The organism is Streptomyces sp. Qhu_M48 (genome assembly GCF_051305195.1).
Taxonomy (GTDB): Bacteria; Actinomycetota; Actinomycetes; order Streptomycetales; family Streptomycetaceae; genus Streptomyces.
In genome coordinates this window covers 1-57,671 of the sequence record NZ_CP195433.1, presented here as the reverse complement: position 1 = coordinate 57,671, position 57,671 = coordinate 1, and the positions used below count along the sequence as shown (strand labels likewise).

32 protein-coding genes and 3 pseudogenes are annotated in these 57,671 nt (G+C 73.1%); 23 read left to right on the top strand and 12 right to left on the bottom strand.

The window, feature by feature from the left end; genetic code table 11:
- Positions 1–91 precede the first annotated feature (91 nt).
- The 3 genes from ACRRSS_RS36615 to ACRRSS_RS36605 all read left to right on the top strand — a co-directional run bounded on the left by ACRRSS_RS36615 (position 92) and on the right by ACRRSS_RS36605 (position 2,018).
- Positions 92–637, top strand: coding sequence for a VOC family protein (locus ACRRSS_RS36615; protein WP_435975560.1), 546 nt, complete (start codon positions 92–94; stop codon positions 635–637).
- Entirely contained in the window at positions 621–1,424 is an 804-nt protein-coding gene (locus ACRRSS_RS36610; RefSeq protein WP_435975559.1) for a MerR family transcriptional regulator, read from the top strand. The genes ACRRSS_RS36615 and ACRRSS_RS36610 overlap by 17 nt, the downstream gene beginning before the upstream one ends.
- A gap of 213 nt (positions 1,425–1,637) precedes the next feature.
- Positions 1,638–2,018, top strand: a complete 381-nt coding sequence (locus ACRRSS_RS36605) for an FKBP-type peptidyl-prolyl cis-trans isomerase (protein ID WP_435975558.1) — start codon at positions 1,638–1,640, stop codon at positions 2,016–2,018.
- A 56-nt stretch (positions 2,019–2,074) separates the two neighbouring features.
- Here ACRRSS_RS36605 and ACRRSS_RS36600 read toward each other — a convergent pair.
- A pseudogene (locus ACRRSS_RS36600) lies at positions 2,075–2,458 on the bottom strand (HIT family protein); the annotation flags it as partial.
- A gap of 196 nt (positions 2,459–2,654) precedes the next feature.
- Here ACRRSS_RS36600 and ACRRSS_RS36595 point away from each other — a divergent pair.
- Together ACRRSS_RS36595 and ACRRSS_RS36590 are read left to right on the top strand one after the other, a co-directional pair.
- A complete protein-coding gene (locus tag ACRRSS_RS36595; RefSeq protein WP_435975557.1) occupies positions 2,655–3,485 on the top strand; it encodes a glycoside hydrolase domain-containing protein in 831 nt (276 codons plus the stop codon).
- A gap of 228 nt (positions 3,486–3,713) precedes the next feature.
- Positions 3,714–4,307, top strand: coding sequence for a GNAT family N-acetyltransferase (locus tag ACRRSS_RS36590; RefSeq protein ID WP_435975556.1), 594 nt, complete (start codon positions 3,714–3,716; stop codon positions 4,305–4,307).
- Between the two features lie 124 nt (positions 4,308–4,431).
- Here the strand turns inward: ACRRSS_RS36590 and ACRRSS_RS36585 are convergent, their stop codons facing one another.
- A complete protein-coding gene (locus ACRRSS_RS36585) occupies positions 4,432–4,938 on the bottom strand; it encodes a hypothetical protein (protein WP_435975555.1) in 507 nt (168 codons plus the stop codon).
- A 943-nt stretch (positions 4,939–5,881) separates the two neighbouring features.
- Between ACRRSS_RS36585 and ACRRSS_RS36580 the strand changes: the two genes are divergently transcribed.
- Positions 5,882–6,508, top strand: a complete 627-nt coding sequence (locus ACRRSS_RS36580; protein WP_435975554.1) for a hypothetical protein — start codon at positions 5,882–5,884, stop codon at positions 6,506–6,508.
- A gap of 64 nt (positions 6,509–6,572) precedes the next feature.
- On the opposite strand, the gene ACRRSS_RS36575 is transcribed toward ACRRSS_RS36580, so the two are convergent.
- On the bottom strand, positions 6,573–7,247 hold the full coding sequence (locus ACRRSS_RS36575) for a 2-phosphosulfolactate phosphatase (RefSeq protein ID WP_435975553.1): 675 nt from the start codon (positions 7,245–7,247) through the stop codon (positions 6,573–6,575).
- Positions 7,248–7,469: 222 nt separating this feature from the next.
- Here ACRRSS_RS36575 and ACRRSS_RS36570 point away from each other — a divergent pair, with 222 nt between their 5' ends.
- Together ACRRSS_RS36570 and ACRRSS_RS36565 are read left to right on the top strand one after the other, a co-directional pair.
- Positions 7,470–8,639, top strand: coding sequence for an IS701 family transposase (locus ACRRSS_RS36570; protein ID WP_435975552.1), 1,170 nt, complete (start codon positions 7,470–7,472; stop codon positions 8,637–8,639).
- A gap of 46 nt (positions 8,640–8,685) precedes the next feature.
- Positions 8,686–9,522, top strand: coding sequence for an AfsR/SARP family transcriptional regulator (locus ACRRSS_RS36565; RefSeq protein ID WP_435975551.1), 837 nt, complete (start codon positions 8,686–8,688; stop codon positions 9,520–9,522).
- Positions 9,523–9,536: 14 nt separating this feature from the next.
- On the opposite strand, the gene ACRRSS_RS36560 is transcribed toward ACRRSS_RS36565, so the two are convergent.
- Positions 9,537–10,214 carry a ScbR family autoregulator-binding transcription factor gene (locus ACRRSS_RS36560; RefSeq protein ID WP_435975550.1) on the bottom strand — a complete coding sequence of 226 codons (678 nt, stop codon included), beginning with the start codon at positions 10,212–10,214 and terminating at the stop codon, positions 9,537–9,539.
- A 155-nt stretch (positions 10,215–10,369) separates the two neighbouring features.
- On the opposite strand from ACRRSS_RS36560, the gene ACRRSS_RS36555 reads away from it, so the two are divergent.
- Positions 10,370–11,233 carry a ScbA/BarX family gamma-butyrolactone biosynthesis protein gene (locus tag ACRRSS_RS36555; protein ID WP_435975549.1) on the top strand — a complete coding sequence of 288 codons (864 nt, stop codon included), beginning with the start codon at positions 10,370–10,372 and terminating at the stop codon, positions 11,231–11,233.
- Between the two features lie 110 nt (positions 11,234–11,343).
- Here ACRRSS_RS36555 and ACRRSS_RS36550 read toward each other — a convergent pair whose 3' ends face one another.
- The 4 genes and pseudogenes from ACRRSS_RS36550 to ACRRSS_RS36535 form a co-directional block, all read right to left on the bottom strand.
- On the bottom strand, positions 11,344–12,114 hold the full coding sequence (locus ACRRSS_RS36550; protein ID WP_435975548.1) for an SDR family NAD(P)-dependent oxidoreductase: 771 nt from the start codon (positions 12,112–12,114) through the stop codon (positions 11,344–11,346).
- Between the two features lie 303 nt (positions 12,115–12,417).
- Positions 12,418–18,891, bottom strand: coding sequence for a type I polyketide synthase (locus ACRRSS_RS36545; RefSeq protein ID WP_435975547.1), 6,474 nt, complete (start codon positions 18,889–18,891; stop codon positions 12,418–12,420).
- A 131-nt stretch (positions 18,892–19,022) separates the two neighbouring features.
- A pseudogene (locus tag ACRRSS_RS36540) lies at positions 19,023–24,527 on the bottom strand (SDR family NAD(P)-dependent oxidoreductase); the annotation flags it as partial.
- Between the two features lie 104 nt (positions 24,528–24,631).
- Positions 24,632–38,620 (bottom strand): SDR family NAD(P)-dependent oxidoreductase, encoded by a 13,989-nt coding sequence (locus tag ACRRSS_RS36535; protein WP_435975546.1) that lies wholly within the window; start codon positions 38,618–38,620, stop codon positions 24,632–24,634.
- 272 nt (positions 38,621–38,892) lie between these two features.
- Between ACRRSS_RS36535 and ACRRSS_RS36530 the strand changes: the two genes are divergently transcribed.
- The 6 genes and pseudogenes from ACRRSS_RS36530 to ACRRSS_RS36505 form a co-directional block, all read left to right on the top strand.
- Positions 38,893–39,273 (top strand): YybH family protein, encoded by a 381-nt coding sequence (locus ACRRSS_RS36530; RefSeq protein WP_351909737.1) that lies wholly within the window; start codon positions 38,893–38,895, stop codon positions 39,271–39,273.
- A 63-nt stretch (positions 39,274–39,336) separates the two neighbouring features.
- Positions 39,337–39,762: a YybH family protein gene (locus ACRRSS_RS36525; protein ID WP_351909739.1), complete on the top strand. Its 426-nt coding sequence runs from the start codon at positions 39,337–39,339 to the stop codon at positions 39,760–39,762.
- Positions 39,763–39,955: 193 nt separating this feature from the next.
- A complete protein-coding gene (locus ACRRSS_RS36520; protein ID WP_435975545.1) occupies positions 39,956–40,582 on the top strand; it encodes a ScbR family autoregulator-binding transcription factor in 627 nt (208 codons plus the stop codon).
- Between the two features lie 56 nt (positions 40,583–40,638).
- The gene (locus ACRRSS_RS36515) at positions 40,639–41,334 is read left to right on the top strand and encodes a thioesterase II family protein (RefSeq protein WP_435975544.1); all 696 of its coding nucleotides are present in this window, start codon (positions 40,639–40,641) and stop codon (positions 41,332–41,334) included.
- Positions 41,335–41,427: 93 nt separating this feature from the next.
- Positions 41,428–42,273 carry a metallophosphoesterase family protein gene (locus ACRRSS_RS36510; RefSeq protein ID WP_435975666.1) on the top strand — a complete coding sequence of 282 codons (846 nt, stop codon included), beginning with the start codon at positions 41,428–41,430 and terminating at the stop codon, positions 42,271–42,273.
- Positions 42,270–42,929: pseudogene (locus ACRRSS_RS36505) on the top strand (4'-phosphopantetheinyl transferase family protein); the annotation flags it as partial. The gene ACRRSS_RS36510 and the pseudogene ACRRSS_RS36505, both read left to right, overlap by 4 nt.
- A gap of 380 nt (positions 42,930–43,309) precedes the next feature.
- Here ACRRSS_RS36505 and ACRRSS_RS36500 read toward each other — a convergent pair.
- Positions 43,310–44,896, bottom strand: a complete 1,587-nt coding sequence (locus ACRRSS_RS36500) for an aspartate aminotransferase family protein (RefSeq protein ID WP_435975543.1) — start codon at positions 44,894–44,896, stop codon at positions 43,310–43,312.
- A 271-nt stretch (positions 44,897–45,167) separates the two neighbouring features.
- Between ACRRSS_RS36500 and ACRRSS_RS36495 the strand changes: the two genes are divergently transcribed.
- The 3 genes from ACRRSS_RS36495 to ACRRSS_RS36485 all read left to right on the top strand — a co-directional run bounded on the left by ACRRSS_RS36495 (position 45,168) and on the right by ACRRSS_RS36485 (position 48,627).
- A complete protein-coding gene (locus tag ACRRSS_RS36495) occupies positions 45,168–45,632 on the top strand; it encodes a flavin reductase family protein (protein WP_435975542.1) in 465 nt (154 codons plus the stop codon).
- A complete protein-coding gene (locus ACRRSS_RS36490) occupies positions 45,629–46,804 on the top strand; it encodes a sensor histidine kinase (RefSeq protein WP_435975541.1) in 1,176 nt (391 codons plus the stop codon). The genes ACRRSS_RS36495 and ACRRSS_RS36490 overlap by 4 nt, the downstream gene beginning before the upstream one ends.
- A 68-nt stretch (positions 46,805–46,872) precedes the next feature.
- Positions 46,873–48,627 carry an acetyl/propionyl/methylcrotonyl-CoA carboxylase subunit alpha gene (locus tag ACRRSS_RS36485; RefSeq protein ID WP_435975540.1) on the top strand — a complete coding sequence of 585 codons (1,755 nt, stop codon included), beginning with the start codon at positions 46,873–46,875 and terminating at the stop codon, positions 48,625–48,627.
- Positions 48,628–48,701: 74 nt separating this feature from the next.
- Here ACRRSS_RS36485 and ACRRSS_RS36480 read toward each other — a convergent pair whose 3' ends face one another.
- Entirely contained in the window at positions 48,702–49,775 is a 1,074-nt protein-coding gene (locus ACRRSS_RS36480; protein ID WP_435975539.1) for an IS701 family transposase, read from the bottom strand.
- Positions 49,776–49,914: 139 nt separating this feature from the next.
- On the opposite strand from ACRRSS_RS36480, the gene ACRRSS_RS36475 reads away from it, so the two are divergent.
- The 5 genes from ACRRSS_RS36475 (at position 49,915) to ACRRSS_RS36455 (ending at position 55,266) form a co-directional block, all read left to right on the top strand.
- Positions 49,915–50,823 carry a quinone oxidoreductase family protein gene (locus ACRRSS_RS36475; RefSeq protein ID WP_435975538.1) on the top strand — a complete coding sequence of 303 codons (909 nt, stop codon included), beginning with the start codon at positions 49,915–49,917 and terminating at the stop codon, positions 50,821–50,823.
- Between the two features lie 236 nt (positions 50,824–51,059).
- A complete protein-coding gene (locus ACRRSS_RS36470; protein ID WP_435975537.1) occupies positions 51,060–51,971 on the top strand; it encodes a GDSL-type esterase/lipase family protein in 912 nt (303 codons plus the stop codon).
- Positions 51,972–52,352: 381 nt separating this feature from the next.
- Positions 52,353–53,354, top strand: a complete 1,002-nt coding sequence (locus ACRRSS_RS36465) for a bifunctional DNA primase/polymerase (RefSeq protein WP_435975536.1) — start codon at positions 52,353–52,355, stop codon at positions 53,352–53,354.
- Complete coding sequence (locus ACRRSS_RS36460) at positions 53,351–54,865, top strand: DNA primase family protein (protein WP_435975535.1); 1,515 nt, start codon at positions 53,351–53,353, stop codon at positions 54,863–54,865. The genes ACRRSS_RS36465 and ACRRSS_RS36460 overlap by 4 nt, the downstream gene beginning before the upstream one ends.
- Positions 54,862–55,266 carry a DUF6009 family protein gene (locus ACRRSS_RS36455; RefSeq protein ID WP_435975534.1) on the top strand — a complete coding sequence of 135 codons (405 nt, stop codon included), beginning with the start codon at positions 54,862–54,864 and terminating at the stop codon, positions 55,264–55,266. The genes ACRRSS_RS36460 and ACRRSS_RS36455 overlap by 4 nt, the downstream gene beginning before the upstream one ends.
- A 499-nt stretch (positions 55,267–55,765) precedes the next feature.
- Here ACRRSS_RS36455 and ACRRSS_RS36450 read toward each other — a convergent pair whose 3' ends face one another.
- Both ACRRSS_RS36450 and ACRRSS_RS36445 read right to left on the bottom strand, forming a co-directional pair.
- Positions 55,766–56,950 (bottom strand): acyl-CoA dehydrogenase family protein, encoded by a 1,185-nt coding sequence (locus ACRRSS_RS36450; RefSeq protein ID WP_435975533.1) that lies wholly within the window; start codon positions 56,948–56,950, stop codon positions 55,766–55,768.
- 232 nt (positions 56,951–57,182) lie between these two features.
- Positions 57,183–57,671: pyridoxamine 5'-phosphate oxidase family protein (locus ACRRSS_RS36445; RefSeq protein WP_351906780.1), on the bottom strand; the 489-nt coding region annotated here is incomplete at its 5' end.

Genomic DNA, 57,671 nt, shown 5'->3' with positions numbered 1-57,671 from the left:
TCCCGTCGGTCCCGTCGTTCGCGTCGTTCGGGCAAGGGACGTTCACGGTCCGCTTGACCCTCACGTTGCGTGAGGCTGGAGGGTGGGGCCCATGAGCGACTACTACAACGCATTCGACATCAGTCCCGTGCCCGATCCCGGCCCGGATGCGGTTCCGCCGGAGCTGTTCCGTGGCATCTACGGAATGCCCGCGTTCGCGACGATCCCCACCGGCGACCTGTCGGCTTCGGTGGACTTCTGGGTTCGTGGCCTCGGGTTCTTCGAGCTCTTCAGCATCCCCGGCAGGCTCGTACATCTGCGCCGGTGGGCGTTCCAGGACGTGCTTCTCGTCACGGGGGGAAGCCCTTCGGAGCAGGTGCCGGCGATGAGCCTCAGTTTCGCGTGCGTGCTCAGCCAGGTCGACTCCCTTGTCGAGGCGTGCCGTGCGGTGCGCCCGGACTCGGTCGACGGTCCACGGGACACGCCCTGGAACACCCGCGATGTGGAGGTGACCACCCCCGAGAACGCACGGATCGTCTTCACCGCGGCGAAGCCCTTCGATCCGACCAGTCAGGAGGCGCGGAACCTTGAGGCCATCGGGATCACGCCGCCCGGCGCCGGTCCCGGCGACAATGAGCGGCATGCCTCACACCACTGACGCCGACGGCCTGACCGTCGGTCAGGTCTCGGCGTATCTGGGCGTGACCGTCCGCGCGCTGCACCACTGGGACGAGATCGGCCTGGCGCGGCCGTCGCTGCGCACGGCCGCCGGGTACCGGCTCTACACCAGTGGTGATCTGGAACGCCTGCACCGCATCGTCGCCTACCGTGAGGTCGGGCTCGGCCTGGACGGGATCCGGGCCGTCCTGGACAACACGACCGCGGACGTGACCGGCGCGTTGCGCGCGCAGCGGACCCAGGTCGCCGAACGGATCGACCGCCTCCAGCAGCTCATGTCCGGACTGGACCGGATGATCGACGCCCACGAGCGCGGCCTGCTGCTGACCGTCGAGCAGCAGGCCGCGATCTTCGGCCACCGGTGGAACCCGGACTGGCCTGCCGACGCCCGTCAGCGCTACGGAGACACGACGCAGTGGCGGCGGTACGCCGAGCTCTCGGCCTCTCGCGGTCCGGAGGAATGGCAGGCGGTCGCCGAGGCCGTCGCCGGACTCGACCGCGCCCTCGGGGAGGCCATGGACGCCGACGTCGCACCTGGCAGCCCCGAGGCCGATCGACTCGTCGAGCGGCACCGCGAGGTCTTCGCCTCGTACTTTCCCCTCACCAGGGAGATGCAGGTCTGTCTCGGCCGCATGTACGAGGCGGATCCGGGGTTCGCCGCGCACTACGACGGCATCCGCCCCGGCCTTGCCACGTGGTTCCGTCGCATCACCGACGCCAGCGCACGTGCCCACGGCATCGACCCCGACACAGCGACCTGGCAGTAGAGCGCGACTCTCGTGGGCCCACCGGAAACGCCCTCGGGCGTCCTCGGGCGTCCTCGGCGGGCGTCCGACGCCTTCACGGACTCGGCCGCGCCCCTGGCTGTGGCCGCTCCCCGGGGTCGGCTTTCTCGGTAGCGTGATCATCTGCCGCGTGGAGTGACCATGCGTCCCGGCTGGTCCGTACGAGGGCTTCCGGCGGAGAGTGATGAGGCTGCGATGAGTGAACTGACGAAGCCCGAGGTCGACCTTCCGGAGGGTGACGCTCCCACCGAGCTGACGATCCGGGATCTCGTCGTCGGCGACGGGGCCGAGGCGAAGCCGGGCATGGTCGTCCAGGTTCACTATGTCGGGGTCACCTTCGAGTCCGGCAAGGAGTTCGACGCGTCCTGGGACCGCGGCCGGCCGTTCAAGTTCGCCGTGGGCGGTGGCAGGGTCATCAAGGGCTGGGACCGGGGGATCAGGGGGATGAAGGTCGGGGGTCGGCGCGAGATCATCGTTCCCCCGCGTCTGGGGTACGGCAAGCAGTCGCCCTCGCCGTTGATCCCGGCGGGTTCGACGCTGGTCTTCGTGGTGGACCTGCTCTCAGCCACAGCCTGAGGCCTGCTGCCGCCCGGTCCCTGAGTGGCGGGCTGTCCCGGTCCCTGCCTGGCGGGCTATCCGGTCCCTGTGTGGCGGGCTGTCCCGGTCCCTGCCCGGCGGGCTATCCGGTCCCCGTCGAGGGCGTCGGCCAGCTGCGCGCCGGGATCGCCGGCGAGGCGGCGACGGGACTGACCGGTCGGCCACGTGGAGATGCCGTCGTCCACCCACCGGGGAACGACGTGGAAGTGCAGGTGGGGGACGGACTGCTCCGACCCCGGTCCGCTGGCGCTCAGGATGTTGACGCCCGAGGCGTCGAGGGCGGTTCGCATCGCCGCGGCCACGCGTTGGACGAGCGCCATCGACGCGGTCAGGACATCGGGTGGCGTGTCGAACACGCCCGTGTAGTGGCGCGTGGGCACCACCAGCGTGTGCCCCGGCGCGAGCGGGTTCAGCGGGGTGAAGGCGCAGCTCGCGGCCTCGCGGCCCTCGTGGGGCGGGACGCGAGCGGGGGGTCGGGGCGGGGCTCGGGCGGGCTCGGGCGGGGCTCGGGGCGGGGACGTAAGGGGGCTCGGGGCGGTAGATCACGGCGGGCCGCTGCCGGTTAGGGTGGGCGGGCTCCGGGAGCCCGGGGTCGGATGTCGGATGGGGTGGGGAATGTCGAAGCACAGGCTGTCCAGAAAGGGCCGCTACATAGCCCTGGCGACGACCGGTGTCGTCGTCGTGGCCGGTGCCGGGATCGCGGCGCAGACCTCGATGGCGGCCACGGCGTGGCCGGCCCAGAAGACGTACACGGGCCGTGCGTTCGACGCCTGCACGGCGCCGTCGCTCACCGCGATGAAGGCGTGGAAGAAGGACGGCTACTACGGCGGTGTCGCCGTCTACGTCGGCGGCAAGAACCGCGGGTGCGCCCAGCCCAACCTGACCAAGTCCTGGGTGAAGTCGGTCGACACGCTCGGCTGGCGCGTGGTCCCGCTCTACGTCGGCGCCCAGCCGCCCTGCCAGAAGAGCAGGAACAAGGAGAGGTTCACCGCTGCCACCGCGGCCTCGGTCGGGGTGAGCAACGCCAACGACGCGATCGCCAAGGCCTCGGCGCTCGGCATGAAGGCCGGCAGCCCGATCTACCTCAACATGGAGTCGTACGACATCGCCGACAAGGCGTGCAACGACGCCACCCTCACCTATGTGCGGGCCTTCACCAAGACCCTGCGCGCCAAGACCTACCGCGCCGGCCTCTACGGCTTCAGCAGCTCCAGCGCCAAGGCGATCGCCACCGCCACGAACCGCACGGACCTGCCTGGCAACCTCTGGTACGCCCTGTGGAACGGCCAGGAGACCACCACCAGGGACTGGCCCTGGGACCCGAAGCTGTACACCGACCACAGCCGCGCCCACCAGTACAAGGCCAACAGCAAGGAGACCCGCGGCGGCCACACCATCACGGTCGACCGCAACGCCTGGGACGCCCCGGTCGCCCTCATCGGCTGACGGATGCCGGATGCCGGAGAGCGAGCCGGTACGCGTCCCGGTGTTGGCTCGCTGCCCGCGCCGGCCCGGTTCGCGTACTCATGACCACCGCGGCGGCGCGCACGTCCGATCGGCGCGTGACAGGCGTGCTTGACGAGCGTCGGATCGGCCTCTGATGGAGGCGCTTCCGCCCTGGGAGCCGTGGAGACCGGCCGGTTCGGCCATCCCCGGATTTGGCATGATGCCCGGATGATCGTTCCCATACCTGCCGTTGTTCCCCCGGGCCGGATGAGCCGGACCGAGCAGCCCGTGTTCGGCCTGGCCAACGGCCTTGAGCTGCGCCCTTGGCAGCTTGATGACACCGAGGTCGTCATGGACGCGTGCCAGGACCCGGACGTTCAGCGATGGAACAGGCCGGGAGACCTGTCTCCGGAGGACGCGCGTGACCGGATCGCGCGCTGGGAGAAGCGCTGGCGGACCGAGGAGGCGGCGATCTGGGCGATCGCCGAACCGGGAGGCGGCAGCCCCGTGGGCCTGATCGGTCTGGCCGACTTCGATCTCAGCGGCGGCAGCGCCGAGTTCCTGTACTGGTTGCTCCCCGCCGGCCGGGGTCGCGGGGCCATGGTCGACGCGGTCGTCCGCGTCAGTCGGTGGGCCTTGGAGGACCTCGGCCTACATCGCCTCCGTATCACCCACTCCGTCGCCAACGACGCCTCCTGCCGGGTGGCGGTGAAGGCGGGGTTCGTTCTCGAAGGGACGATGCGAAGCGCCCTGCTGCACTCGGACGGCTGGCATGACGAGCATCTGCACGCGCGGGTGCAGGGTGACCCCTGGCCGGAGTGAGGGCGCCTGGTCGCGTACTTCTCAGGGCTTTGACGGCTTGGGGGCTTCGGGGCTTCGGGGCTGCAAGCAGGGCTTCGGCTGTGCGTCGCAGGCCGGTGGCGTCCCTGGCCCTTTCGACGGGCCCTCATGGCCGGTGCCGTTGTGCGTACGACCAGGTGACCGCGGTCATCAGGGCGGGGATGGCGAACAGCGGTGCGAAGGCGATCCACCAGACGGTCAGTGCCGTGTCGCTCGACATGGAGGTCTGGCTCTCGACGGTGAAGGCGACCACGAGTTGCCACAGCGCCACCAGGATCAGGAGGGCCGAGGCGGCCCAGGCCAGCGTGGCGAGGGTCCGGGGGCGCAGCGGCCGCCAGCGGTCGCTGACGAGCAGCAGCGGTGACAGGGCGGCCGCCTCGGCGAGGACGAAGAGGCCGACGACGTACGCGATGCCCCATCCCGGGATGTCGAAGACGTCGCGCAGTACCTGGTCGCTGTAGCCCACGTGGACCCCGGAGGCCATGGCGACGCGCCACAGACCGGACGGGAGCGCGCAGAGGGCTATGGCGTGGGCCGCGCGGCGGGCCCAGACGGGAGCGGGCTCGGGGGTGGAGGCGGGGAGGTGAGCGGTGGCTGTCGTCATGGCGTCCATGCTGGCTTCGGGTGTGCCTGCCGCGCGTCGTCCGCCGCGGCGGGCCGCCTCCCCCGGTCGGGGGACCGTGCGGTGGCTGAGGGAGGACCCGGAGAGGCCCCCGATCGGCGGCGGTCGTGCCGTACGACATGGCCTGACGCGGGCTCTGTCCGGGCGGGGCGGCGCCGGCTGTGGGGGTGGCCGAGGACCGTGCCTGAACTCCTGCGGGACGGTGGAGGCGTGGTCGGCGGTTCTCGTGCGGTGAAACTCCGCGCAAAGTCCGAGCGTCGGTCGCTAGGGTCGCTCGCCGTCCGTTCCCGCACCCGGGTGCACGTCCCCGAGGCGCTCTGGGTCCCGGGGGCGTCAGAGCGTCCGCTGGGGTCACCCTTGAGGGCCCGAACGGCAGCGGGGGCGTCATTCGGTCGGTCTCACCCTTTACGGCCACCGCCTGCGTCGGCCGCCGGATTTCGGTGGGGTACGAGGAGCGGGCCGCGTCGTCCGACCCGCCACCGCTCTGGGCGGCTGCCCCTGGGCCCGTCTGCCGGTGGGGCGAAGGGCGTTCGTGGTGCGTCATCTGGACGGTGGCGGTGGTCGTGGTGGTGGTACTGCCTGGTGTCCCGTGCGGGGTGCGCCTCGTAGGGGGCTTCTTCTTCGTGCCCCCGCACGGTCGCGGCGGCCGTGCGAGCGGTCGTCCGCTTCGGAGGGCGGCCATGGGACACGTACGTCCTCGTTGAACGATCCGCCGTCCCGACCGGGGAAGGCTGCCCAAGGCTCCGAGTCGCCTGGGCCCGGCCGGAGCAGCGTCGGCACGGGGCCGGGTGCGGTCACCTGAGCGCCGAGCAGCCCGCTGTGCGGCGTTCCGCCGGGTCCGGGTGCGCCCGCGGGCGGTGGAGGGCGGGCACATCACCCCGGCCTGCGACAGGTAATCCTGTCGCGAGTGACGCTCGACAGGTATGATTGTCGTATGAGCGCTGCGGCTGGGATCCCGACTCCCGACAAGAGTGACGAGAACTTCTGGGCCACCTTCACGACCCTCGTGGAGCCCCCGTGGAACGAGCCCACCACGGACGACACGTTCACCATGGACGAGCGCGTGCACGACGCGGTCCGGGCGCTGGCCGAGCGGATCTCGACCCGCGCGCTTGCCTACCGCGCCGCCGACGTGTCCTACGACCCCGTGCTCATGGCGGCGCCCGATGTGCAGCTGGCGCTCCTGCGGGCCCTGTACGAGGCCAAGCAGTCCGTCGACCGGTTGGCGGAGAGCGCCGCCACCGTCGCCGGGCGCGGCGGAGCGAACTACGCCCAGCTCGGTGCCGCCTGGGGCGGCATCAAGCGGCAGTCCGCCCGTCTCAAGTGGCCCCACGCCGTGGTCAGGAAGTCCGCGAGCGAGTCCATCCCGCTCCACTACGCGGGGGGTACGGCCGTCGTGCACCACGACGCCGACGCCGACGCCTGGTGGTATTCCGCCACCGGCGCGGACCGGCGCGAGAAGGAGTCCGAGCCCGTCCACGGCACCTACGCGGAGGCCATCGCGGGAGCGACCGAGTTCCTTCTCGCGCACGCCCTGCCCGGTCGGCCCTCGACCGTGTGAGGCGACCCGGCCGCCGCCCCGCCCCGCCGACGCCGGCCGTGACCTGACGTGATGTGACCAGACGTCACACGGCGTACGGGCGCAGGACCATGAGCGAGTCCTCCGGGGACGCCACCATCGCGAAGGGGAAGCGGTCGAGTTCGAGGCAGAGCGCGATGTCGTCGGGGTGGACGCCCTGGCGTATCCCCTGCGCCAGTTCGGCGGCGGCGCGCGACTCCGCGGCGCGGTGGAGGAATCCGGTGGCGTCCGTCCCGGCCTCGACGGCTCGCCGGGCGATGTACTGGGCGCACGCCAGGTCCTCCTCGGCCTGCCCGTCCTCGCCGGTGACCACGAACGTGACGCCGTCGCCCGCGCGTGTCCGCAGGAGCCGAGCCGTCGCCTCCGCCACGACGAAACCGGCGCACAGCACCAGTGACGCCTCCTTCACCGCGAGGGCGCCGACCGTCCCCGCCGTGGTCTTCTGCACGACGGTCCGTCCGCCGAGGTCGGCGGAGCGCAGCAGGCCCGGCGAGTTGACCAGGTCGAACCCGGGCGCGGGCGGGCCGTCCTTGAGCGCCACCGAGTTCGGGTGGCGTGCCTTGATCGCCAGGGCCTCGTCCAGCGACTCGGCGAGAACGATCTTCTCCGCCCCCTGCGCGAAGGCCCAGGCGGCCACGGTGAACGCGCGCATGACGTCGACCACGACCGCCACGGACGGGGTCTCGACCAGATCAGCGATACCAACGAATCGGGTGTCCATCCGGGTCATGATCACGCATGCCCGGCCCGGGTCGCCCGGCGCCCCCGGGGACGGCCGTGGGCACGACCCCGGAAGGTCCGTGACCACGGGATCCACACAACAAACCGGGTGTGTGGTTTCATTTGGGAGTGGCTCGCCGAGCGGCCCTCGCTCGGTGCGGCTCTTCTTCGGCGTGCCTTGAGCGGGCACGGGACACCTGGGATTCGCAGGGAGTTATGAGACATGCACTCGCCTTCGATCGGTCCGACGTTCCGCGAGACGGTCGCCGGGATACCCCTTGACCTGTTCGACTCCTTACCGAGGAACGACCAGCGGGCGAAGGCCGGTGAGTACGTCGTCGGGCTGCTGGGGGCGCACGGGCGGAAGACGTTGCGCAACGTGGCGGAGCAGTTGGGCGGGCAGGCGGCACGCCGGCAGAGCGTCCATCACTTCATCAGTGAGTCCTCCTGGGAGTGGGAGCCGGTGCGGCGTGCGCTCGCCCGGCGTACGGACGAGGTGCTCGGGGCCCGGGCCTGGGTGGTGCGTCCCACCGTGGTGCCCAAGGCGGGCGGACACTCGGTCGGGGTGGCGGAGTACTTCGCGCCGCAGCTCGGACGGACCGTCACCGGGCAGCAGTCCTACGGCGCCTGGCTGGCCTCGCCGGCGGCGGGCGTGCCGGTGAACTGGCAGCTCGTCCTGTCGGCCGGCTGGATCGACGACCTGTCGCGGCGGCAGCGGGCGCACATACCGGCGACCAGCCGGACGCTGAGTGCGGAGGAGAACGCGGGGGACGTCGCCCTGCGGGCCGCCCGTTCGCTCTCCGGGACCCCTCTTCCCGTGGTGATCGACGCGCCGGGGCTCGATCCGGTGTCCCTGGGGCGGCGCTTCGGGCGGGCCGGTGTGCCGCTCGTGCAACGGGTGGAGCCCCGACTGCGGTTGCGGGTCGACCCGCTGGCGCTGCCCGGCCACGGTGATCTGCCCCTCGCCGCGGGGTGGCTCGTCGGTTCCCTGCGGCGGCTCTGGCGGCCGGGCGCCCGGATCGCCTCGGCCGGCCGGTCCCTGTCCATGGCCGTGCCCGTCATGCTGCCGGGAGCGCCCGGGCTCGAACCGCGGCTCCTGGTGGCCCAGTGGCCCGAGTCCGACCTGTCGGCCGCGCGGCTGTGGCTGGCCGACGGCCGGATGCGCCCCGCCGACGTGCTGCGCCTGGCCCGGCTCGCCGACGTGGTGGACCGCGACGACGCGCGGGTGGCCTCGCGGGTGGGGCTGCGGGACTTCGCCGGACGGTCGTTCCAGGGCTGGCACCGTCACATCACGTTGGCCTCGGTGGCCCATCTCGCCCACGTGCGGGCCGTGCTGGGAGCCGAAGCCCCGCACCGGACGGCGCTGAGTCCGCTGCTGCTCGGGGCCGGCTGATCCGGCCCACCATCCGAGACGTCCGCGCCTTGAAGGAGAGTGCGTCATGCGATTCAACCTCATCGGACCGTTCCAGATCATCGCCGACAACGGTGCGGTCCTTCCGGTGGGAACCCCCAAGGTCTCCCAGATCCTGGCCGTTCTCCTCACCCACGCCAACGACCTCGTGACGCCGGACACCTTCATCCAGGAGCTGTGGCAGCACAGTCCGCCGCGTTCGGCGCTCAACACGGTGCAGACGTACGTGCACCACGCGCGCAGACTGCTCACGGAGGACGCCCGTCCGGACACCGAGCACTCGGTCCTGACCACACGGTTCGGCGGGTACACGATGCACGTCGAGGACGCGGCGATCGACATCAAGGTCTTCGAGCGGCTCGTCGGGCGGGGGAAGGACGAGCTCCGGGCGGGCCGGTACGAGTCGGCGGCCGACGCCCTCGGCGCGGCGCTCGACCTGTGGCGCGGCCCCGTGCTCTCCAACGTGCCCGCCGGTGATGTCCTCGCCGGGCGGATCGTCCATCTGGGGGAGTTACGGATCAGGGCGCTGGAGCTGCGGATCGAGGCCATGCGGCTGCTCGGGCGGCTGCGTGAGCTGGTCCCCGAGTTGCGGACGCTGGTGCACGACTACCCGCTCAACGAGTGGTTCCACGGGCAGCTGATCGCCGCCCTGCACCAGGCGGGGCGGCGCGCCGAGGCGCTGGACGCCTACCAGAAGGTGCGGCGGATCCTGCGGGAGGAGCTGGGGCTCGAACCGTCGCCCGACATCCAGTGGCTGCACGAGCGGGTGCTCAGCCCGGTGCGGGTCCCGGCGGCGGCGGCCACGGCGCCGCGCGGTGGTGGCGGCGTCGTGGTGCCCCTGTGGGAGTCGGTCCGTTCCGGGTGAGCCCCCGTGGGGCGTCAGGGCGCCAGGCCGACGAACTCGGTGTCCCTCGTCTCGGCGCGCCAGGCCGGCATGTCGTCGTGGAGATGGGCGGCCCGCTCGGCCGAGACCTCCAGGCGGGGCAGGACGTCGGGCTCCGTGATGGTGGGCAGGATGAGGCGGAAGAGCGAGGCGATCTCGGTCGGCAGGTCGTAGTCGCCGGGAAGGCCCTCGGTGACCACCTGGACACCGGTCCAGCAGGAGACGAGCATGCGGGCGGTCTGTTCCTCGTCGACGTCGGGGAGGACCTCACCGCGCTCCTTGGCCTCCCTGAGGAAGCCGGTGAGCAGCTCGGTCCAGTCGAGCCAGCGGGTGCCGAACTGGCGTCGGGACTGGAGGTCGATCGCCATGCGCAGGGCGGCGCTCAGCATCGGCTCTCGCGGCAGGCGGTAGGCCAGCAGGAGAACGATGTCGACCAGCTCCTGCAGTTTGAGTGCCTGGGGGCGGACGCCGTCGGTGGTCACGGCGGCGGCCAGGACGCCGCGTGCCAGATCGCCCTTGGACGGGAAGTGGAAGTAGAGCGCCCCCTTCGTCACGTCGGACCGCTCCAGGATCTCGGCGATGGTCGTGGACTCGTAACCGCGTTCGTCGAAGATCTGGGCGGCGGCCTCCAGGATGATCTTTCGGGTCCGGATCGCTCGCTCCTGCTGCGCCACAGCCACCCCTAGTACTTGTGTTCTTGCTCTCGAAAAACGGACCGGTTACGCGGTATATTATCTCGCGCCGGACCCCGGCACCTCATCTCGGCCTGACCCAGGGGGGGATCATGCCTAAGACTTTGCTATCCGATCGCCAACGGCACAGCCACGTCGTGCGCCAGATCGCGGCGCCCGTGCAGCGTCTGCCCCAGGAGTACGTGCATCTGCACAAGCAGGAGGCCGTGCTCCTCACGAACTGGTCCATCCTCGGCTCCGGCCGCTACGCGGTGAGCGCGCACTGGCCCCGCGGCGGACTCTTCGGCGACTCGGTGCAGCTGCTCCTCGCCCAGACGATCCGTCAGAGCTGCCTGCTCATCGGACACGCCGAGCTCTCGGTTCCGCTGTCCCACCAGACGTTGATGGAGTGGATGGACTTCAGCGTCTCCAGCGATTTTTACGATCCAAAAAATAAACCGGACAACCTGTTCATTCTCTTAACGTTCAGACCGAACAACCCCAGGTCATTACGGGTCGAGCTGTCGATCCTGTCCGAGGGCCGGCTGGTCGCGGAGTCGCTCCTCGACTTCAGCTGGATCGCCCCGGGCGCCTACCGCCGGCTGCGCGGTGCGCACGCCGAAGTCCCGTGGGGAGAGGCCGTCGTGCCCCCGGCCGTCCCGGCACACACCGTGGGGCGCGCCGACGAGCACGAGGTCCTGCTGGCCCCCACCGCGGCCCCGCACCGCTGGGAACTGCGCACGGACGTCTCCAACACCGCGCTGTACGACCACCGGGTCGACCACGTCCCCGGCCTCGTCCTCATAGAGGCGGCCTACCAGGCCGCCCACGCGGTCACCGGACCGGGGCGCGGCCCCGTCCGGGTCATGAGCACCTTCGACTCCTACGTCGAGTTCGACGCGCCCTGCCTGATCGACGCCGTGGTCGTCCCGGCGACGGACGAGGACACCGCCCGCGTCGAGGTGACGGGTGTGCAGAACGGTGAACGCACCTTCTCCGTCACGATGGACTGCCCGCAGTAACTCCCGTCGACTCCCGTCACACGGCGTCATGACGAGGGGGGCGGTACCGGTCCGTCGGACCGGTACCGCCCCCCTCGTCCGTTCCCCCGTCCCGCCGGACGGGGCGGTTCTCAGCGGTTGACGTACCCGCCGTCCACCGGCATCACCGTGCCCGTGACGTACGAGGACCGGTCGCTGAGCAGCCAGGCCGCGGCCTCGGCCACCTCCTCCGGCGCCGCGGTCCGGCCCTGGGGCGTGACCTCGTGGATCGCCTCCTCCAGGCCGGGGTTGCGCGCGTACCAGTCGACCGTGATCTCGCTGCGGGTCGAGCCGGGGGCCAGCGCGTTCACCCGGATGCCCTGGCGGGCGTACTCGTCGGCCGCGGCGCGGGTGAAGCCGACCACCGCGTGCTTGGACGCCACGTACGGGGCCGCGGTGGGGATCGCCACCAGGCCGCCCACGCTGCTGTTGTTGACGATGGCTCCGCCGCCGCTCGGGAGCATCGCGCCTATCTCGGCGCGCAGGCAGTTCCACAGCCCGCGCACATTGGTGTCGACGATGGTGTCGTAGACCTCGTCCCCCATCTCGTGGAGGGGCGCCTGGTCCCCGCCGACGCCCGCGTTGTTGAAGGCTCCGTCGAGCCTGCCGTGACGTTCCGTCGCGTGCACGACCGCGCGCCGCGCGTCCTCGGCCCTCGTCACGTCGCACACCACCGAAGAGGCCTTGAGCCCCTTGGCGGTCAGCTCCGCCACGACGGCGGTGAGTCTCTCCTCACGGCGCGCGGCGAGGACCACCGACGCGCCCTCGCGGGCGAAGAGGTACGCGGCGGCGGCACCGATGCCGCTGCTCGCCCCCGTGACCAGAATGACCTTGTCCCGCAGCAAACCACCCGTATCGCTCATGGCGCAGATGTTCCCATCGGGCGATCCGTCGACGGCCTTCTTCCCCCAAGGTCAAGGGAAGGTATGTCAGGTCAAAGAGGGGTCAAGTCCGGAGCGTGACGGGAAAGGGCGGATCACGTACCCCGACGCGGTGGGAAAGGGCGGGTCAAGCCCGGGTCGCGGTGGAAAGGGCGGAAGGGCGGGCCCCGGGCGGAAGGGGCGGAGGGCCGGACCTCGGTGGAGAAGGGGGAGGGCCGGGGCGTCGGTGGGAGAGGGCGGAGGGCCGGGCCGGGGCGTGTCGTCGGGCCCCGGTCCGGCCCCGCCTCACGCGCCCGCCGGTGCCCTGCCCGGAGCCGGCGGGAAGTGGCCCACCTCGACGAAGAAGTCGACGTACCGGGCGAAGAGTTCCGCCGTCAGGGGCGGGCAGTCGACGCCGGTCCCCTCCAGGGCCGCGAGGGTCTCCGAGGTGTCGATCGGCGGGTAGAAGCCATCCGTGTCCGAGGTCATCATCTCGAAGGCGTGCAGCAGCGGCCGCAGCGCGTTGTCGCCGGCCGCGCCCACCCTCTCGTGCCAGCTCCGCCACTCCTCCTCGGCCAGCGGGTACCCGTGGTCCCGCAGGTACTCCACGGACTGCGCGAGGCTCAGGGAGCTCTGGTTGAACAGGTGGAACGTACGGCCGGCCGTCTCCTCCTGCCGGGAGAGGGTGGTGATGGCGGCGCTGACGTAGTCGACCGGCAGCAGGTGGAACCGGCCGCTGGTGCCGGCGGGCACCGCCGCGGACTGGAGGATGCCCTTGAGGCTCAGCCAGACGAAGTCGCGGGTCTGGCAGGCGCCGGTCCGGGTGTCGCCGGAGATCACGTCCACCCGGTAGACGGAGACGGGCAGTCCGCGGTCGCGGGCGGTGCCGATGAGCTGCTCGGCCACCCACTTGCTCTGGAGGTAGCCGCTGGGCAGGGCCTCGGCGGGGCCGGTCGGGTCGGTCGTCCGGAGCGGGACGCCCTCCTCCCGTACCCCGTCGAAGACGCCGACGGTGGACACGTAGTGGACGGGGACCGTGCGGTGACGGGCCGCCAGGCGCAGCACCTCCTCCGTGCCGCGGACGTTGGCGTCGCGCAGCGCGGTGTACGGGTGCAGCCAGTGGACCCGGGCGCCGTTGTGGTAGACGGCGTCCACCGTCCGCGCCAGTCCGTCGAACTCCTCCTCGGTGAGACCGAGCCGCTCCTCGGCCAGGTCGCCGAGGACCAGGGAGAGGCGGCTCTCGTCGACCTCGTCCCACAGTCGGTACCACTCCATGTTGGTCCGCAGCCGCTTCCTCGCCTCGTCCTCGTCGGCGCCGCGGACCAGGCAGTGGATCGTCGCCGTCGTCGTCCGCATCAGGTCGCGCAGCAGGAACGCGCCGAGGAAGCCGGTGGCTCCGGTCAGCAGGATCGACGCCGGCTCCGGGACCGACCGTACGACCTCGTCCGCCGGGCGGATGTCGTCGGCGAGGCGCACCTCGGCCGCGTAGTCCACGGCGGGCAGCGCCGGGGCGGCGTCCGCACCGGACCCGCCGGCGAGCTGCCCGGAGACGAAGGCGGCGAGGGCGGCGGGGGTGGGGTGGTCGAAGACCAGCGTCGCGGGCAGCTTGGAGCCGGCCAGGGCGCTCAGCCGGTTGCGGAGCTCGACGGAGGTCAGCGAGTCGAAGCCCAGCTTGGTCAGCGGCTGTCCGGCCTGGACGGCGGAGGTGTCGGGGTGGCCGAGGACGGCCGCGGTGAGGACGAGCACCGCGTCCAGGACGGCCTGTTCGCGCTCGGGCCCGTCGAGCCCGGCGACCAGGTCGGCGAGCGAGGCGTCCGCGGCCGTGCCCTCCCCGGCGGCCGCCCGGCGGGCGGGGGCGGGGGCGAGCCCGGTGAGGACCACCGGGATGCGGCCGGGCTGTTCGCGCAGGACGGCGATGTCGAGCGGGGTCGCCACGACGGCCGGGCGTCCGAGGGCGATCGCCCGGTCGAGCAGGGCGGGCCCCTGCTCCTGGGGCACGGGCCGGAATCCGCCGCGGGCGATCCGGCCGAGGTCGGTCTCGCTGAGGTGGCCGCTCATGCCGCCGGACTGCTCCCAGAGTCCCCAGGCGACCGAGGTGGCGGGCAGGCCGTGGGCGTGCCGGTGCTCGGCGAGGGCGTCCAGGAACTGGTTGGCGGCGGCGTAGTTGGACTGGCCGGGTCCGCCGACGACCGCGGCGATGGAGGAGAAGAGGACGAAGGCGGTGAGCTTCTCGCTGCCCTGGGTGAGCCGGTGCAGGTTCCAGGCGGCGTCGACCTTGGGCCGCAGCACGCCGTGCAGTCGCTCGGGGGTGAGGGTGGTGACGAGGCCGTCGTCCAGGACGCCGGCGGCGTGCACGACGCCGGTGAGCGGGAGGTCGGCGGGGATCGTGCCGAGGAGCTCGGCGAGCGCGGTGTGGTCGGCCGTGTCGCAGGCGGCGAGGGTGACCCGGGCGCCCAGGGCGGTCAGCTCGGCCGCCAGCTCCTTCGCACCGGCGGCGGCGGGGCCGCTGCGGCTGGTGAGCAGGAGGTGGCGCACGCCGTGGACGGTCACGAGGTGGCGGGCGAAGAGGGCGCCGAGGCTGCCGGTGCCGCCGGTGATCAGGACCGTGCCGTCGGGGTTCCAGGTGGGGGTGGACGCGGCGCCGGTCGCGGTGGCGCGGGCGAGGCGGGGGGCGTACGCCTGTCCGGCGCGCAGGGCGGCCTGGGGTTCGCCGGAGGCGGCGAGCGCCGCGATGACGTCACGGTCCGCGCCGGTGTCGGTGTCGGTGTCGGTGTCGGTGTCCGTGTCCGTGTCGATGAGGACGATGCGGCCGGTGTGCTCCGACTGGGCCGAGCGGAGCAGGCCCCAGACGGCCGCGCCCGCCAGGTCGGTGACGTCCTCGCCCTGACGCGTGGCGACCGCGCCCGAGGTGACCACCGCGAGCCGGGTCCCCTCCAGGCGCTCGTCGGCCAGCCACTCCCGTACCAGCGCGAGGACCCTCTCCGTGGTGGCGTGGACCGAGCCGGGCAGGGAGCCCGCCGGTTCCGGCCGGGTGCGGAGGACGACGAGGGGGACCGCCCGGCCGACGGCGACGGCCTCGGCCACCTCCGACGGGCTCGTGAAGTCGCCGCCGTCGCCGAGCGTGGCCAGGCGGGTCTCCCCCCCGGCCTCCACGCCCAGGGGCGTCCAGCCCATGTGGAACAGGGCGTCGTCGTGGCGGCCGGCGGCCGTCGCGAACGAGCCGTCGTCGACACCGCGCACCGCCGTCTCCGCGACGAGGGCGACGGGCTGCCCGGCCGGGTCGGCGAGTTCGACGCGCGCGCCGCCGCCGTCGCGCGGAGCGATGCGGACCCGGAGCGAGGTGGCGCCGGTCGCGTAGAGCCGTACGCCGCGCCAGTGCCCGGCGAGCGGGGCCCCGGCCCCCTCCCGTACGGCGGTCAGAAGGGGCCGTACCGCCGCGTCGAGGAGCGCGGGGTGGAGGGTGAAGCCCTCGGCACCGGGCGTCCGCTCGGGCAGGGCGGCCTCGGCGAAGAGCTCGTCGCCGCGGCGCCAGGCCGCGGTGAGGACCTGGAACGCCGGCCCGTACGTGAGGCCCGTCCCGGCGAGTCCGGCGTACAGCTCTTCGAGGGCGATCTCCTCGGCGTCGGCGGGCGGCCACGCGACCGGCTCGAACGCGGGCCCCTGGGCGGTGACGCTCAGGACTCCGTGGGCGTGCGCGGTCCAGGGCGCGTCGGCGTCGTCGGGGCGGCCGTGGACGGTGAACGGGCGGCGCCCGGTGGCGTCGGCGGCGTCCACGGTGACCTGGAGCTGGTGGGTGGAGCCGCCCGTGCCGAGGACGAACGGGGCGTCGAGGACGAGCTCGTCGAGGGTCGTCGCCCCCGACTCGTCCCCGGCCCGGACGGCGAGTTCGACCAGGGCGGAGGCCGGGAGGACGGGCGAGCCGAGGGCGATGTGGTCGGCGGTCCACGGGTGGGTGCGGGGGGAGAAGGTGCTGGTGAACACGGTCCGGTCGGCGCCCGCGAGGACGACGGCGGCCCCGAGCAGGGGGTGCCCGGTCGGCCGCATGCCGAGCCCGGCGGCGTCGGGAGCGCCGGCCGCCGCGTCCACCCAGTACCGCTGGTGCTGGAAGGCGTACGTGGGCAGGGGCACCCGGCGGGCGCCGGTGCCGGAGAAGAAGCCCGTCCAGTCGACGGGGACGCCGTGCTGGTGGAGCCGGCCGAGCGCGGCGACGGCCGTGTCGGCCTCGGACCGGTCGCGGCGCGTCAGGGCGACGGCGGTGGGGACGAGCTCGGCGGCGAGGGCGGAGAGGACGCCGTCGGGGCCGAGTTCCAGGGTGGCGGTGACGCCCTGGGCGACCATCGTCTCGACGGCGTCGGCGAAGCGGACGGTCCCCCGGACCTGGTCGGCCCAGTAGTCGGCGGACCGCAGGTCCGTACCCGTGGCCACCTTGCCGGTGACCGTCGAGACCACGGCGATACGGGGGGCCTCGTACGTGATGCCCGAGGCGACGGCCTTGAACTCGGCCAGCATCGGGTCCATCAGCGGCGAGTGGAAGGCGTGGCTGACCGTCAGACGACGGGTCCTGCCCCCCTGCTCCCCGATCTTCCGCGCCACGTCGAGGACGGCCGTCTCCTCACCGGAGACGACGACCGAACGGGGGCCGTTGACCGCCGCGATCGCCACCTGGCCTTCGAGGAGGGCGATGACCTCAGCCTCCGTCGCCTCGACCGCGACCATCGCACCGCCCCGCGGCAGCGCCTGCATCAAAGACGCGCGCGCCACCACCAGACGGACCGCGTCTTCGAGGGAGAACACCCCGGCCACATGAGCGGCCGCGATCTCGCCGATCGAGTGGCCCGCCACGAAGTCCGGACGGACACCCCACGACTCCACCAGACGGAACAGCGCCACCTCCACCGCGAACAGCGCCGGCTGCGTCCACCCCGTCTCGTCCAGACCCTCACCCGAGGCGATCACCTCACGCAGCGAACCCTCGAGAGCGGCATCGAACAGACCGGCAACCTCGTCGAAGGCCGCCGCGAACACCGGGAAGGACGCGTACAACTCCTGCGCCATCCCCGCCCGCTGCGCACCCTGGCCGGTGAAGAGGAAGCCGGTACGGCCTCCGGCGCGCTCGCCGCGCACCAGGCCCGGGGCCGTACCGCCCTCCGCCAGCGCGCGTACTCCGGCGAGCAGTTCCTCGCGGTCGCGGCCCGTGACCACCGCGCGGTGGTCGAGCGCCGCCCGGCCCGTCGCCAGGGAGAAACCCACGTCCAGCGGGGAGAGGGTGGCATCGGCCGTGAGGTGGTCCAGGACGCGGCGGGCCTGCTCCCGCAGGGCGTCCGGCGTCCGGCCCGAGACCGGCCACGGGACCACGGGCGGGGCGTCCGTCCCGGTCGGCGCGGGTTCCTCCACCGGCGGCTGCTCGATGATGACGTGCGCGTTCGTGCCGCTGACGCCGAAGGCGGAGACGGCGGCCCGGCGGGCGCGTGCGGTGGCCGGCCAGTCGCGGGCCTCGGTGAGCAGCTCGACGGCGCCGGAGTCCCAGTCCGCCATCGGCGTGGGGCTCTCCACGTGCAGGGTGCGGGGCAGGACGCCGTGCTCGATGGCCTGGATCATCTTGATGACGCCGCCGACACCGGCCGCGGCGACGGTGTGCCCGATGTTCGACTTGAGGGAGCCGAGGTAGAGCGGGCTGCCCTCCGGGCGGCCCTGGCCGTAGGTGGCGAGCAGCGCCTGGGCCTCGATCGGGTCGCCGAGCCGGGTGCCGGTGCCGTGCGCCTCCACGACGTCGACGTCGGCGGTGGTCAGGCGGGCGTCGGCGAGGGCCTGGCGGATGACCCGCTCCTGGGAGGGGCCGTTGGGGGCGGTGAGGCCGTTGGAGGCGCCGTCCTGGTTGACGGCGGAGCCGCGGATGACGGCCAGCACGCGGTGGCCGTTGCGGCGCGCGTCGGACAGCTTCTCCACGAGGAGCATGCCGACGCCCTCCGACCACGAGGTGCCGTCCGCGTCGGCGGAGAAGGACTTGATGCGGCCGTCGGGGGCCAGGCCGCTCTGCCGGGAGAAGTCGACGAACCCGCCGGGGGTCGCCGTCACCGTGACGCCGCCCGCCAGGGCGAGGTCGGACTCGCCGGTGCGCAGCGACTGCACCGCGAGGTGGAGGGCGACGAGCGAGGAGGAGCAGGCCGTGTCGACGGAGAGGGCGGGGCCTTCCAGGCCGAGGCTGTAGGCGATCCGGCCCGAGGCGACGCTGCTGAGCTTGCTGGTCAGCAGGTAGCCCTCGAACTCCTCGGGCCCGTCGAGGCCGAGGTAGCTCTGCTCGATGATGCCCGCGAAGACGCCCGTACGGCTGCCGCGCAGGGTGTCGGGGTCGATGCCGGCCTGCTCGAAGGCCTCCCAGGAGGTCTCCAGGAGGAGGCGCTGCTGCGGGTCCATGGCGAGGGCCTCGCGGGGCGAGATCCCGAAGAAGCCGGCGTCGAAGAGGGCGGCGTCGTGCAGGAACCCCGCCTGGCGGGTGTAGGAGGTGCCGGGGTGGCCCGGGTCGGGGTCGTAGAGGCGCTCCAGGTCCCAGCCGCGGTCGGTGGGGAAGTCGGTGATGGCGTCGGTTCCTTCGGCGACCAGGTGCCACAGGTCGTCGGGTGAGGCCACTCCGCCGGGGAACCGGCAGGCCATGCCGACGACGGCGATCGGCTCGGACTCGGCCGCCTCGAGCGCGGCGATCTTGCGGTTGGCCTTCTGCAGGTCGACCGTGACCCGCTTCAGGTACTCGACGAGCTTCTCTTCGTTCGACGGATTGGACATCGGGTTCGTGCTCTCCTCGGGCGAAGGCTGAGTGGCGGGGGCCGGTCCGGCGGAAGGGAGCCGGTCCGGCGGAAGGGGGTCGCCGGACCGGCTCTCGGTGGGGTCCGCCGCCGGGGCGGCGGACCGGGCACCTAGGGGGTGGAGCTGCCGAGTTCGTTGTCGATGAAGCTGAGGAGCTCGTCGACGGAGGCCGACTCGATGGCGTCGGACGCGTCGGGAGCGTCGTCGGTGCCGGGTACGGCGGTGCCGTCGGTCCCCTCGACGCGGGACAGCAGGGCCCGGAGGCGGGCGGAGACGGCGGACCGGTCCTGGTCGTCCTGGGAGACGGCGGCCAGCTTCCGTTCCACCTGGTCCAGTTCGTCGAGGAGCGCCTGGCGGGGGTCGGGGGCCTGCGGGGCGAGGCGGTCCCTCAGGAGCGAGACGAGGGCCGCCGGGGTGGGGTGGTCGAACACGAGGGTGGCGGGGAGCTTGACGCCGGTGGCGGCGCCGATCCGGTTGCGCAGGTCGACCGCGGTGAGGGAGTCGAAGCCCAGGTCCTGGAAGGCCCGTTCCGGGGCGATGGAGTCGGCGTCGGTGCGGCCGAGGACCGCGGCGACGTCGTTGCGTACGAGGGTGAGGAGCAGTTGTTCCTGCTCCACCTCGCTCAGTTCGCCCAGGCGTGCGGCGAGGTCGGCCGCCGGGTCGGCGGCGTGCTCGACGGGTCCGGACGTCCGGGCGAGGCGGCGGCCGGGCAGGGCGGCGAGCTCGCTCAGGAGCGCGGGGACGCGGGCCTGGGCGCGGACGGCGGACACGCCCACCGGGGTCGCGACGAGCGCGGCCCGGCTGTCGGAGGCGGCCCGGTCGAACAGGGAGAGGCCCTCGACGCGGGCGATCGGCCGGAAGCCGTCGCGGGCGAAGCGGTTGAGGTCGCTCTCGGCCAGGTGGGCGTTGATGCCGCCGAGCTGCCACAGGCCCCAGGCGAGGGAGGTCGCGGGGAGGCCCTGGGCGTGCCGGTGGGCGGCGAGGCCGTCCAGGAAGGCGTTGGCCGCGGCGTAGTTGGCCTGGCCGGGGCCGCCGAGGACGCCCACGGTGGAGGAGAACGTCACGAACGCCTCCAGGTCCAGGTGGCGGGTGAGTTCGTGCAGGTGCCAGGCGGCGTCCGCCTTGGGCCGCAGCACGGCGGCGAGCCTGTCGTCGGTGAGGGCGGGGAGCAGCCCGTTGTCGAGGACGCCCGCGGTGTGCACGACGGCGGTCAGCGGGTGCTCGGCCGGGATGGCCGCGAGGACCCGGGCGAGCGCGTCGCGGTCGGCGGCGTCGACGGCGGCGACGGTGACGTGGGCGCCGATGCCCCGCAGGTCGTCCAGGAGCTGCGGCACGCCGTCGGCCTGGGCGCCGGTGCGGGAGAGCAGGAGGAGCCGGGTGGCGCCGTGTTCGGCGACGAGGTGGCGGGCGAACTCGGCGCCGAGGGTGCCGGTGCCGCCGGTGACGAGGACGGTGCCGTGCTTCCAGACGGGGGGCCGGCCGGTGGGGGTGTCGGTGACGGGGACGCGGCGCAGGCGGGGCAGGAGGGCCGTGCCGTCGCGGAGGGCGGCCTGGGGTTCGCCGGAGGCGAGGAGGGGGGAGAGGGCGCTCGTGACCGTGACCGTGCCCGCGTCGGTGCCCGCGTCGATGCCGGTGTCGGTGTCGATGAGGACGATCCGGTCCGGGGCCTCCGACTGGGCCGAGCGGAGCAGGCCCCAGACGGCCGCGCCCGCCAGGTCGGTGACGTCCTCCCGGTCGCCGGTGGCGACCGCGCCGGAGGTGACCACCACGAGCCTGGTGCCCGCGAGCCGCTCGTCGGCCAGCCACTCCCGTACCAGCGCGAGGGCCTTCCGGGTGGCCGTGTGCGTGGCGGTGACCTGGTCGGCGCCGGGTGCCGTGGGGGTCCACGGCAGGAGGACGGCGTCGATGCGGGTGCCGGAGGCGAGGGCGTCGGCGACGGCGGCGGGGGTCGCGTACGTGTTCCCGCCGGTCTCCTGCTTCCCGCCGGTGCCGTTCTGACCGGCGGTGCCGTTCTGACCGGCGGTGCCGACGTTCTGGCCGACGGTGCCGTCCGGGTCCAGGACGGCCCACGCGGGCGGTTCGGTGGGCTCCGGGAGCGCGGTGGGCGTCCAGTCGACGTGGAAGAGCGATTCGCGCCCGGTGCTGTCGCCGCCCACGGCGGCCCTGAACTGCTCGTTGGGTATGTCGCGGAAGACGACGGACTCCACCGAGACGACCAGGTCGCCGGCCGCGTCGGCCAGCTGGAGCGAGAAGGAGACCTCGTCGATCTCGGTGACCCGCGCCCTGACGGCGGTCGCCCCGGTGGCGTGGAGCCGTACCCCGTACCAGTCGGCGGGGACCGGGACCGTGCCGGCGTCCGGGTCGGCGGGGCGGGTGGGCAGGGCCGCCTGCAGCAGGACCGGGTGGAGCCCGTACCGCCCGGCGTCGGTCTGGAGGCCCTCGGGGAGCTGGATCTCCTTGGTCCGGCCGCCCGCGGCGTCGTCCTTCCAGGCGAGGGAGGCGGCGACCTCGGGCTCCTCGCTGAGGTACCAGCCCTCGGCGTGCATGGTCCAGGGCGCGTCGAAGTCGTCGGGCCGGGAGTACAGGCAGAGGCAGTGCCGTCCGGAGTCGTCCGGGGTGCCGGCCCTGACCTGGAGCTGGATGTTGCCCTCCTCCGGGAGGACCAGCGGCACCTGGAGGTTGAGCTCGTCGAGCGCCGGGTGGCCGATCAGGTCGCCCGCGTGGATGGCGAGTTCGACCAGGGCGGAGGCCGGGAGGACGGGCGAGCCGAGGACGACGTGGTCGGCGAGCCACGGGTGGCTCTCCAGGGAGAGCCGGCTCGTGAACAGGATCTGGTTGAAGCCCGCCACGGTGATGGGCGAGCCGAGGACCGGGTGGCCGGTGGTGGGGGCGCCGGTGCCGTGGACCTCGGGGACGGGGCGGGACTCGAGCCAGTAGCGGCGGCGCTGGAAGGCGTACGTGGGCAGCGGGACCCGGCGGGCGCCGGTGCCGTCGTACAGCGCCTGCCAGTTCACCGGGACGCCGCGCGTGTACAGCGTCCCGACCGCCGAGAGGAGGGTCGCGGCCTCGTCGCGGCCCCGGCGCAGGGCGGGAACGGCGCCCTCGGCGAGCGCCGAGAGGATGCCGTCGGGGCCGATCTCCAGGTACGAGGTCACGCCCTCGGCGATCATCGTGTCGACGGCGTCGTCGAAGCGGACGGTGCCCCGGACCTGGTCGGCCCAGTAGTCGGCGGACCGCAGGTCCGTGCCCGTGGCCACCTTGCCGGTGACCGTCGAGACGACGGCGATACGGGGGGCCTCGTACGTGATGCCCGACGCGACGGCCTTGAACTCGGCCAGCATCGGGTCCATCAGCGGCGAGTGGAAGGCGTGGCTGACCGTCAGACGACGGGTCCTGCCGCCCAGCTCCTCCCCCACCCTCCGCGCGAGCTCAAGGACCGCCGCCTCCTCGCCGGAGACGACGACCGAGCGGGGGCCGTTGACCGCCGCGATCGCCACCTGGCCTTCGAGGAGGGCGGTGACCTCGGTCTCCGTCGCCTCGACGGCGACCATGGCGCCGCCCTTCGGCAGCGCCTGCATCAGAGACGCGCGCGCCACCACGAGGCGGACCGCGTCCTTGAGGGAGAACACGCCGGCCACGTGCGCGGCGGCGAGTTCGCCGATCGAGTGGCCCGTGACGAAGTCGGGGCGCACGCCCCACGACTCGACCAGGCGGAAGAGGGCGACCTCGACGGCGAACAGCGCGGGCTGGGTCCAGCCCGTCTCGTCGAGGCCGTCGCCCGAGGCGATCACCTCGCGCAGCGAACCGCCCAGACCCGCGTCGAGGAGGGTGGTGACCTCGTCGAAGGCGGCCGCGAAGACCGGGAAGGAGGCGTACAGCTCCTGCGCCATCCCCGCCCGCTGGGCGCCCTGGCCGGTGAAGAGGAAGCCGGTACGGCCTCCGGCGCGCTCGCCGTGCACCAGGCCCGGGGCCGTACCGCCCTCCGCCAGCGCGCGCACGGCGGCGAGCAGTTCGCCGCGGTCGCGGCCCGTGACCACCGCGCGGTGGTCGAGCGCCGCCCGGCCGGTGGCCAGGGAGTAGCCGACGTCCAGGGGGGAGACGTCGAGGTCCGCGGTGAGGCGGGCGTTCAGGCGGCGTGCCTGGTCGCGGAGGGCGGTGGCCGTCTTGCCGGAGATGATCCACGGCATGACGGGGAGGGCCACCGCCGGCCGGGGCTGCTCCGTGGCCTCCTCGACCGCGGGTGGCTCCTCGATGATGACGTGGGCGTTGGTGCCGCCGAAGCCGAACGAGGAGACGGCCGCGCGGCGGGGGGCGCCGGTCTCGGGCCAGGGTTTCGCCTCGTTGAGGAGGGAGACGGCTCCCGAGTCCCATTCGACGTGGGTGGTCGGCTGATCGCTGTGCAGGGTGCGAGGCATCACGCCGTGCTCCATGGCCTGGATCATCTTGATGACGCCGCCGACTCCTGCGGCGGCCTGGGCGTGGGCGATGTTCGACTTGAGGGAGCCGAGGTAGAGCGGCCGGCCCTCGGGGCGGTCCTGGCCGTAGGTGGCGAGGAGCGCCTGCGCTTCGATGGGGTCGCCGAGTCGGGTGCCCGTGCCGTGGGCTTCCACGACGTCGACATCGGCGGTGGTGAGGCCCGCTCCGGCGAGGGCCTGGCGGATGACGCGTTCCTGCGCGGGTCCGTTGGGGGCGGTGAGGCCGTTGGAGGCGCCGTCCTGGTTGACGGCGGAGCCGCGGATGACGGCGAGGACGCGGTGGCCGTTGCGGCGGGCGTCGGACAGCTTCTCCACGAGGAGGAGGCCCACGCCCTCGGCCCAGCCGGTGCCGTCCGCCGCCGCGGAGAAGGACTTGCTGCGGCCGTCGGCGGCGAGCCCGCGCAGCCGGGAGAACTCGACGAAGGCGACCGGTGTCGACATGACGGTGACACCGCCCGCCAGGGCGAGGTCGCACTCGCCCCGGCGCAGCGCGTTGGCCGCGAGGTGGAGGGCGACCAGGGAGGAGGAGCAGGCGGTGTCGACGGTGACGGCCGGCCCTTCGAGTCCGAAGGTGTAGGCGACGCGGCCCGAGGCGATGGAGCCCGCGCTGCCGCTGAAGAGGTAGCCCTCGAAGTCCTCCGGGGGGAGGTGGGGGCGCGAGCCGTAGTCGTTGTACATGACGCCGGCGAACACGCCGGTCCTGGTGCCCTTGAGGGAGACCGGGTCGATGCCGGCGCGTTCGAAGGTCTCCCAGGCGGTCTCCAGGAGGAGCCGCTGCTGCGGGTCGGCCGCGAGGGCCTCGCGCGGGGACATCCCGAACAGTTCGGGGTCGAAGAGGTCGGCGTCGTAGAGGAAGCCTCCCTCGCGGGAGTAGGAGGTGCCGGTCTTCTCCGGGTCCGGGTCGTAGAGGCGCTCCAGGTCCCAGCCCCGGTCGGTGGGGAAGTAGGAGACGGCGTCGACGCCGTCGGCGACCAGCTGCCACAGGTCCTCGGGGGAGGCGACGCCTCCCGGGTAGCGGCAGGCCATGGAGACGATCGCGATCGGCTCCTGTTCCTTGTCCTCGACCTCGCGCAGACGCTTGCGTGCGTCTCGGGCGTCGGCGATGGCCCTCTTGAGGTATTCGCGGAGTTGTACCTCGTCAGCCACGTGTCTTCAGCTCCCGTGTGATGGTGTGTCCGATGGCCGTGCGGGCGCCGTGGGCGGCGCGTGCCCTGGGGCCTGTCTGTTCGGACAGGCCCCAGGGGTCATTCGAGTTCGTCGAGGAGGGCGAAGAGCTCCTCGTCGCTCGCCGTCTCCAGGTCCTGCTCGTCGTCGGTCTCCGCCGGGCGGCCGAGGCCCTCGGCGGTCTCGGCCGCCTTGAGGAGTTCCTTGAGGCGTGCGGTGATCAGTTCGCGCGTCTCCTGGTCCGGTGCGGCGGCGATGGCCGTCTCCAGGCCCGCGAGGGGGGCGAGGACCGGTTCGGCGGGCGAGGCCTCCTCGACGGCGAGTTCGCCGAGGAGGTGGGTGGCGAGGGCCTGCGGCGACGGGTGGTCGAAGACGAGGGTGGTGGGCAGCCGCAGTCCGGTGGCCCGGCCGAGCTGGTTGCGGAGTTCGACGGCCGTGAGGGAGTCGAAGCCGAGTTCCTGGAAGGCCCGGTCGGCCTCGATGCGGCCGGGGTCCCCGTGTCCGAGGACTCCGGCGACCTGAGCGCGTACGAGGTCGGTGAGGGCGCGTTCCCGTTCGGCGGCGCCGAGGGAGGCGAGCCGCTGGGCCAGCGGGGCCTCCTCGGAGGGTCCGCCGCTCGCGGCGGTGGTGGTACGGCGCCTGGCCGGGCCGCCGAGGCCGCGCAGGACGGGCGGCAGGTCGTCGCCGCCGCCGCGCAGGACCGCCGTGTCGAGGCGGGTGACGGCGAGGACGGCCTCGCCGGTGGCGGGGGCCGCGTCGAAGAGGGCCATCGCCTCCTGGGAGGCGAGGGGCCGCAGGCCGACGCGGGCCAGGCGGCGCAGGTCCGTCTCGTCGAGGCCGCCGGAGATGGTGCTGGCCTCGGCCCACAGGCCCCAGGCGAGGGAGAGTCCGGGCAGGCCGTGGGCGCGGCGGTGGGCGGCGAGGGCGTCGAGGAAGGTGTTGCCGGCCGCGTAGTTGGCCTGGCCCGCGGTGCCGATGAGGCCGGCCACGGAGGAGTAGACGACGAAGGCGGTGAGGTCCAGGTCCCCGGTCAGCTCGTGGAGGTGCCAGGCGGCGTCGATCTTGGGCCGCAGGACCTTGTCGAGCTGGTCGGGGGTGAGCTGGGCGGCGACGCCGTCGTCGAGGACGCCGGCGGTGTGGACGACGGCGGTCAGCGGGTGCTCCGCCGGGATGTCCGCGAGCACCCGGGCGAGGGAGTCGCGGTCGGTGACGTCGCAGGAGACGGTCTCGGCGTGGGCGCCGAGCGTCTCGAGTTCGGTGCGGAGTTCGGCGGCGCCGGGGGCGTCGGGGCCGCGGCGGCTGAGCAGCAGCAGGCGGCGGGCGCCGTGCTCGGTGACGAGGTGGCGGGCGAGGACGGCGCCGAGGGCGCCGGTCGCGCCGGTGACGAGGACGGTGCCCCGGTCCCACCGGGGGGCCGGCTGCGGTTCGGCGGCCTGGGTGGTGCGGGTGAGCCGGGGGACGGTGAGGGTGTCGCCCCGGACGGCGATCTGGGCCTCGCCGGAGGCGACGGCGAGGTCGAGGAGGCGGTCCTCGGCCGCCGTGCGGCCGGTGCCGTCGCCTCCGGTGGCTTCGGCGCCGGCGGGATCCAGGTCGATCAGGACGATCCTGCCCGGGTTCTCCGTCTGCGCGGACCTGAGGAGGCCCCAGACCCCGGCGTGGGCCAGGTCGGTGACGTCCTCGGCGCCCGCGGCGACGGCTCCTCGGGTGGTGACGACGAGCCGGGTCTCGGAGAGCCGGTCGTCGGCGAGCCAGTCCTGCACGGCGTCGAGGACCTGGCGTACGGCGGTACGGGCCCGCTCGGGCAGGTCCGCGGTGGGGGCGTCGGCGGTGTGGCCGGTCGTCCGCAGGAGGAGGACGGCGGGCACCGCGGCGCCCGCGTCGAGCGCGGCGCCCAGGACCCGTACGCACCGCTCGCCCTCGCCGTCGGCGAGCAGCGCCCAGCCGGTGCGGGCCGGGGGCGTGCCGGTGGCGGGCAGGGCCGTCCAGCCGAGGCCGAACAGTCCGTCGCGGGCGGCGGTGCCGGCCTGGCGGAGGGCGTCCTCCGACAGCGGGCGCAGCAGGAGCGACTCCGCGGTGGCGACGGCGGCGCCCGCGCCGTCGGCGACGGTGAGGGCGACCCTCAGCGAGTCGTCGCCGGACCGGTCGAGGGAGAGCCGGACGCGCAGGACGGTCGCCCCGGTGGCGTACAGGCTCACTCCGGACCAGGAGAACGGCAGCCAGGAGGTGCCTTCGGGCTCCACGACGCCGGGGAGCAGCGGGTGCAGGGCGGCGTCGAGGAGGGCGGGGTGGAGGCCGAACCGGGGGGCGTCCTTGCGGTGGTCCTCGCCGAGGACGACCTCGGCGAAGAGTTCGTCCTCGGCCTTCCAGAGGCGGTTGAGGCCCTGGAAGGCGTTCTCGTAGCCGTATCCGGCGGAGGCGAGCCGGTCGTACACGCCGTCGAGGTCGACCTCGACGGCTCCGGCGGGGGGCCAGGCGAGGAGACCCTCGGGGGCGGCGGCGCCGGTGCCGAGGTGTCCCTCGGCGTGGAGGGTCCAGGGCTGGTCGGTGTCGTCCTGGTCGGGCCGGGCGTAGACGGCGAGGGCACGGCCGCCGGTCGCGTCGGGTTCGCCGACGACGAGCTGGAGCTGGACGGCGCCCCGCTCGGGCAGGATCAGCGGCGCGGCGAGCGTCAGTTCGTGGACGACGTCGCAGTCGACCTGCTCGGCGGCGCGGAACGCCAGGTCGAGCAGGGCGGTGGCGGGCAGCAGGACCGTTCCGGCGACGGCGTGGCCGTCCAGCCAGGGGTGGGTACGGCGGGAGACGCGGCCGGTGAGGAGGTACGCGTCCCGGTCCGCGAGCCGTACCGCCGCGCTGAGCAGCGGGTGGCCGACGGCGTCGAGGCCGAAGCCCTCGGCGTCGCCGGGGGTCACGGAGCCCTCCAGCCAGTAGCGGCCCTGGTCGAAGGGATAGGTGGGCAGGTCGACCCGGCGGGCGCCGGGGAAGTACGACTCCCAGTCGGGGCGGGCGCCGCGCAGGACGGCGCCGGTGAGGGCGGCGGCGACGGTGTCGGCCTCGGGCCTGCCCGAGCGGAGCAGCGGGGCGAGGAAGCCGGCCTCGCGGGTCAGGCACTCCTGGGCCATGGCGGTGAGGACGCCGTCGGGGCCCATCTCCAGGTACTCGGTGACGCCGAGCTCTTCGAGGTGGCGGACGCCGTCGTGGAAGCGGACGGCCTCGCGGATGTGGGTGGCCCAGTAGTCGGGCGAGGTGAGCTGTTCCGTGGTGGCGAGGACGCCGGTGACGTTGGAGACGACGGGGATGCGGGGGGCGTGGTAGGTCAGGCATTCGGCGACCGACCGGAACTCGTCGAGGACCTCGTCCATGTGCGGCGAGTGGAAGGCGTGGCTGACCGGGAGCCGCTTGGTCTTGCGGCCGCGGGTGCGCCAGAGGGTGCTGATCTCCTCGACGAGGTCCTGGTCGCCGGAGATGACGGTGGACCGGGGGCCGTTGATGCCGGCGACGGCGACGCCCTCGTAGTCGGCGAGGGTGGACCGTACCTCTTCCTCGGAGGCCTGGACGGCGGCCATCGCGCCGCCTTCGCGGGCCGCCTGCATGAGCCGGCCGCGTTCGGCGACGAGGGCGCACGCATCGGCGAGGCCGAGGACCCCGGACAGGTGGGCGGCGGTGACCTCGCCGATGGAGTGTCCGAGGAGGTAGTCGGGGGTGAGGCCGTGGTGCTCGGCGAGCCGGAAGAGGGCGACCTCGGTGGCGAAGAGGGCGGCCTGGGTGAAGGCGGTCTGGTCGATGAGGGCGGAGTCGGCCGAGCCCTCGGGGGCGAAGAGGACGTCCTTGACGGGCCGGAACAGTTCGGTGTCGAGGTGCCTGCACACCTCGTCGAGGGCGCGTCGGAAGACGGGGGACGACGCGTACAGTTCGCGCCCCATGCCGAGCCGCTGGCTGCCCTGCCCGGTGAAGAGGAACGCCGTCTTGCCCCGGCGGCCGGTGGTGGCCCGTACGACCGAGGGGGTCGGCCGGTCCGCGGCGAGGTCGGCGAGTCCGTCGAGGAGGCCGGCGCGGTCGGTGCCGAGGACGGCGGCGCGGTGTTCCAGGGTGGCGCGGGTGGTGGCCAGGGTGAGGCCGACGTCGCCGGCCGTGAGCTCGGGGTGGTCGGTGAGGTGGCGGTGGAGCCGGTCGGCCTGGCGGCGCAGGGCGTTGTCGTCCTTCGCGGTCAGGATCCAGGGGATGACGATGGCGTCGGCGTCGGCGTCGGCGTCGGCGTCGGCGTCGGCGTCGGCGCTGTCGTCGGCCGGGGCGTCCGGTGCCGGGGTGCCGGCGGTCGCGGCCGGTGCCGGGGTGCCGGTCGGCGCGGTCGGCGGCGGGGTGTCGGCGGCCAGTTCCAGGACGACGTGGGCGTTGGTGCCGCTGATGCCGAAGGAGGAGACGGCGGCGCGGGCGGGGCGGCCGGTGACGGGCCACGGGGTCGCCTCGGTGAGCAGCTCCACGGCGCCCGCGTCCCAGTCGATGTGGGGGGACGGGTTCTCCGCGTGCAGGGTCTTCGGCAGGATGCCGTGCCGCATCGCCTGGATCATCTTGATGACGCCGCCGACTCCCGCGGCGGCCTGGGCGTGCCCGATGTTCGACTTGAGGGAGCCGAGGTAGAGCGGGCGGTCCTCGGGGCGGTCCTGGCCGTAGGTGGCGAGGAGCGCCTGTGCCTCGATCGGGTCGCCGAGGCTGGTGCCGGTGCCGTGCGCCTCGACCGCGTCGACGTCGGCGGGGGTGAGTCCGGCGACGGCGAGGGCCTGGCGGATGACGCGTTCCTGCGCGGGTCCGTTGGGGGCGGTGAGGCCGTTGGAGGCGCCGTCCTGGTTGACGGCGGAGCCGCGCATCACGGCGAGGACGCGGTGGCCCTTGCGGCGGGCGTCGGACAGCTTCTCCACGAGGAGGAGGCCCACGCCCTCGGCCCAGCCGGTGCCGGAGGCGTCGGCGGAGAAGGAGCGGCAGCGGCCGTCCTCGGAGAGGCCGCGCTGCCGGGAGAACTCGACGAAGGTGCTGGGGCCCGACATGACGGTGACGCCGCCGGCGAGGGCGAGGTCGCACTCGCCCTGGCGGAGCGCGTTGGCCGCGAGGTGGAGGGCGACCAGGGAGGAGGAGCAGGCGGTGTCGACGGTGACGGCCGGCCCTTCGAGGCCGTACGTGTAGGAGAGGCGGCCGGAGACGACGCTGGAGAGGTTCCCGGCGAGCAGGAAGCCCTCGAACTCCTCGGGGCTCTTGGCGAGTCGCGAGGCGTAGTCGTCGTACATGGCGCCGGTGAAGACACCGGTGCTGGTGCCGCGCAGGACGGCCGGGTCGATGCCGGCGCTCTCGAAGGTCTCCCAGGCGGTCTCCAGGAGGAGGCGCTGCTGGGGGTCGGTGGCGATGGCCTCGCGCGGGGACATCCCGAAGAACGCCGGGTCGAACCGGTCGGCGTCGTGGAGGAAGCCGCCGTGCCGGGTGTAGGAGGTGCCGGTCTTCTCCGGGTCCGGGTGGTAGAGGGAGTCCAGGTCCCAGCCGCGGTTGTCGGGGAACTCGCTGATGGCGTCGGTGCCTTCGGCGACGAGCCGCCACAGGTCCTCGGGCGAGGAGACGCCGCCGGGGAAGCGGCAGGCCATGCCGACGATGGCGATGGGCTCGTCGGCGGACGCGGCGGACCGGCGGACGGGCGCGGTGCTCGCGGCGGGCTTGCGGCCCGCGGCCTGCTGGTGCAGGTAGGCGGCGAGGGCGGCGGGCGAGGGGTGGTCGAAGACGGCGGTGGCGGGCATCCGCAGTCCGGTGGCGGTGTTGAGCCGGTTGCGCAGTTCGACGGCGGCGAGGGAGTCGAAGCCGATGTCCTTGAAGGCGCGCTCCGGGTCGATGCCCTCGGGGCTCGCGTGGCCGAGGACGCCGGCGACGATGCCGCGGACGAGGTCGGCGGCGGCGGCCTTGCTCTCCTCCTCGGGGAGGGAGGCGACGCGGCGGGCCCATTCGGTGCCGCCGTCGGCTCCGGCGGCGGCGCCCTGGGCGGCCCGGGTGGTGGCACGGGGCCGGATGAGGCCGCGCAGCAGGGGGGCCGGGTCGCCGGCCGCCGCGGCGCGCAGCCGCGCCAGGTCGAACAGGGCCGGTACGACGAGGGCGTCGCCGCCGGTGAGGGCGGCGTCGAACAGGGCGAGGCCGGTGTCCGGGTCGAGCGGGTCGACGCCCGCCCGGCTCCAGCGGGCGATGTCGGCCTCGCCGAGCTGGGCGCCCATGCCGTGGCTGGAGTCCCACAGGCCCCAGGCCAGGGAGGTGGCGGCGAGGCCCTGGGCCTGCCGGTGGGCGGCGAGCGCGTCGAGGTAGGTGTTGGCGGCGGCGTAGTTGGCCTGGCCGGCGGTGCCGGTGATGCCGGAGACGGAGGAGAAGAGGACGAAGGCCGTGAGGTCCAGGTCCCGGGTCTGCTCGTGCAGGTGCCAGGCGGCGTCGACCTTGGGCCGCAGGACCCTGGTCAGCTGCTCGGGGGTGAGCGAGCCGACGGTGGCGTCGTCGAGGACGCCGGCGGTGTGCACGATCGCGGTGAGCGGGTGCGCGGGGTCGACGGCCGTCAGGAGGGCGGCGACGGCGTCGGGGTCGGCGGCGTCGGCGGCGACGGTGGTCACCCGGGCGCCGAGCTCGGTGAGTTCGGCGGCGAGTCGGTCGGCTCCGGGGGTGTCGGGTCCGCGCCGGCTGGAGAGCAGCAGGTGGCGTGCGCCGTGGCCGGTGACGAGGTGGCGGGCGAGGAGGCCGCCGAGGCCGCCGGTGCCGCCGGTGATGAGGACGGTGCCGTCGGGGTCGATGCGGGGCGCCTCGGTGGGGGCCGGGGCGCGGTCGCGGGTGAGCCTCGGGACGTGGAGGCGGGTGCCGCGCAGGGCGAGCTGGGGTTCGCCGGTGGCGAGCGCGGCGGCGAGTTGCTCCTCGGCCGCGGGGGTGCCGTCGGTGTCGAGGAGGACGATCCGGTCGGGGTGCTCGCTCTGGACGGCGCGGAGCAGGCCCCAGACGGGGGCCGCGGCGAGGCCGTCGACGGCCTCGCCGGGGGTGGTGGCGACGGCGCCGGTGGTGACGAACGCGAGGCGGGTGCCCTCGAACCGCTCGTCGGCGAGCCACCGCTGGGTGAGGGCGAGGGCGCGGGCGGCGTTGGCGTGGGCGGCGGCGATCGGGGTGTCGGCGTTCGCGTGGGCGGCGGCGGGGTCTCCGTGGGTGGGGTCGGCGTCGTTGGTGACGCGGACGAGGAGGACGTCGGTGTCGGGCTCCGAGGGGTCGGGGAGCGTGTCGGTGTCGCCGGGGAGTTCGGCGAGGCGCGGCGCGGGGCCGCCCGCCGGGGTGAGGGGGGTCCAGGCGACGGTGAACAGGCCGTCCGTGGGGGCCGTGGGGGCGAGCCGGTCCTTGGCGACGGGCCGCAGCATCAGCGAGTCGATCGTGGCCACGGGGGCGCCGGTGGCGTCGGCGAGGTGCAGGCCGACGGTGTCGGTGCCGGTGCGCCGGATGCGGACGCGCAGGGTGGTGGCGCCGACGGCGTGGGTGGTGATCCCGCTCCAGGCGAACGGCAGCCGGATGGTGTCCGGGTCGGCGCCGTCGGCGGCGTCGAGGACGACCGGGTGGAGGACGGCGTCGAGGAGCGCGGGGTGGATGCCGTAGCCCGCGGCGGCCTCGTGCTGGTCGGCGGGGAGGGTGACGTCGGCGTAGGTGGTGCCGTCGTCGCCGCGCCAGAGGGCGCGCAGCCCCTGGAAGACGGGGCCGTACTCGTAGCCGAGGCCGGTGAGCCGCTCGTACGTGTCGTCCAGCGAGGCCGGTTCGGCGTGCCGCGGCGGCCAGTCGGCCAGCTCGTCGAAGGCCGGGTCGGCGGTGACGGGAGGGGTGTCGGCGAGGGCGCCGGAGACGTGCCGGGTCCAGGCGGCCGGCTCCGCTTCGGCGTCGGCGTCGGGCCGGGAGTGCACGGTGAAGGCGCGGGCGCCGGTGGCGTCGGGTGCGGAGACCGTGGCCTGGACGCGGACGGCTCCCTGCTCGGGGAGGGCGAGCGGGGCTTCGAGGGTGAGCTCGACGAGGTGCTCGGCGCCGGCGGTCCGGCCCGCCGCGGTGGCGAGTTCGATGAACGCGGTGGCGGGGACGAGGACGGTGCCGTGGATGCGGTGGTCGGCGAGCCACGGGTGGTCGTTCAGCGAGAGCCTGCTGGTGAGGACGAGGCCCTCGCGCTCGGCGAGGTCGACGGTGGTGGCCAGGAGGGGGTGGCCCGCCGGGTCGAGTCCGAGGCCGCGGGCGTCGGTGCGCGCCTCGGGCCGCAGCCAGTAGTGGCTGCGGCGGAACGCGTACGTGGGGAGTTCGACGCGCGAGGCGCCGGGGAAGAACGAGGCCAGGTCCAGCGGGGCGCCGAGGGTGTGGGCGCGGGCGAGTCCGGTGGCGAGGGTGCTGCCCTGGGGGCGGCCGGACCGCTGGAGGGCGACGGCCTGCGAGGTGTCGGCCAGGAACGAGCCGGCGGCCATGGCGGTGAGGACGGCGTCGGGGCCGACCTCGACGAAGACGGTGACGCCCTCGTCCTCCAGGGTGCGGGTGGCGTCGAGGAACCGTACGGCCTCGCGGATCTGCCGGACCCAGTAGCCGGGGGTGACGAGGTCGTCGCCGGTGGCGGGCAGGCCCGTGACGGTGGAGACGACCTGGAGGAGCGGCGCGTGGTAGGTCAGGCCCTCGGCGACGGTACGGAACTCGTCGAGGATCGTGTCCATGTGCGGCGAGTGGAAGGCGTGGCTGACCGTCAGGCGGCGGGTCTTGCGGCCGCGCTCGCGCCAGAGCGTGGCGAGCGCGTCGGCGGCGTCGGCGTCGCCGGAGACGACGACGGCGTCGGGTCCGTTGACGGCGGCGACGGCGAGCCGGCCGGCGTAGGGGGCGAGGGTCTCGGTGACCTCGTCCTCGGTGGCCTGGACGGCGAGCATCGCGCCGCCGGGGACGGCCGCCTGCATCAGGCGGCCCCGGGCGGCGACCAGGGCGGCGGCGTCCGCCAGGGAGAGGACCCCGGCGACGTGGGCGGCGGCGAGCTCTCCGATGGAGTGCCCGGCGACGGCGTCGGGGGTCAGGCCGTGGTCCTGGAGGGTGCGGTGGAGGGCGACTTCGAGGGCGAAGAGGGCGGGCTGGGTGGCGCGGGTCTCGTGGAGGAGGGCGGCGGTGTCGCCGTCCGGCTCCTCGAACATCACGTCGCGCAGCGGGCGGCCGAGGTCGAGGTGCGGGTCGAGGGCGGCGGTCACCTCGTCGAGGGCGGCGGCGAACGCCGGCTGTGTCTCGTACAGTTCGCGGCCCATGCCGGGGTACTGGGCGCCCTGGCCGGTGAAGAGGAACGCGGTGCGGCCCGCGCGGGCGGCGGAGCCGGTGACGAGCTGGGGGGCGTCGGCGTTCCGGCGCAGCGCGTCGAGGCCGGCGAGGAGTTCGGTCGCTCCGGTGCCGGTGACGACGGCCCGCTCGGACCAGGTGGCGCGGGTGGTGGCGAGGGAGAAGCCGATGGCGGCGAGGTCTTCGGCGCCGAGCTCCTCCGTGCCGTTCTCCAGCTGGGTGTGGAGCGCTTCGGCCTGGGCGGTCAGGGCCGCGCGGTCGGGGGCGGAGAGCGCCCACAGGGTGGGGGTCTCGGGGGCGGTCGCGGCGGTCCCGGAGCCCGCGGGAGCGGTGGCGGGGCGGGGTGCCTGTTCGTCCTCCGCCTGCTCCACGATCACGTGGGCGTTGGTGCCGCTGATGCCGAACGAGGAGACGGCGGCCCGGCGGGCGCGTGCCGTGGCGGGCCAGTCGCGGGCCTCGGTGAGCAGTTCGAGGCCGCCGGCCGCCCAGTCGACGTGGGGGGTGGGCTCGGTGACGTGCAGGGTGCGCGGGAGGACGCCGTGGCGGATCGCCTGGACCATCTTGATGACGCCGCCGACACCGGCCGCGGCCTGGGCGTGCCCGATGTTCGACTTGAGCGATCCGAGGTACACCGGGGCTCGGTCGCTTCGGTCGCTCCGGTCGCTGCCGTAGGTGGCGAGGATCGCGGCGGCCTCGATGGGGTCGCCGAGCCGGGTGCCGGTGCCGTGGGCCTCGACGGCGTCGACGTCGGCGGTGGTCAGGCGGGCGTCGGCGAGGGCCTGGCGGATGACCCGCTCCTGGGAGGGGCCGTTGGGGGCGGTGAGGCCGTTGGAGGCGCCGTCCTGGTTGACGGCGGAGCCGCGGATGACGGCGAGGACCTGGTGGCCGTTGCGGCGCGCGTCGGAGAGCTTCTCGACGAGGAGGAGGCCGACGCCCTCGGCCCAGGAGGTGCCGTCCGCGTCGGCGGAGAAGGACTTGCTGCGGCCGTTCGCGGCGAGGCCGCGCTGCCGGGAGAACTCCACGAACATGCCGGGGGCCGACATGATCGTCGCGCCGCCCGCGATCGCGAGGGTCGTCTCGCCGAGGCGCAGCGACCGTACGGCCATGTGCAGGGCGACGAGGGAGGACGAGCAGGCGGTGTCGATGGTGAGGGCGGGGCCGACGAGACCCAGCTGGTAGGCGATGCGGCCGGACATGACGCTGCTGGTGGAGCCGGTGAGCAGGTGGCCCTCGACGCTCTTGGGGGCCTCGTGGAGGCGGGTGCCGTAGTCGAGGGCGGTGGCGCCGACGAAGACGCCGGTGCGGCTGCCCTTCAGGGTGTCCGGGGCGATGCCGGCGCGCTCGACGACCTCCCAGGCGGTCTCCAGGAGGAGGCGCTGCTGCGGGTCCATGGCGAGGGCCTCGCGGGGGGAGATCCCGAAGAAGCCGGCGTCGAAGAGGGCGGCGTCGTGCAGGAAGCCGCCCTCGCGGACGGAGCTCTTGCCGGAGCGCTCGGGGTCCTGGTCGTACAGGTCGGCGTCCCAGCCCCGGTCGGTGGGGAAGCCGGAGATGGCGTCGCCGCCTTCGGCGACGAGCCGCCACAGGTCCTCGGGCGAGGAGATGCCGCCGGGGTAGCGGCAGGCCATGGCGACGATGGCGATCGGCTCGTCGTCCTGGAGCGGCGCGGCGAGGTACTGCTCGTCGGCGGTGGCCGCGCCGGTCAGCTCGGCTTCCAGGTACGCGGCGAGCGCGGTGGGGGTGGGGTGGTCGAAGAGGAGGCCGCCGGAGAGGCGCAGTCCGGTGGCGGTCGCGAGGCGGTCGCGGAGTTCGACGGACATCAGGGAGTCGAAGCCGAGGTCCTTGAAGGACTGCCGGGCGTCGGCGCGGCGGCCCTTGTCGTAGCCGAGGACGGCGGCGATGTGCGTGGCCGTCAGGTCGGTGACGGTGCGGGTGCGTTCGGCCGGGGAGAGCGCGGCGAGCCGGTTGCCGAGTTCGCCGCGGGGGACGGGGGCCTCGGCGGGCGCGCTCGCGGGGAGGGCCGGAAGGGCGGGGGCGGTCCGGTCGGTGGTCCCGGACTCGAGCCAGTGGTGCCGGCGCTGGAAGGCGTACGTGGGCAGGGGGACCCGGCGGGCGCCGGTGCCCTCGTACAGGGCCTGCCAGTTCACGTCGACGCCGCGCGTGTACAGCGTGGCGACGGCGGAGAGGAGGGTCGCGGCCTCGTCGCGGCCCCGGCGCAGGGCGGGGACGGCGCCCTCGGCGAGCGCGGAGAGGATGCCGTCGGGGCCGAGTTCCAGGGTGGCGGTGACGCCCTGGGCGGTCATCGTGTCGACGGCGTCGGCGAAGCGGACGGTGCCCCGGACCTGGTCGGCCCAGTAGTCGGCGGACCGCAGGTCCGTACCCGTGGCCACCTTGCCCGTGACCGTCGAGACGACGGCGATACGGGGGGCGGTGTACGTGATGCTCGACGCGACGGCCTTGAACTCGGCCAGCATCGGGTCCATCAGGGGGGAGTGGAAGGCGTGGCTGACCGTGAGGCGGCGGGTCCTGCCGCCCTGCTCCCCGATCTTCCGCGCCACGTCGAGGACGGCGGTCTCCTCGCCGGAGACGACGACCGAGCGGGGGGCGTTGACCGCCGCGATCGCCACCTGGCCTTCGAGGAGGGCGGTGACCTCAGCCTCCGTCGCCTCGACCGCGACCATCGCGCCGCCCCGCGGCAGCGCCTGCATCAAAGACGCGCGCGCCGTCACCAGACGGACCGCGTCTTCGAGGGAGAACACCCCGGCCACATGAGCGGCCGCGATCTCGCCGATCGAGTGGCCCGCCACGAAGTCCGGACGGACACCCCACGACTCCACCAGACGGAAGAGGGCGACCTCGACCGCGAACAGCGCCGGCTGCGTCCACCCCGTCTCGTCCAGACCCTCACCCGAGGCGATCACCTCACGCAGCGAACCCTCGAGAGCGGCATCGAACAGACCGGCAACCTCGTCGAAGGCCGCCGCGAACACCGGGAAGGACGCGTACAACTCCTGCGCCATCCCCGCCCGCTGCGCACCCTGGCCGGTGAACAGGAAGCCGGTACGGCCGTCCTCCACGTGTCCGGTGACGACGCCGGTGCCGGGTAAGCCCTCGACGAGGGAGTCGAGGCCCGTGAGGAACGTTTCCTCACTCGTGGCCAGGACGACCGCGCGGGCGTCGAAGGCCGTGCGGGTGGTCAGCAGGGACCAGCCGATGTCGGCGGTCCGCGCCTCGCTCGCGGCGGCGAAGGCGCGCAGCTTCCCGGCCTGGGCGCGGAGGGCGTCGGCGTCACGGCCCGAGAGGACCCAGGGCAGGAGGGGCTGAGCGTCCCCGGCGTGAGCTTCGGCGTCGGCCCGCGCGTCACCGGCGGAGGGCTGCGTGCCGTCCGCCGAGGCCCCCGTCTCCCCGGCGTGCGCGTCGTCGGCCGGGGCGTCGGCGGGTGCGGGGCCCTCCGTGAGGACGACGTGGCAGTTGGTGCCGCCCATGCCGAACGACGACACACCCGCGACCAGCGGCCGTTCCGGGTGCGGCCAGGTGGTGAGCGCGCGCGGTACGGAGAGGCCGAGGGCGTCGAGGTCGATGGCCGGGTTCGGGGTCTCGAAGTTGAGGCTCGCCGGTATCTCGCGGTGCGTCAGGCTCAGCAGGGCCTTGAGCAGGCCGACCATGCCGGCGGCACCCTCCAGGTGGCCGACGTTGGTCTTGGCCGAGCCGACGACCAGGGGGTCGCCCGGAGCGCGGTGGGAGCTGAAGACGTCGCCGAGGGCGGTGGCCTCGATGGGGTCGCCGACGGGGGTGCCGGTGCCGTGCAGCTCGACGTACTGAACATCGGAGGGACTGATTCCGGCCTTTTCGTAGGCCTCGCGGATGACCTGGCGCTGGGCGTCCCTGCTGGGCACGGTCAGTCCGGGGGTGGCGCCGTCGTTGTTGACCGCGCTGCCGCGGATGACGCCGTAGATCCGGTCGCCGTCCGCCTCCGCGCGGGCCAGGGGCTTGAGGATGACGGCTCCGCCGCCCTCGCCCCGTACGAAACCGTTGGCGCGGGCGTCGAAGGTGTAGGCGGTGCCGTCGGGCGAGAGGCCGCCGAACCGCTCCTCGGTCACGGCGCTCTCGCCGAGGATGTTGAGGTTGATGCCCGCGGCGATCGCGGTGGTGGACTCCCCCGAGCGCAGCGACTCACAGGCCAGGTGCACGGCGACCAGGGAGGAGGACTGGGCGGCGTCCACGGTGAGGCTCGGTCCGCGCAGACCCAGGTAGTAGGAGACGCGGTTGGCGATGACACCGCGGTTGAGGCCCGTCATCGAGTGCTGGGTGAGGGCCTGCTCGCCGTACTGGTTGGCGAGGCTCGTGTAGTCGTCGCGGAGGGTGCCGACGAAGACGGCGGTACGGGAGTCGCGCAGCCGGGCGGGCACGGTCCCGGCGTCCTCGAGGGCCTCCCAGGCAAGCTCCAGGACGAGGCGCTGCTGCGGGTCCATGGCGGCGGCCTCGCGGGGCGAGATCGCGAAGAAGCCGGCGTCGAACTCGCCGATGCCGTCGAGGAATCCGCCGCGGCGGACCCCTGCCCCGGCCTGTGGTTCGGAGGTGTTCCAGCGTCCGGGTGGCGCGTCGGTGATCGCGTCGCCTCCGCTGCGCAGCAGCTGCCAGAAGTCGGCCGGACCGGGCGCCATGGGGAGTCGGCAGGACATGCCGATGACGGCGATGGCCCCCTCGTCGCCTCGCGGCGCACGGCTCTCCACAGAAATGCGATTAGTCGTCATGGCGCTCGACTGCCCTTTCCTGACTGATATCGAAGCGGCCTGAGTATCCCGGATATGGAACCCCCGCATTCTTGACCTTAAGATCGGCCGCCCTGTTTCTTCTCAACCCCCGGTCATGCACGGGTAACCGCCCGGTTCGGCCATGGGGTGGCCGGTCCGTTACTTGTCGGTGGGCGGCCGGTGAGGATCGCCCGTTACGTTCTGGACAGATCTGCGTGAAACTCCTCGAATTCCTGGGTGTCATGCCGGAAGAAAGTAGGAACGGTCTCACCATGAGTAATCTGACCAGCGATGTCGCACAGCACACCGCGCTGTACGAGGCGGCCTTCAACGCGGGCGACGCCGACGCCGTGAACGCGATGTACACCGATGAGGCCGTCGCGGTCTGGGAACCGGGCAAGCCGCTCACGGGCCAGGCTCGCAAGGACGCCGTCAAGGAGTTCCTGACCCGTTCGCCGAAGATGAGCGCCAAGCCGCGCCAGATCTTCGAGACCGGGGACACCGCGCTCCTGATCGTGGACTGGTCCATCGCCACCGTGGACGACGCGGGCATCCCCGAGCTGCTCACGGGTGTCGGCGTCGACGTGCTGCGCAAGGGCACGGACGGCCACTGGCGCTACGCCATCGACGAGCCGTACGGCGAGAAGAAGTAATCCCCGTGCCTCCGTGCCCGGCACGGAGGCACCCCCAGACCCAAGAAAGTGGTGTCGCAGACCATGAGCATTCCCGGTATCACGGTCGACTTCGACGTCGACAACCCCGATCTGACCGCCGACGCGGATACTCAGAACGAGATCTTCATCCAGCTCTTCAATTCCGGTGACGGAGCCCTGTTCGACCTCCTCTACCGCGACGACGCGATATCGAACTTCTCGGGCTCCCCGCTCACCGGGGCGGAGCGCCTGGCGTTCTTCAAGGAGTTCCTCGCGCCGAAGCCGTTCCTCAAGGCGGAGATCACGCACGCGTACGTGGCCGGCGACGTGGCCCTGATCGGCGTGCAGTTCAGCGTCGACAGCACGGGTCCCGACGGCGAGCCCGTCCGTATCGAGGGCAACTGCACCGACGTGCTGCGTCGTGGCGACGACGGCCGCTGGCTCATGGCCATCGACCGTCCGGTCGCCGGCACCCTGCTCCCGGAGTAGGTCCCCCTTCTCCTGGCCTGCCCGATTCTTCCCCCCGCTCGGGCAGGCCAGGCTCCGGATTCCGGGCCATCAGATGGGTGGCCCTTTCAAGACGACTTCGATCAGGGCCGACAGGAAACCGCCGCCGCGGTTCATTACGCTGGACGTTCTTGAGGGGCCGTCAGCAGCGCCCCCAGGCATCCACGGAGTGCACATGGCAAAACAGGAACGCGCTGTCCGTACACGAGCGACGGTGCTCCGGTCCGCGGCGGAGATCTTCGACACGGACGGATTCGTGGCGGCCTCGCTCTCCTCCATCTCGCACCGGGCCGGAGTGAGCAGTGGTGCCCTGCACTTCCACTTCGCCAACAAGGGTGCGCTCGCGGAGGCCATCGAGAAGGCGGCCGAGCAGCGGCTGTGGCGCATCACGGGTCCCGCGCCGGACTGGGCCGACGACCATGGGCCCGAAGGGGACGTCGATCTGATCCAGAACCTGGTGGACACCTCCCACCAGCTCTTCGACGGCCTGAACAACGATGTCATCCTGCGCGCCGGCTTCACGCTCGGCTGCGAGCCGTCGTGGGCGAGCCTGGTGGACCTGCACGGTCAGTGGCGGGACTGGATCGGCGACACGCTGCGGCACGCGGCGAAGGTCGGCGCGCTCGCCGACGGAACCGAGCCGGAGGACGTCGTCACCGTCGTCGCCGCCTCCACCGTCGGCTTCGAGGCCCTGGGACGCAAGGACCCCAGCTGGCTCTCGCGGCAACGGCTCGGTCAGTTCTGGCAGTTCATGCTCCCCCGTCTGGTGCCACCGGGTACCGGCCTGCAGAAAGGGACGTAGTGGATAGCACGTGGTTCAGGCGCTTCGGAGCGGCTCGTGAGGATGCCGTGCGGTTGGTGTGCTTCCCGCACGCGGGAGGCGCGGCCAGCGCGTTCGTACCTCTGTCACGGGCGCTCGGCGGGCGGCTCGACCTGCTGGCCGTCCAGTACCCGGGCAGGCAGGACCGGCGGCGGGAGGAGCCGTACCGCAGCATCACCGCGCACGCCGACGCCCTCGCCGAGGCCATGGCCCCGCTGACGGACGACGGCCCCTACGCCCTGTTCGGGCACAGCATGGGGGCGGTCCTCGCGTACGAGACGGCCCGCCGTCTGGTCGCCGCCGGACGGCCGGGGCCCTGCCGGGTGTTCCTCTCGGGGCGCGGCGCGCCGTCGCCGCTGCCCAGCGCGCACGACCGGCTCGGCAGCGACATGGAGATCCTGCGGGCGGTGCGCGGTCTGGGCGGGACCGGTCACGCGGTGCTCGACGACCCCGAGCTGCTCGCCATGGTGATGCCGGCGCTCCGCGCGGACTACGGCGCCCTCTCCACGTACCACTGGAACGGCGGCGCCCCTCTGGCCTCGCCCGTCACCGTACTGATCGGCGACGCGGACCCGGTGGTGGCCGTCGAGGAGGCCGCGGCCTGGCACGACCACACCACCGGCGACTTCGACCTGCGGATCCTGCCCGGCGGCCACTTCTACCTGGACGACCGCGTCGACGAGGTCCGCGACATCATCACGACGGGCCTGCTCGTCGCGGGCCGTACGGCGTGATCGGGCGTGTTACCGCCACCGCCTGAAGGCCTCCCTCCCGAGAACCGTCCCTCCGGCGCCCTCCCTCCCGAGGGCCGTCCCTCCGCCGGCAGTCTGCTGGCCGTCAGCGACCTCCATGTGCGGTACGAGGAGAACCGGGCGGTCGTCGAGGCGCTGCGGCCCACCTCGGACGAGGACTGGCTGCTCGTCGCGGGCGACGTCGGGGAGTACATGGCGGACATCGAGTGGGCGCTGTCCACGCTCGCCCGCCGCTTCCGGAAGGTCGTGTGGGTCCCGGGCAACCACGAGCTGTGGACCCCTCCGGACGACCCGGTGCGGGCGCGCGGCGTCGCCCGCTACGAGGCCCTGGTCCACCTCTGCCGGAGCCTGGGCGTGACCACGCCCGAGGATCCGTACCCGGTGTGGCGCGGGACGGGCGGTCCCGTCGCGGTCGTGCCGCTCTTCCTCCTGTACGACTACAGCTTCCGGCGGCCCGGTGTCCGTACCGCCGAGGAGGCGCTGCGGCTCGCGGAGGACGCGGGGGTCGTCGCGACCGACGAGATCCTGCTCCACTCCGATCCGTACGCCGGCGTCGCGGACTGGTGCCGGGCCCGGCTCGCGCGGACCGCCGAGCGCCTGGACGCGCTCCCCGCCGACCTGCCCACGGTCCTCGTCAACCACTTCCCGCTGGTGCGCGAGCCCACGGAGGTGCTGCGCTTCCCCGACTTCGCCCTGTGGTGCGGGACGGAGGCCACCGCCGACTGGCCCGTCCGGTACCGGGCGGCCGCCGTCGTCTACGGGCACCTGCACATCCCCCGGCTGATACGGCAGGAGGGGGTGCCGCACTACGAGGTGTCCCTCGGCTATCCGCGCGAGTGGCGCCGCCGGGCGGACCCCGGCCACGCCCCGCGCCCCCTGCCGGCCTTCTCGGCACCGGCCCCGGGCGGAGGCCGGCCGTGATCTCCTCGCTGCTGCCCGGGCCGGTCGTCACCGCCGAGCTGTTCCACGACCCTCCCGGGCACCTCGGTCTCTTCCCCGAGGAGGAGCGGGTGGTGGCGGGGGCCGTCGCCGGGCGGCGCAGGGAGTTCGCCTCGGTGCGGGCCTGCGCCCGGCAGGCGCTCGGCCACCTCGGTCTGCCGCCCGCGCCGCTCCTTCCCGGTACGCGCGGGGCGCCCCGGTGGCCGGACGGCGTCGTGGGCAGCATGACGCACTGTCAGGGCTACCGTGCGGCGGCCGTGGCCCGGGGCACGGATCTGCTGGCGATCGGCTGCGACGCCGAGCCGAACGCGCCGCTGCCCTCGCCGGGGATGCTCGAACTGATCTCGCTCCCCCAGGAGCGGGTCTGGCTGCGCGAGTTCACCGCGCGGCGGCCGGCCGTCTCCTGGGACCGGCTGCTGTTCAGCGCCAAGGAGAGCGTCTACAAGACCTGGTTCCCCCTGACCGGGCTCCCGCTGGACTTCGACGAGGCCGTGATCACACCCGATCCGGTGGCGGGCACCTTCCGCGCCGAACTCCTGGTGCCGGGACCGGTGGTGGACGGGATACGGATCACCGCCTTCGACGGGCGGTGGTGCACGGGCAACGGGCTGGTGGTGACCGCCATAGGGCTGCCGCGCGTGGGGGCCGCGGGGTCCGTCTCCGTGACGCCGGCGGTACCCGCTTCCGCGACGCCCCCGGAGTCCGTCTCCGTGACGACGGGGGTCGGTCTCCGCCGCGGCCGTTCCCGCGGCGTCCACGACGTACGGCCGGGCTCCGCCCGCGGGCGGAGCCGCTCCATCCGACGACCGGAGGACAAGATGCGCGACGACACGTACGACGCCGACCTCGGCCACGCCTTCCCCAAGGGCCTGGCGCACGTCCTGCGCTACCCGCCGCTCCAGCTCGCCGGTACGGACGACGAGCCCGGCGAACCCCATATCGTGCGGGGCATGGACTGACGTGCCGCTCCCCGGACGGCCGGTGCGTTCCGTACCGGCCGTCCGGGGAGCGTCCTGCGTCAGGCCTCGGCGGCCGTGCCGGTGAGACCCGCCCCGTCGTGGGTGCGGAAGAGCTGCGCGGCGCCCCGCAGGCCCAGCTCCAGCTGGTCGATCTCTGCGTCGGTCAGGTACAGCGAGGGCTCGAACCGGAGCGTGTTCACGGCGCTCGCCGTCGGGAACGTCCGGATGCGGTGCTCGCGCATCAGGTACCCCGCGACGGTGTAGCCGAGGAGCGGCGCGCTCTCGCGGATGGCCTCGGAGCCGGAGCCGGACTGGTCGTGGAACTCCAGGCCGAGCATCAGGCCCCGCCCGCGCACGTCCTTCACCACGTCGGGGAAGTCGGCGCGCACCGCCTCCAGCGTCCCGAGCAGCTTCGCGCCGCGCTCCCGCACCGTGCGGTACGCGGCGCCGTCGTCGGCTTCGAGGATCTCCAGGACCTTCTTCGAGAGGTAGCAGGAGAAGGCGTCCTTCGCGAACGTGGAGCTGTGCACGAGCTCGAACTCGGAGCGGTAGCGGGACTGGCGGGTGAGCATGACGGACGTCTTCGCTATTCCGCCGCCGAGGCTCTTGGCGAGCGCGTAGTAGTCGCCGCGCAGGCCCAGCGCCGCACTCGCCAGGAAATCGCCGCTCCGGCCCATTCCGCTCTGCACCTCGTCGACGACGACCGGGCAGTCGACCTCGGCGCAGGCCCGCTGGATCTCCTGGGCGAATTCCTCGGAGAGGACGCGGATGCCGCCCTCACCCTGGATGGGCTCCAGGACGAAGGCGCAGAACACCGGGGAGTTCCGCTCGGTCACCGACACCGTGCCGCCCTCGACGACCAGGTCGAGCACGGTCGCCCGCTCGCTCTCGATGACGGCCTTGAGCGCCTGCGTGTTCTCGGCGGGGATGAACCGGGCGGGGTTCGCCAGCGCGGCGAAGGGGGTCCGGTAGCCCTCGTTGTGGGTGAGCTGGACGCTGCCGACCAGCTTGCCGTGGAAGCCGCCCTCCAGGGTCAGGAGCACCGGCGGCCTGCCGGTCTGCTCGGCGTTGTGCCGGGCGACCGCGGCCGCCAGCTCCTCGAAGCCGGCCGCTCCGTCCCGCGGGTCCACACCGGCGAGCCGGTACGCCTCCGCCGCGACGGCCGCCCCGTCCGCCACCGCCGTACGGGCGGCGGCGAGGTTCGCGTCGAGCTGCTCGCGGAGCTCGGCGAGCCGGAGCCCGCGGTCGAGCTCGGCGTGCTTGACGGCCGCCTCCACCGCCTCGGCGCCGGTGTTGGCGAAGATGGCGGAGTAGTTCTCCTCCGTGCCCAGCTCGCGCTGGAGGATCCGGTTGAGCGCGACGGCGACGTCGTTCGCGTACGGGTGGCGGGAGAACTGCGCGTGCACCGGCGTCTGCGACGCGAGGAGCCGCTGCGCGTACCCCGTGATCTCCGGATGGTTGTGCCCCAGGATCAGGGAACCGTACCCGCCCGCGAAATCGAGTACGGGAATCTCCTCGCCGGCCGCACCGAGGTAATACAGAGTATTTCCTTCGGCCCGTACGTAATCGACGTCGAGACCGAGCGAGGCCAGCCAACCGAGAAGATACGGTTCAGCGAGCTGCGGGTCAGCAGAGACGTTATTCATGTCACCCCTTATTGACGGTGCCCTGACCGAAACGCCCAGATCCTAACCACGGAGCGCTCATCCCCCCGTGAACGGGTGCTCACGGAACGGTAATCCGGCACTCCCCCGCGCCCGGCTGACCGGACAGTTACTCGACGGTTCCTCGCCGCCGGGAATCCCCTCGTACATTCCTCCCCATGGATTACATGAAAGGCGCGGCATGAATTCCGTATCCACTGGCGTCGCCGTTTCCCGGGGACCCGCGACGCATCCCGCCCCCCTGCGGGAGGTCATGTCCCTGTTCGCGACCGGTGTCACCGTGCTGTCCGTCGGCGGTGAGAACATCCACGGCATGACGGCGAACGCCTTCACGTCGGTCTCCCTCGACCCCCCGTCCGTCCTGTGCTCCATCGCGCACAGCGCGGTCATGTTCAAGGCGATCACCTCCGCCGGGCACTTCGGTGTCTCGATCATGGAGGCGGGCCAGGAGGGTCTGGCCCGCTTCTTCGCCGACAAGAAGCGCCCCCTGGGCCCCAGCCAGTTCACCGGTGTCGACTGGGTCCCCGGGCCCGCCACCGGAGCCCCCCTCCTGAACGGGGCGCTGGCCTGGCTGGAGTGCGAGGTCTCCGAGGCCCACCACATAGGCGACCACACCGTGTTCATCGGTGACGTCGTCGGTTCGAGCCGTGGTGACGGCGCGGACGGGCTGCTGTTCTTCGGCGGCGCGTTCCACCGCGCGGACGCCCCCTCCCGATGACCGCCGAGGTCGCGGTCGGCGGCTGGGAGTCCGTCATCGGCCCCGGTTTCGCCGAGGCGCTGCAGCAGGGACTCGTCCGGGTCGCGCGCCAGGCGTCCGCGGGTCCTTCCGGGCCGCACGTCGCACGGCAGCTCGCGCCCCGGAAGCCGGCGCGGGCCGCCGAGGGGCCGGGTCCCGAGTGCCTGGACGCGGTGCTGCGCCGGTTCGAGTCCGCGCTCCCGGCCACGCTGAACAAGGCCGTCCGCTGGGACAGCTCGGTACGGCAGGCCCTGAACGAGCGGGCCCGTGCCGTCCTGTCCGCCGCCTTCGACGCCGAGCCCACGGCCGACGCCGGGGTGCACCCCGGCCCGCCGGTGAGACTGGCGCCCCACCACAATGCCGCCGCCGCGGTTCTGCTCATGGAGTGCGCCATGTTGCAGATGATGGAGACGGGCCGCCTCGACGAGGGATCTGTGCGGGTCCTCGGCGAGGCGGCCCGACGGGCCGGCGAGAGCGGGCACGCGGCGGACCAGTCGGAGTGCTGCTGGCAGGAACAGCGCCGGATCTCCCGCGAGCTGCACGACGACGTCGCCGACGGCGTCACCGCGGCCCGGGAGGCGCTGGAGGCCCTGGAGGAGTACGACGGAGTGCTCCTCGACCCCGTCACCGCCGACCGTGTCGCGGCCGCCCGGGACGCCCTGCGGGCCACGGACACCCGGCTGCGGGACCTGGTCGGCGGAGTGCGGGAGCGGTCGGTCGTGCCGCCGCTCGACGTGGCGCTGCGCGAGTTCGTGGTCGGCGCCGCGCCGGACGGACTCCAGGTCACCGTGAAGGTGACGGGCGACGAGGGCCTCCTGCCCGACGTACGGCGCCGGGACCTGTACCTGACCGTCCGGGAGGCGCTGCGCAACAGCTTCGCGCACTCCAAGGCCGGACGGGTGAAGGTCTCGGTACGCTCCACCCGCTGGTGGGCGTACGCGAGCGTCGAGGACGACGGTCGCGGGTTCGACGTCGAGCGGGTCCTGCGACCCGGCCACTCCCATCAGGGTTTCCGCTCCATGGCGGAGCGGATGGAGGACGCCGGTGGCAGGCTGACCGTCAGCAGTTCACAGGGACACGGGACCCAGGTGGAGGCGCATCTGCCGCTTCAACCGCACCGACACGGGACACGGGTGGGAACCTCCCTTGTATGAGTCCCGGATGCGGGAGCCGAAGTCGTCTCCCGTTCGGATACGTCGTGAGACAGGTATGAGGAGCCGTCGTGCGTAAGGTGCTCATCGCCAACCGTGGCGAAATCGCTGTCCGTGTGGCCCGGGCGTGCCGGGACGCGGGTATCGGCAGCGTGGCCGTGTACGCCGAGCCGGACCGGGATGCGCTGCATGTCCGGGCGGCCGACGAGGCGTTCGCTCTGGGCGGTGACACTCCGGCGACCAGTTATCTGGACATGGGCAAGGTGCTCCAGGCGGCGAAGGACTCGGGTGCGGACGCCGTTCACCCGGGGTACGGGTTCCTGTCGGAGAACGCGGAGTTCGCGCAGGCGGTGCTGGACGCGGGGCTGACGTGGATCGGGCCGCCGCCGCAGGCCATCCGGGATCTGGGTGACAAGGTCGCCGCCCGTCACATCGCCCAGCGGGCCGGCGCCCCCCTGGTCGCGGGCACCCCCGACCCGGTGTCGGGTGCGGAGGAGGTCGTGGCGTTCGCGAAGGAGCACGGGCTGCCGATCGCGATCAAGGCCGCCTTCGGTGGTGGCGGACGTGGCCTGAAGGTCGCCCGCACCCTGGAGGAGGTCCCCGAGCTGTACGACTCCGCCGTGCGTGAGGCCGTCGCGGCCTTCGGCCGGGGCGAGTGCTTCGTGGAGCGCTACCTCGACCGGCCCCGGCATGTGGAGACCCAGTGCCTGGCCGACACCCACGGCAACGTGGTCGTCGTCTCCACCCGTGACTGCTCGCTGCAGCGCCGGCACCAGAAGCTGGTAGAGGAGGCCCCCGCCCCCTTCCTGACCGAGGCGCAGAACGCGGAGCTGTACGCGGCGTCGAAGGCGATCCTGAAGGAGGCCGGCTACGTCGGCGCCGGGACGGTGGAGTTCCTGGTCGCCGCCGACGGCACGATCTCCTTCCTCGAGGTCAACACCCGCCTCCAGGTCGAACACCCCGTCACCGAGGAGGTCACCGGCCTGGACCTGGTGCGGGAGATGTTCCGGATCGCCGACGGCGAGGAGCTCGGCTACGGCGACCCGGAGATCCGGGGTCACTCCTTCGAGTTCCGTATCAACGGCGAGGACCCCGGCCGCGGCTTCCTGCCCGCGCCCGGCACCGTCACCCTCTTCGCCCCGCCGACCGGTCCGGGGGTCCGTCTCGACGCGGGCGTCGAGTCCGGCTCCGTCATCGGCCCGGCCTGGGACTCCCTCCTGGCCAAGCTGGTCGTCACCGGCGCCACCCGCGAGCAGGCCCTCCAGCGCGCCGCGCGTGCCCTGGGCGAGTTCAAGGTCGAGGGCATGGCCACCGCCATCCCCTTCCACCAGGCCGTCGTCGTCGACCCCGACTTCACCGCCGACCCCTTCCGGGTCCACACCCGGTGGATCGAGACGGAGTTCGTCAACGAGATCAAGCCCTTCGCCCCGGCCGGCACGGACGCCGACGAGGACGAGTCGGGCCGCGAGACCATCGTCGTCGAGGTCGGCGGCAAGCGCCTGGAGATCTCCCTGCCGACAGCGCTGGGGATGACGCTGGCCCGTGCGGGTCTCGCGGCGGGCGCGCGGCCGAAGCGCCGCGCGGCGAAGAAGTCCGGCCCGGCCGCCTCCGGTGACACCCTGGCGTCCCCGATGCAGGGCACGATCGTGAAGGTCGCGGTCGAGGAGGGCCAGGAGGTCAAGGAGGGCGACCTGATCGTCGTCCTGGAGGCCATGAAGATGGAACAGCCCCTCAACGCCCACCGCTCCGGCACCGTCAAGAGCCTCAACGCCGAGGTCGGCGCGTCCATCACCTCCGGCGCCGCCCTCTGCGACATCAAGGACTGACCCGCACCACCGCACGTGAGAAGGGCCCGCAGGCTGTCGCCTGCGGGCCCTTCTCTCCATGCGGGGACCCGCTCTCACTCACGGTCCTCGCCGGCGAGTTCCAGCGTGTCCACCGCGTACGCCGCGGACACCAGGGTCATGTGGTGGTTCCAGCCGGGGAACGAGCGGCCCGTGAAGTCCGCCATTCCGTAGTCCTCGGTGATGGCCGTCAGCGCCTCGCCGGACGTGTGCCGGAGCCGCAGGAGGGCGAGGAAGTCGTTCGAGGCGCCGTCCAGCATGTTGGTCATCCACACCCGCCGGGGACGGTCGCGCGCCGGGGACCACTCGGCGAGGAGCCGGAAGCGGCCCGCGCCGTACCCGGGCAGGGCGAGGCGGGCGGGGGAGGCGAGGGTCACCAGGGGGCCGCGTACCGGCGGCTTGAGCACGTTGGCCCGCTGCCGCTCGGCCTCCCCCAGGGACAGCAGGAAGTCCGCGCCCCGGTCGAGGAGGCCGGCGGCGGCGCGGCAGGTGTCCCCGGTGCCGCGCAGGTCGAGGATGACGGGCCGGGTGCGGCTCCGCCTCGGCTCCGGGGCCTCGTCGAGGAGTTCGAGCGCCAGCTCCTCCAGGGGGCGGCGGCGCACCCCGTCGGGGACCCGGCCGCGCTGCCGGTGCTGGGCGTCCTCGCCCCAGGCCCGGTTGAGGTAGAGCCGCCAGTCGACGGGCAGGCTCCGGCCCCGTTCGGTGAGGAACATGCCGAGCGAGACCTGACAGTTGACGGAGCCGCCGGTGGGGGTGGGCCGCCGGTGGACGCCCACGATCTGCTCGCCGTACTTGGGCACGAGGGCGAGTTCGAGGACGGTGGCCCGCAGGTTCATCCGCTCGGCCGCGAGGCGGCCGAGCGCCCGGCGGGCGGGCCGCCAGTCCCAGGGGCTCTGGTTGACGAACTGCTGGAGGGCCTGGAGGTCCGTGGTGGAGTTCGTCATCGCGCGGACGGTCTTGCGGCCGGGCGAGGTGAGCAGGGCCCGGAGGTACGCGGTGGCGCAGCGCCGCTGGTCGGAGCGCGGCAGGTCTCCGAACACGGCGCTCGCGAACCAGGCCGGGACGGGGTCGCCGTCGCCCTGCCCGGGGCCCTCCGGTACCGGCCGTTCCTCGGTGAGCTGCTGCGTCATCTCCGCCCCTCGTCCCTTGTGCCGTCGGGCTCCAGGGTGGCGAGTCGCTCTTGAGTCCCACGTGTGACCGGCGTACGCCGTGACGGGGTTCGGGCGGACGGCGTCCACGGGGGCGGGCCGCCGGGTAACGTGCCGGATCATGCTCGCGATACGGTTCGACCGTTTCGGCGGTCCCGAAGTCCTCACGCCCGTCGATGTTCCCGTCCCGGTCCCCGGGCCCGGCGAGACCCTCGTCACCGTGGAGGCGGCCGGCGTCAACTTCGCCGACACGTTCCAGGTGGACGGGTCCTACCTCTCCCCCGACCTGCTGCCCCACGTCCCCGGCGGCGAGGTCGTCGGCCGGACCGAGGACGGCCGCAGGGTCCTCGCCAAGGTCGCCCACGGCTACGCGGAACGCGTGGTCGCCCGGGAGTCCGCGCTGGTCGAGATCCCGGCGGAGCTGGACGCTCCCCGGGCGCTGGCCCTGCTGACGCAGGGACTCACCGCCTGGCACCTGTTGCGCTCCGCGGCCCGGCTGCGGCCCGGTGAGAGCGTCGTCGTGCACTCCGCGGCGGGCGGTGTGGGCAGCCTCGCGGTGCAGTTGGCGCGGGAGTTCGGGGCGGGTCGCGTCCTGGCGCAGGCGTCGACGCCGGAGAAGGAGAAGCTCGCCGTGGAGCTGGGGGCCGACGAGGTGGCCCGGTATCCGCTGGCGGCGCGTGCGGACGTGATCCTGGACGCCGCCGGGGGCGAGCTGTTCGACCGGGCGCTGGGCTCCCTCGCCGACTTCGGCCGGCTCGTCACGTACGGCAACGCGTCCCGTACGGCGTTCGCCGCGCTCGACCCGGCAAGGCTCAGCAGGCTCAACGCGGCCGTCGTGGGCTTCTGGCTGCGGCCCACCCTGGCGCGGCCGGGGGGCCTGCGCGAGCCGTTGGAGGAGCTCGTCGCGCTCACGCTCGGGGGACGGCTGCGTCCGGTGACGGGCGCCGAGTACCCGCTCGTCGAGGCCGGCAGGGCCCACACCGACCTGCTGGAGCGGCGTACGACGGGGAAGGTCGTGCTGCGGCCCTGACCGGCCGGGGCAGGGACGACCAGTGCTTCCGAGCCAAAACAGACCGACCGTGCGGAAAACTGACACTCTCGCCGTTCCACCTTTGGCCGGACTCCGGGCCAAGCGCGAAGCTAGGGCCACGAGACGGCGCGGGGGCAGGTCCTTCATGCCCTGACTGCCCCTGCCCCGTGCCGCCTCACCGTGACGCTCCGGGGCCTCCGAGGCACCGGCCGGAACCGAGAGGCGGGGGACAGGACATGCCGGAAGCGACCCGCCCCCCGTCCGCCCGGAACGCCGTCGGCGCATACCCTCCGCCCGCCGTCGGCCCGTACCCGTCGCCGGGCATCGGTGCGTACCCGACGCCCGGCGACGGGGCGTACACCGCCCTCGGCATCAGCTCGTACGCCGCGCTCGGCGACAGCTTCACCGAAGGCGTCGGCGACGAGACCCCCGGTGGCGAGCCCGTCGGCTGGGCCGACCGGCTCGCCACCCGGCTGGCCCGGCACTCCCCCACCCCGGAGTTCCGTTACGCCAACCTCGCCGTCCGGGGCAGGCTCCTCGACGAGATAGTCGAGGAGCAGGTGCCGAGGGTGCGGGAGTTCGCACCGGACCTGGTGAGTCTGTGCGCGGGCGGCAACGACATCCTGCACCCCGGCAGTTCGCCCGACGACATCGCCGCGCGCTTCGACGCCGCGGTCGCCGAGCTGACCGGTGCGGCCCGTACGGTCCTGGTCTTCACCGGCTTCGACCCCCGCGACACGCCGGTCCTGCGCAGGCTGCGCGGGAAGATCGCCGTCTACACGGCCCACATCCGCGCCATCGCCGACCGGCACGGCTGCGCGGTGGTCGATCTGTGGTCGCTGCGGGCGATCCAGCATCCGGGGGCCTGGAGCGAGGACCGGCTGCACCTGTCGTCCGAGGGGCACGAGCAGGTCGCCCGGCGGGCGGCCGACGTGCTCGGTCTTCCCCCGCAACCGGAGCCCTCCGGCGCGCGGGCACCGGAGCACCGCCCGTGGCCGGCCGAGCAGCTCCAGGATCTGCTGTGGTTCCGCGCGCACTTCCTGCCCTGGCTGGCACGGCACGTGCGCGGCCAGTCGGCGGGCGACGGCATGCGGCCCAAGCGTCCCGACCTGTCTCCCCTGGGGAAGGCGACGGCCCGTGACCGCTGACGATCCGTTCGCCCCTCATCGGCCCTGTCGGCCCCACTGACGTCCTGACGCCCGGCCGCCGTTCGTGCGGAACGCCCGCCGGCGCCGTCGGGACCGCCGAGGCTGCCGGGTGGACCCGGTCTTCCCCCACCGGGTACCACCCGGCTCCTTGCGATCGTTGTTCACACAGGGGCTCACGGGATTTGGTCGCAGCCTCCGCTAACCTACTCGGAGCATATTCCGACTTTGAGTCGCTTCGGTCGCTGAGAGGAACACCTCATGCTCCCTGACCTGGGGAAATCGCCCAGCGACTCACCGTGTCGCAGCGAGACCGAACACGCCGGCCGCCGCCCTGGGACGCCTCTGGACATCGCCCTGTGGTGCTCCCGGCAGGGGTGGCCCGTGCATCCTCTCGCGCCCCGCCGCAAGACACCCAGCGCCAACTGCAGGGAGTGTCAGGTCCGTACCCACCGACCTCAGGACTGTCCCTGCATCCCGTCCGGACGCTGGTGCCACGGCTTCCACGCGGCCACGACCGACATCGCCCGGATCCGGGCCTGGTGGGGGCAGCAGCCCGGCTTCGGGGTGGGCGTGGCCTGCGGCAGCGCCGGTCTCGTCGTCATCGACGTGGACGCCCACGACGCCCTGCCGCCGCAGCGGGAACGGCTGTTGCCCGGAATCCCCATCCCCCCGGCCGTCTCGCTGAACGGGCTGCGCCACGGCTTCCACAGCCTCGCCCTGCTGGCCGCGCTGCGGGGCCAGCCCGATCCGGCCGAGGACTCCGCCACCCTGCGCGTCCGCACCCCCTCCGGAGGCATGCACATCTGGTACACGGCGGAACCCGGGCAGGCATGGCAGTGCTCGGCCGGATCGAGCCCCTCCCGCGCACTGGCCTGGCAGGTCGACGTACGGGCCCACGGCGGTTACATCATCGCGCCGGGCACCGTCACCGACGCCGGGTCCTACACGGCGGTCGGGAGCGTCCGGCACCCCGCGCCGCTGCCGGCCTGGCTCGCCCTGGAACTGGCCCGGACGGGTCATCTGCCCGCCCTGCCTCCGCAACGCGCCGGATCCCCCGTCCCGCAGCGCGCCCGCGCCGCCGTCATCGCCGCGGGCGGTGGCAGGGCCGTCGTCGGACGCACCCTGGCCACGGTCCTGGCCGCGGTGTCCGCCTGCGCCTCCGTCCCCGAGGGGGCCGCCTTCAGCGACAAACTCAACCGAGCCGCCTACACCGCGGGCGGGCTGGTGAGCGCCGGTCACCTGACCGAGTCCGAAGCCGAGTCCGCGCTGCTGGCCGCCGCGCTCCACGCCCGCCCCACGCAGGAACGGCGGGCACTGCAGCTCATCCGCAGCGGGCTGAGCGCCGGCCGACAGCGTCCCCTCACGCCGGGAGACTTCTCGTGACCCGCGTACCCGAGTCCCACGACGGACTGTTCGATCCGGCGGAGGTGGCCCGGCAGATCCTGCTCTCGACCCCGCAGCCGGCCGTGCCCGCGCAGGCGCCGTCCAGCGACGTGACGCCTCACGCGACCGAGCACGGTCTGCTCCCCGACAGCCTCAGCGACCGCGGCAACGCGAAACTGTTCGTGGCCCTGTACGGACGGGACTTCCGGCACGTTCCCGGCATCGGCTGGTACCGCTGGTCGGGGTACCGCTGGGCCCTGGACGAGGACGACACCGTCGTGTGGGCCGCCGGGGAGATGGCCGAGACCCTCGCCGAGAGCGACCCGATCGGCCGGCACACCACGGCGGACCTCCGCCGCCACAAGCGCCGCGCGCTGTCCACCTCCGGCATGAAGGCCATGCTGCTCCAGGCGAGGGCCGCACCCGGCATGGTGCTCAACGCCGCCCGGCTCGACGCGGACCCGTACGCCCTGTGCACGCCCAACGGGGTGGTCGACCTGACCACCGGCCAGCTGTCCGCCCCCGATCCGGACAAGCACTTCCACTCGCGGGCGACGAGCGTCTCCGCCCGCGCGATGTCCACGCCCCGGTGGAACCGGTTCCTCACCGACACGTTCGGCGAGGACGAGGACGGCCAGAAGCTGATCGACTTCCTCCACGAGCTCCTCGGATACTCGATCACGGGGGATGTCGGCGCACAGATCATGCCGTTTCTGTACGGGCAGGGGAAGAACGGCAAGAGCGTCCTGCTGGACGTGATGGTCAAGCTCCTCGGGGACTACGCCGACGCCGCTCCCCCCGGGTTCCTGATGGCACGCCCCTTCGAGGGGCACCCCACGGACCTGGCGGAGCTCCACGGCCGCCGCATCATCGTGTGCTCCGAGCTCAAGCCGGGTGACCGCTTCGACGAGGCCCGGGTGAAGCTGCTCACAGGCGGCGACCGGATCAAGGCCCGCCGGATGCGGCAGGACTTCTTCAGCTTCGACCCGACGCACAAGCTCTGGCTGCTCGGCAACCACCGCCCCGAGGTCGGGACCGGCGGATACGCCTTCTGGCGCCGTATGACGCTGATCCCGTTCGAGCGGGTCGTCGCCACGGACCGTCAGATCGACAACCTCGCCGACGTCCTGGTCACCGAGGAGGGACCGGGCATCCTGCACTGGCTGATCGCGGGGGCCGGCCGCTACCTCGACGGACCCCGCGACCTGACGGGACCGGACCAGGTCCGCACCGCCACGACCGCCTACGCCGAGACCGAGGACCACACCGGGCGCTTCCTCGGCGAGTGCTGCACACTGCACCCCGCGATGCGCGCCGAGCAGCGGCAGCTGTACAACAGCTACACGGGCTGGTGCCAGATGGAAGGAGCCAATCCCGTCTCCTCCAGGTCCTTCGCGGCCCGTGTACGTGAAACCATCGGTATCAGCACCCCCAAGCAGATGATCTTGTCGAATCAGCGGAAGTTCTACCCGGGCATCGGACTCAACACCGAAGGGGGCGAGACGGTATGAGCGCGCTCATCGATCCCGAGCAGCTCAGCTCCGAGACAGAACTCGTGTGGCTGGAAGACATCGCTCCTCTCGACTACGTACGCCAGACCCTCGACCGGCTCCCGACGCGGCGGGGGAAGCCCGCCTACCACCGGGCCGGCCGCATGGTCGGCTACGCGATCCTGGGGGCGGACGCCCGCTCCTCCCGCGCCTCTGGGACGTTCGTACGCCGGGTCTTCTGGCTGCTCCCCCACGACCGGGACGGACAGCCCACGGGGCTCTACGCGTCCGGCGCGCCCTCCGAGGCCATCGACCCGCGCACCGTGGCTCCGCGGATCAAGGGATACAAGACCCAGCGCTCCGAGGGCGGTCCGGAGTCGGCGGCGATGCGCGAGCTGGGCATCACGCTGCCCGAGGCCTGAGTCGCTGCGTCGGGTCGCTGCGAGCCGCGCCTGAGTCGCTGTCAGCGACCGAAACCCCCTGCCCAGCGACCGAACTTCTTCGGTCGCTGGGCACACGCACGTCCGGAACGGCTCCAGCGACTGAGGAAAACGGCCTCCCAGCGACTCTGGAGGGGTTCGGTCGCTGCTCGGTCGCTCCCACAGAAGTCCAGGTCAGAGCGGTTGAGGCCGCCCCGTCAGCGACCGTAGCGACTCAAGATCGGAGTTTATGAAGACATTCGCGTGCGCGTGTGCGTGTCATAGATACGAGCCTTGAGTCGCTTCAGTCGCTGTTTTGATGGTTTTAACCCCTCCGACCTGGACTTCTTCAAAAGCGACCGACAGCGACTCAAGATTCCTCGGTCGCTGCTCTCCGAGTAGCTGCGCTTCCGCTGAGTAGCTGCCGGGGTGCCCGGACACGGACGAGGGCCGCGCACGGCGGGGGTGTCGCCGTGCACGGCCTCCGAGGGGCTTGCGGGGTCTAGAAGAACTCGGTGTCCGGGTCGAGCCCGACGAGGACCCTGCCGTACGCCTCGAAGCCGCCCAGAGGCGCCATCAGGCCGTGCAGCGCGAGCCCCTGGATGTCCCGGTGGACCCGCTGGAACGGCTGGGAGCGCTGGATCACCGAAGCGCCGCTGACCGAGTGCAGGGTGTCCACGGCCTCCTTGGCCAGCAGGACCGCGTAGGTGATCTGGCTGCGGATCTCCACCCGGTCGTTCATGGACATCCGCTCACCCGCGTCGGCGGCGGCCTGCATGCGCAGGGTCCAGCTGTCGGCCAGCGCCTGCGCCGCGGAGATCTTGTTCGCGGCGGCCGCGACCTGGAACTGGATGTGCGGGTGGGCCCGCTGCTCCTCCCAGTGGGTGTAGGCGATGCCCTTGCCCGGCAGCCGGTCCAGGAACAGCTCCAGGCCGGCGCGGGCCATGCCCAGGTACGCCGCCGCCGACAGGGCCATCACGTACGCCGTGAGGCCGTACTCCCGGCCGCTGCCCTCGGTGTGGGCCCGGTCGCCGACCTGACCCTCCAGAACCTCGAAGCCGTCCACGACGCGGTACGCCGGGACGAAGAGGTCCTTGACGGACGAGGTGACACTGCCGGTGCCCGAGGCGGAGGAGACGTCCCAGTCGTCGGCGAGGGTCATCTCGTCGGCGCGGACCACCGCGTAGACCTCCTCGTGCACGTCGTCGGAGCGCTCGACGAGGGCGGCGAGGATGTTCCAGTCGGCTCCGCGGATGCCGGTGTTGAAGCGCCAGCTCCCGTTCAGGACGAAGCCGTCGTCGGTGCGGGTCGCCCGGCCGGTCGGCGTGAAGCCACCGGAGACCTTCAGGGAGCCGCCGCTGGTGCCGTAGATCTCCTCCTGGGCGCGGTCGGGGTACTGGGAGATGATCCAGGCGCTGGAGATCCAGGCGTTGGCCACCCAGCCCGTGGAGCCGCAGCCCCGGGCGATCTCGGCGACGAGCGCGAACTGGTCGGCGAGCGGCAGGTCGAGCCCGCCGAAACGCAGGGGAACCGCGGACCGGAAGACCCCGGCCTGGTCGAGCAACTCGATGTTCTCCTGCGTGAGCCAGCCGCGCTCCTCGGTCGCGCGGCCGTTCTCACGGAGGGCCTGCACGCCCTCCCGAACGGCTTTCAGTACGGTGCCGGCGTCGATGTCGACGGTGGCCATCCTGCCTCCTCTGCCGTGAATTCATCCGGTCCGCCGACTGTACTGCCGGTTCATTCGACTGCTTCCGGAATTCGCTCATATCTCGCTCATTACCGGGACTGTCAATTGATGAGCGCCCGGTTACCGATATCTGGGAATCTTGAAGCTTTTCTCGGCCGGGTAGGGGCCCGGCGCGGGCAGAGGCCGAATCATCTGCCCGCGCCGGGAGTCGTGCGACGGGTCCGCGCCCAGGTCAGCGGCGGCTCTCGTCGGTCCAGATGCGGCTGCTGAGGTCCGAGCCGCGCAGCACCTGCACCCGCCACGGGTCGATGCGCAGGACGTGGTACTTGGGATCCTCGGGGCCGCCCCGCCAGAAGTTGAGCGGGTTGTACCCGACGCCCGCCGGGCTTCCCTTGCGGTAGAGGTCCCAGGCGTACTGCCGGGTCTCCTGGTCCTCGGCCCACGTGGAGACGCTGTCCACGAACACCGCGTTCTGCCGGGGGTTCCAGTACGAGTACGTGGTGTGCGGGTTGTTGGCCAGATGAGCCACCTTGACGGGCGTCTTGTAGGCGGCGAGCCAGCCGACCGGCTTTCCGTCGACCACTTCCCAGATGGGGAGCAGGACACGGGCCCGGGGCCGGGACTTCTTGTCCACTGTGATCATCGTGCAGTAGACGATGTCCTGGATGTAGGAGAAGAACTTGTCTTCGATTTCCGAGAAGGATTCCACGGTGGTAGCCAT

Bases quoted from the DNA above. Each gene is read 5' to 3' on its own strand.
- ACRRSS_RS36490 (WP_435975541.1), top strand. From the start codon at position 45,629: ATGACCGCCGAGGTCGCGGTCGGCGGCTGGGAGTCCGTCATCGGCCCC.
- ACRRSS_RS36455 (WP_435975534.1), top strand. From the start codon at position 54,862: ATGAGCGCGCTCATCGATCCCGAGCAGCTCAGCTCCGAGACAGAACTC.
- ACRRSS_RS36580 (WP_435975554.1), top strand. From the start codon at position 5,882: ATGAGCGCTGCGGCTGGGATCCCGACTCCCGACAAGAGTGACGAGAAC.
- ACRRSS_RS36495 (WP_435975542.1), top strand. From the start codon at position 45,168: ATGTCCCTGTTCGCGACCGGTGTCACCGTGCTGTCCGTCGGCGGTGAG.
- ACRRSS_RS36535 (WP_435975546.1), bottom strand. From the start codon at position 38,620: ATGACGACTAATCGCATTTCTGTGGAGAGCCGTGCGCCGCGAGGCGAC.
- ACRRSS_RS36480 (WP_435975539.1), bottom strand. From the start codon at position 49,775: ATGACGCAGCAGCTCACCGAGGAACGGCCGGTACCGGAGGGCCCCGGG.
- ACRRSS_RS36520 (WP_435975545.1), top strand. From the start codon at position 39,956: ATGGCAAAACAGGAACGCGCTGTCCGTACACGAGCGACGGTGCTCCGG.
- ACRRSS_RS36530 (WP_351909737.1), top strand. From the start codon at position 38,893: ATGAGTAATCTGACCAGCGATGTCGCACAGCACACCGCGCTGTACGAG.
- ACRRSS_RS36545 (WP_435975547.1), bottom strand. From the start codon at position 18,891: ATGTCCAATCCGTCGAACGAAGAGAAGCTCGTCGAGTACCTGAAGCGG.
- ACRRSS_RS36525 (WP_351909739.1), top strand. From the start codon at position 39,337: ATGAGCATTCCCGGTATCACGGTCGACTTCGACGTCGACAACCCCGAT.
- ACRRSS_RS36610 (WP_435975559.1), top strand. From the start codon at position 621: ATGCCTCACACCACTGACGCCGACGGCCTGACCGTCGGTCAGGTCTCG.
- ACRRSS_RS36605 (WP_435975558.1), top strand. From the start codon at position 1,638: ATGAGTGAACTGACGAAGCCCGAGGTCGACCTTCCGGAGGGTGACGCT.
- ACRRSS_RS36590 (WP_435975556.1), top strand. From the start codon at position 3,714: ATGATCGTTCCCATACCTGCCGTTGTTCCCCCGGGCCGGATGAGCCGG.
- ACRRSS_RS36585 (WP_435975555.1), bottom strand. From the start codon at position 4,938: ATGGACGCCATGACGACAGCCACCGCTCACCTCCCCGCCTCCACCCCC.
- ACRRSS_RS36565 (WP_435975551.1), top strand. From the start codon at position 8,686: ATGCGATTCAACCTCATCGGACCGTTCCAGATCATCGCCGACAACGGT.
- ACRRSS_RS36615 (WP_435975560.1), top strand. From the start codon at position 92: ATGAGCGACTACTACAACGCATTCGACATCAGTCCCGTGCCCGATCCC.
- ACRRSS_RS36450 (WP_435975533.1), bottom strand. From the start codon at position 56,950: ATGGCCACCGTCGACATCGACGCCGGCACCGTACTGAAAGCCGTTCGG.
- ACRRSS_RS36470 (WP_435975537.1), top strand. From the start codon at position 51,060: ATGCCGGAAGCGACCCGCCCCCCGTCCGCCCGGAACGCCGTCGGCGCA.
- ACRRSS_RS36575 (WP_435975553.1), bottom strand. From the start codon at position 7,247: ATGGACACCCGATTCGTTGGTATCGCTGATCTGGTCGAGACCCCGTCC.
- ACRRSS_RS36550 (WP_435975548.1), bottom strand. From the start codon at position 12,114: ATGAGCGATACGGGTGGTTTGCTGCGGGACAAGGTCATTCTGGTCACG.
- ACRRSS_RS36570 (WP_435975552.1), top strand. From the start codon at position 7,470: ATGCACTCGCCTTCGATCGGTCCGACGTTCCGCGAGACGGTCGCCGGG.
- ACRRSS_RS36595 (WP_435975557.1), top strand. From the start codon at position 2,655: ATGTCGAAGCACAGGCTGTCCAGAAAGGGCCGCTACATAGCCCTGGCG.
- ACRRSS_RS36475 (WP_435975538.1), top strand. From the start codon at position 49,915: ATGCTCGCGATACGGTTCGACCGTTTCGGCGGTCCCGAAGTCCTCACG.
- ACRRSS_RS36500 (WP_435975543.1), bottom strand. From the start codon at position 44,896: ATGAATAACGTCTCTGCTGACCCGCAGCTCGCTGAACCGTATCTTCTC.